Raw genomic sequence first — 57671 nt, forward strand, 5'->3', positions numbered from 1 at the left:
CAGAAAGAATATATTGGCAACGCAGCAGTTCACGGACAGGCTGCAACCGTTTTTGCTAAACTAATTATAGACGATCACGATTATGGCGTAAATGCATTTGTGGTTCCGTTGCGAGATCCAAACGGAAATGTAGTAAACGGAGTAACCATTGGCGATTGCGGTCATAAAATGGGATTAAATGGCGTTGATAACGGAACAATCAGTTTTGATAATGTCGTGATTCCGAAAGAAAATATGCTGGATCGTTTTGCTTCTGTGAATGAAAAAGGCGAATTTGAAAGTCCGATTCCGAGTGATAATAGACGATTTTTTACGATGTTAGGAACTTTGGTGGGAGGTAGAATCGGAATTCCGCGTTCGGCTTTAGCAGCAGCGAAATCAGGATTAACGATTGCCATTCGCTACAGCGATCAAAGAAGACAATTTGGCCCAGAAGGCGGTTCTGAAGTTCCGATTTTAAATTACAGAATGCATCAGCGCAGATTATTGCCACATTTGGCTAAAACTTATGCTGTTCATTTTGCTTTACAATATTTGACTAATAGATTTTTAAACAGAACCGAAGCTGAAATGCAAGAAATTGAAGCTTTGGCGGCCGGAATGAAATCGTATTCTACTTGGAGTACGAGAGATATTTTGCAGGAATGCAGAGAAGCGTGTGGCGGAAAAGGCTATTTGTCTGAAAACCGAATCGATGCGCTTAAAAACGATACAGAAATCTACACGACTTTTGAAGGCGATAATACGGTTTTGATGCAATTGGTGGCTAAAAATCGTCTGGCAGAATTCAGAAAATCATTTGGAGAAATGGGGTCATTGGGCATTATCAATTATGTTTATGAAAATGCCAAAACAGCGATTGCAGAGAAAAACCCAATTGCAACTCGAAAAACAGACGACGAACATCTTTTAGATGGAGAATTTCATCTTCAAGCATTTGTTCACAGAGAAAAAACAATTTTGGCTTCAGCGGCGAGACGTATCAAAAAATTGATCGATGGCGGATTAGAACCTTATGATGCCTTTAATGTCGTACAGCATCAGATGATAGATGTGGCTCAGGCTTATTTGGAGCGAATTGTTTTAGAGCAATTCCAGATCGGGATTAAAGCGGTTGAAGATGAATCATCAAAAGCGATTTTGACCAAATTGAGTCAATTGTATGCGCTTTCTCAGATCGAAAAAAATAAAGCTTGGTACTTGGAAGACGGTTACATGGAAGCAGTAAAAACTAAAGCAGTCCGCAAAATGGTCAATCAGCTTTGCTGGGACATTCGTCCAGATGCTGTAGCGCTCGTAAATGCGTTTAATATTCCAGAAAGCTGTTTGTCGGCGCCGATTGCAGCGCATTTATAGTTGGAAAAAAAGACTTTTAAGAAATGATTTCGGTTTGGATTTATTTCATTCCGAAATCATTTTATTTATAGCAGATCCAGTTTTGTGATTTGATAATTTATAAACGGTATTTAAATCACACCCATTTTTAGTACATTTTAACCACTATTAAATAATTCATATTTTATATTTTCGCTTTGCTATATTTGTAATTCTTTTATCTAAAATCGCTTTGAAAAAATATTATTTATTTCTGTTTCTTATTATAAACTTTTCGCTTTCTGCAACTGAGCGTACAGATGTTATTTTAAAAGAATTAAATGAGGCGATCAAAAATAAACAGCATTACGTTAAGATTAAAGAAGAACGAATTCTGAATTTTAAGAAAATCAAATCAGATAATCTTACGAAAGAGCAGGAGTACAATTTCAACAAAACGCTATATTTTGAATATCAGAAATTAAACTCAGATTCGGCTATTCAGTATGTAAAGAAGAATCTCAAGATTGCTGAAGAACTTCAGAATAAAGAATTCTTCAATTTAGCGCAATTACAACTCGTAACGCTTTATTCTTCTTCAGGAAAATATCGCGAATCTGAAGCGATTCTAAAAAGTATAAACAAGAAAAACTTAGAGCCGTCTTTACTTCCAAATTACTATGTTTCTTATCGCGAGTTTTTTGAGCATTACGCCGCAAACAGTTACAGTGTAGAATATAGAAATCAGATTGGCAAGTATCGAGATTCGTTATTGGGGGTTTTAAATCCGAGTACTTTAGAATATCAGATTAACAGAATCCAGCAGGATATTTTCAACAGAAAATTTGATAAGACTAAAAAACAGCTGCTAACTTTACTAGAGAAAACAAAAGAAGAAAGTCCGCAATACGCAATGATTACCTATTTATTAGGAAAAATTGCTGAAGCTACACATAAGATAGAATTAAGAAAAAAATACTACGCGCTTTCGGCTACATCAGATATTAAAAATGCCAATAAAGATAATGCTTCGCTGCAAGAACTAGCTTTGGTTTTTTATGAAATTGGCGATGTCGATATGGCGTATAAACTCACGCAATCTGCCATTGAAGACGCTCTTTATTGCAATGTTCAGTTTAGAACTTTGCTCATGTCAGAAGTATATTCGATTATCAATACCGTTTATTTGGAGCGTGAAGCACAGAGAAAAAGTGAATTAAAGGTTTATCTGCTTTGCATTAGTCTGCTTTCGCTGTTTTTACTCGTTGCGATTATTTACGTGTACAAACAGATGAAAAAGGTTTCGAGAATAAGAACCGAACTTTATGAAACGAGTCAGAAACTGGCAGAATTAAACAAAGATATTACAGAAACCAACAGCCAACTTCAGGAAAGTAATCTGCAATTGTCTGAATCTAATTTGGTTAAAGAAGAATATATTGCGCATTTTTTCAATCTTTGCTCGACTTACATCAACAAGCTAGAAAATTATCGCATTATCTTAAACAAAAAAGCTACAGCTAAACAATTTGACGAAATTTATAAAATTTTAAAGTCAACTACTTTGGTTGATAATGAGTTAGAAGAATTGTACAAGAACTTCGATATTATCTTTTTAAATCTATATCCAACCTTTGTCAAAGATTTCAACGCCTTATTAATTCCAGAAGAACAAATCGTTTTAAAACAAAATGAATTGCTGAATACAGAACTTAGAATTTTTGCCTTAATCAGACTCGGAATTACAGACAGTGTTAAAATAGCGGCATTTTTACGTTATTCTTTAAGTACAATTTACAACTACCGTACAAGAGCTCGAAATAAGGCTGCAGTTTCGCGAAATGATTTCGAAGAAATGGTCATGAAAATCGGTTCTATGGCTTTGAAAGCATAAATATTTATTTTAAATCTACTACTTTTTTTGGTGCTTTAAATTTGTTAAATAATTTAAAATCAATGTTTTGTGTTTTTAATTCACTACTTTTTTCTATCTAAAAATGTAACGTGAACGATAACGTTTTAGTTTTACAATATGATAAAAAAAGATTTTCGTTAAGAAGATTTCCCTATTATAACTAATGCTTTAATAATTACTGTTATGTTAAAAAACGTTAAAACAATTGTTGTTTTACTTTTACTAAGTTCTTTGGGAGCCAATGCCCAGAACAAAGTTCCTGTTTATCTAGATGATAAAAAACCGATCGAAGAGCGTGTAGAAGATGCGCTTAAGCGAATGACTACCGAAGAGAAAATTGCCATGATTCATGCGCAGTCTAAATTTAGTTCTCCAGGTGTAAAGCGTCTTGGAATTCCAGAAAACTGGATGACCGACGGACCGCACGGAATTCGTACAGAGGTAAAATGGGACGAATGGGATCAGGCAGGATGGACAAACGATTCTTGTATTGCTTTTCCAGCACTTACAGCACTTTCATCAACTTGGAACAAAGAATTAGCTTCTTTATATGGTAAATCTATTGGAGAAGAAGCACGTTTTCGTAACAAAAACGTATTATTAGGGCCTGGTGTAAACATTTACAGAAGCCCATTAAATGGCCGTAACTTCGAGTATATGGGAGAAGATCCGTTTTTGGCTTCAAAAATGGTAGTTCCTTATATTAAAGGAGTTCAAGCAAATGGAGTTGCTGCTTGTGTAAAACACTTCGCATTAAACAATCAAGAAACAAATCGTAACTCAGTTAATGTAATCGTTGACGATCGCGCGTTGTACGAAATCTATCTTCCTGCTTTTAAAGCTGCAGTCCAAGAAGGTGATGTTTGGTCGATTATGGGGTCTTACAACAAGTATAAAGGACAGCAATGCTGCCACAACGAATATTTGTTAAACGATATTCTTCGCGGAGAATGGGGTTTCAAAGGAGTTGTAGTTTCAGACTGGGGTGGAGTTAATGATACGAAACAAGCGATTCACAATGGTTTGGATATGGAATTCGGTTCTTGGACAAACGGTCTTTCTTGGGGAACAAGCAATGCTTATGACAACTATTATTTAGCAAAACCATATTCTGAAATGATCAGAAAAGGTGAGGTTGGAACAAAAGAATTAGATCAAAAAGTGCGTGGTATTTTACGTTTATCTTTCTTGACTACAATGGATAGAAATCGTCCTTTTGGTTCTTTCGGAACAGAAGAACACGCTTTAGCTGGCCGTAAAATCGCTGAAGAAGGAATCGTTTTATTACAAAACAACAATAATATTTTACCAATCAATCTTTCTAAAACAAAAAAGATTGCTGTAATTGGAGAAAATGCTATCAAAATGATGACTGTAGGTGGAGGAAGTTCTTCGCTTAAAGCAAGATACGAAATCACACCGCTTGAAGGTTTAAAGAAAAGAATCGGAAACCAAGCTGAAATCGTTTATGCAAGAGGTTATGTAGGAGATCCTACAAGTAACTATAACGGAGTTGTAGCTAAAGTAAGTTTAGAAGAAAAACGTTCTCCTGCAGAATTAACTGCTGAAGCTTTAAAAGTAGCGAAGGATGCTGATATCGTTCTTTTTATTGGAGGTTTGAACAAAAGCCCTAATCAAGATGACGAAGGACACGATCGTAAAGAATTGAATTTGTCTTACGGTCAAGATAAATTAATTAGCGAATTGGCGAAAGTAAACAAAAACATTGTTTTTATAAATATTTCTGGAAATGCTGTGGCAATGCCGTGGGTTAAAGAAGTTCCAGGAATTGTACAAGGATGGTTTTTAGGAACTGAAGCTGGAAATGCTTTAGCAAATGTTTTGGTTGGAGACGTAAATCCTTCTGGAAAATTATCTTTCACTTTCCCAGTAAAATTAGCTGATAATGGAGCTCACGCTTTAGGAGAGTTTCCGGGTGGAGATGACGTAAAATACAATGAAGGAATTTTTGTGGGTTACCGTTGGGCAGACAAAAACAAAATCAAACCGCTATTCTCTTTTGGTCACGGTTTAAGCTACACAACTTTTGCTTACGGAAAAGTAACAGCAGATAAAAAACAAATTAACGCAGGAGATAAAATTACATTCTCGGTTAATGTAAAAAATACAGGAAGCAGAGAAGGATCTGAAGTGGTGCAATTGTACATTACAGATGTGAAATCTTCATTGCCTCGTCCGATAAAAGAATTAAAAGGTTTTGAGAAAGTGGCTCTTAAAGCTGGAGAAGAAAAAACAGTAACGTTTACAGTTGACAAAGCGGCTTTAAGTTTCTTCGACGATAAAAAACATGACTGGGTTGCAGAACCTGGTGATTTTGAAGCGATTATTGGCGCTTCATCAACAGATATAAAATCTAAAGTGAATTTCTCACTTAAATAGTTTTTATTTCTAAACTTTGGTTGGTTTGTAGAGCTGCAAGTGTAAAAATTTGCAGCTTTATTTTTAATTTAGTTTTTACCATTAAGATATTAAGAAAATTAAGGTTTGCGTGTAAAAAGATTTTTGGATATTTAAGTTTCGAGCTTAATGAAACTTAACAGGCTAAAAAAGATTTATTTAGTTCCAACTTAATTTTCTTAATCGCTTAATGGTTCAAAAATTATTGTAAAATTTAAATTATATGAAAAAAAATGTACTTGGTATAATGTTGCTTTTTTTAGCACAAAACCTTTCTGCACAAACTTTGAGTAAAATGCAATGGTTTAACGAACCTGAAAAATGGGAAATTAAAAACAATGCATTAATCATGAATGTTACAGCAAACAGCGATTATTGGAGAATTTCGCATTACGGATTCACAGTAGACGATGCTCCGTTTTACTACGCCAATTATGGAGGAGAGTTTGAGGCAAAAGTAAAATTGACAGGAAACTACATCGCTCGTTTTGACCAAATGGGTTTGATGATTCGTATTGATGAGAAGAACTATATTAAAACTGGAGTAGAATTTGTTGACGGAAAATTTAACGTTAGCACCGTTGTAACACACAATAAAAGTGATTGGAGTGTTACAACTTTAGAAAAAGTGCCTCCTTTTATTTGGATTAAGGCCGTAAGAAGATTAGATGCCGTCGAAATTTTCTATTCTTTTGACGACAAAAACTACATCATGACCAGAAACGCGCCTTTGCAAGATAACGCACCAGTTATGATTGGTTTAATGGCTGCTTCTCCTGATGGAAAAGGCTTTGAAGCCAAATTTGAAAACTTCACTGTAAAACATTTGCCAGACCAGAGAAGAGCAGAATGGCTGAAGAATCACCAATAGAATTTTAGATTTCTGATTTTAGATTTTAGATTGAAACTAGTAATAAAAATTCCAATTTTTTAAATTCCAAATTCCAAAAAAAAGAGCGTAGCGATTTTTTTGGAAAAATCTAAAATCTAAAATCTAAAATCTAAAATCTAAAATCTAAAATCTAAAATCTAAAATCTAAAATCTAAAATCTAAAATCTAAAATCTAAAATCTAAAATCTAAAATCTAAAATCTAAAATCTACAACTAACTTAACTTAACCAAACATAAATGAGTTCAATTTCATCTGATATTAAACCAAAAAAACATTACGAAATTCTGGACGGACTGCGTGGTGTTGCAGCGATTTTAGTAGTCGCATTTCATATTTTTGAAGCTTTTGCAGGCGGAAATCGTTTTGTGCAAATTATAAACCACGGATATCTTGCTGTCGATTTCTTTTTTCTTTTATCTGGATTTGTTGTGGCGTATGCCTACGACGATCGCTGGGGAAAAATGGGGCAGTGGGAGTTTTACAAACGCCGATTAATCCGTCTTCAGCCCATGGTGATTATGGGAATGATCATTGGCGCTATATTTTATTATTTTCAAGCTTCAGATATCTTGTTCCCAATGATTGGAGGAATGGAAGTCTGGAAAGTAATTTTAACCATGGTAATCGGATTTACGTTATTGCCAATTCCGCCTTCTTTAGAAATTAGGGGCTGGGGCGAAATGCATCCTTTAAATGGTCCAGCATGGTCACTTTTCTTCGAATATATTGCAAACATTTTGTACGCCTTAATCTTCCGTAAATTTTCGAATAAAGTACTATCGGTTTTTGTACTAATATTTGCCGGACTATTAATTAATTATACCGTTTTCGGACCAAAAGGAGACGTAATCGGCGGATGGTCATTAAATTTAGAGCAACTGAATGTCGGTTTTACGCGTCTATTGTATCCGTTTTTTGCTGGAGTTTTATTGTGCCGTTTAGGAAAATTAATTCATGTGAAAAATGCTTTTTGGATCTGCAGTATTCTAATAACAATTGTTTTAGCCGTACCAAGATTTGGAGATGAAAATAGTCTTTGGATGAATGGTTTATACGAATCAATTGCTATTATTTTCATTTTTCCTCTTATCGTTGCAATTGGAGCAGGAGGAGAGATTAAAAATGAGTTTTCGCTTAAAATCTGTAAACTTTTAGGAGATATTTCGTATCCAATTTATATCACACATTATCCGTTAATATATTGGTTTACCGCTTGGGTTGTAGACAATAAAGTGACTATGGCAAATGGATACTTGGAAGGAATCGGAGTTTTGATTGTAAGCATCGTACTCGCTTTTGTATGCTTAAAATTATACGACGAACCAGTTAGAAGCTGGCTTGTGAAAAAGTTTCAAACAAGACAAGTTGTTGGGGAAGTGACAAAGTAACAAAGAGACAAAGAAACAGAGAATAAGGCTTTGTAACTTTCGACCTTTGAAAATTATAGATATTCAAAAGGGATAAACAGTTAAGTTTATCCCTTTCTTTTTTATGTGACAAAGATACAGAGTTGCAAAGTAAAAAAACTTTGCCACTTTGTATCTCTGCAACTTTGTCCCTTACTCTAAAACCAATTGCCCTAAAGCTTCTTTACTGAAACCTTTCAATTCATCTGTTTTTCCAGCTTTAATTTTAGCAACCCAATTCGGATCTGATAAAAGCGGTCTTCCAACAGCAACCAAATCAAAATCGCCTCTGTCGAAACGTCTGTTTAATTCTTCCAACGAAGTTGGCTCAGAACTTTCTCCAGCAAAAGCACCAAAGAAATCGCTTGAAAGTCCAACAGAACCAACCGTAATAGTTGGCGCTCCAGTTACTTTTTTAGCCCATCCTGCAAAGTTTAAATCTGAATCTTCAAATTCTGGTTCCCAAAAACGACGTTGTGAAGCGTGAATAATGTCAACTCCAGCATCAACAAGAGGAGTAAGCCAAGCTTCTAATTCCTGTGGATTTTTAGCCAGTTTATAATTATAGTCAGAAGGTTTAAATTGAGAAAAACGCATGATAACTGCAAAATCATTTCCCACTTGTTTTCTCACTTCTTTGATAACTTCAATAGCAAAACGATTACGCTCAGGCAATGTTTTTCCGCCATAAATATCTTCACGAAGATTCGTTTCAGCTCTAAAGAATTGATCAATTAAATAACCGTGCGCACCGTGAATTTCGACCGTGTCAAAACCTAATCTTTTAGCATCGGCCGCAGCTTTACCAAAAGCTAGAATAGTATCTTCAATATCTTTTTCGGTCATAGAAACTCCGTTTCTAAAATCTGGACGGTTTAATCCAGACGGACCTTCAAATGGAACTGGCGGAACCCATCCAGAATGATGGTTGTCCATAATTCCCATATGCCAGATCTGCGGTCCCATTTTTCCGCCCGCAGCGTGAACTTCGTCAATAACTTTTTTCCATCCGTTTAAAGCTAATTCACCATGAAAATGCGGAACATTAGCATCGTTAGAAGAAGATTTTCTGTCGATAACAGTTCCTTCAGATAAAATTAAACCAACTTCACCTTCAGCTCTTTTTTGGTAGTAAGCCGCTACGTCGTCAGTCGGAACTCCGTTTGGAGAAAAAGAGCGCGTCATTGGCGCCATTACGATTCGGTTTTTCAGATTTAACGATTTTAAGTTAAATCCAGAAAATAGGTTGTTTGTACTCATAGTAATTTTACAAATTAGATTGAATTAATTTACTAAGTGCTTCAAAGGCACCTTCGTTACGTTTATAATAAGTCCATTGTCCAACACGTTTGGCTTCAATAAAACCAGCGCGTTGTAAAATAGACAGGTATTCGGATACTGTCGATTGTGTTAAACCAGCCTTAGCCTGAATCTGCCCAACGCAGACACCATGCTCAAAACCAGCATGTTCAAGCTGTCCCGGAAAGTTAATTTCGGGTTCTTTTAACCATTCCAGCATTTGTAATCTGGATTTGTTCGAAAGTGCTTTAAAAATTTCTATCGTTTCCATGCTGCAAATATATCGACTTTTCCCGATATGACAATTTCCCGATATGCTTTTGTGATAATTTTATGATTGTGAAAGATTAATTTAGCATTAAAAACAAAGAAATTTTATATTTGCTATGAGAATTAATCTCGCAAAGTCGCAGAGAGAATTAAACCATATAAGTCATATAAGCTATTTAAGTTTTACCTAAAATGAACTTATATGACTTATATGGTTAAGAAAAAAACTTAGCGTCTTTGCGACTTTGCGAGAAATTCGTCCCACAATCTAAATAAACTTAATAATGAAAAAAACTTTACTTATTGCGGCATTTTTATGCTGTGTAATTACTAGTTCGAATGCACAAGTAGTAGGAACAGACATTGGCGACATCGCTCCAGAAATCGATCTTCCAGACACAAAAGGAGAAAAAATAGCGCTTTCTTCTTTAAGAGGTTCTTTGGTTTTAGTTGACTTTTGGGCTTCTTGGTGCGGACCTTGCATAAAAGAACAGCCGTTATTAGTAAAACTGCACAATGCTTATCCAGATAAATTATCGATCTACGGCGTTTCTATGGATACCAAAAAGCCATTGTGGACAGGAGCCATCGCAAAAGGAAAATTACCGTGGACAAACGTAAGCGATTTAAAATACTGGACTTCGCCAGTCGTTGGAGATTATATGTTGCAATCTGTTCCATTAAATTTCCTAGTAGACAAAAACGGAATCATAATAGCGAAAAACATTCACGGACAAGCCTTAGAGGATAAGATAAACAGCTTGTTGCAGTAATTTAATTAAACCATATAAGCAATATAAGTACATTTTAAGCCAAACTTAAATTATCTTATATTGCTTATATGGTTAAACTATCTTCCCAATTGGAATTTGGAATTTTAAGTTTTGGGATTTTACATTAAGACTCCTTAATAACTTTCTTTACACCTCCAAAACTAGTTTTCAGCATTTCTCTAATCTGAAACTGCGTTTTGGTTCCTGATGCATTTTTCCAATCTTTGAGATCAAAAATATGAATCTGATCTGCGTAAGGATTCGTAAGAAATGAAATTCTCGAAATCGTATATTTATAGTATTTCAGTTCGTGAGACACATGTCGATTTGGAACAACGATTAATATGTTTTCCCAATTCAAAAAGTCTTTCGGAACATCTTTTCTTTCTAATAATCCTAAAGATTCAAAAAAAGCAGTAATCTTCTGATCATTAAGCTTGCTAATCTTATGATCGAGGTTTTTAAAAGTCGTTTGGAGTCTATTTTCGTTAATAATAGTACTCATACTGTAATTGCTTTTTTATGATTTAAATATAAAATTACATCAAAAGAAAATCATTTTTAAATCTAAAGCCATTAGATTCATTCTAAATTTTAAAACCCCTTCTAGAAGCATTTGTTATGAATGAGTTATCACATTTTGATAAAATACTATTAATGTTTGTTCTCTAAAAGCCTTATTTTTATCGCTATCTGATTTTACTAACAATCCTACTATGAAAACCGCCCTTACTCAAAAAACATTTCTTTGCTTTTTATTCTTTTGTTCATTCCATTTATTGGCTCAAAATAAATCGGCAAGAGAACTTATTTTAATTGATAAAGACTGGCGGTTTTCATTCGGGCATTTATATGATACCAAAAAAGATTTCGGTCATGCAGAAGGCTATTTTTCGTATTTAACCAAAACTGGATTCGGCGACGGACCAGCTGCAAAAGACTTTGACGACCGAGCTTGGAGAAAGTTAGATCTGCCGCACGATTGGGCGGTCGAACAGCCTTTTAGCGAAAGCGCGAGTTTCAGTCATGGATTTAAAGCAGCAGGAAAGAACTATCCAGAAAAAAGTATCGGCTGGTACAGAAAAAAAATAACGATTCCGAATGAGGATTTAGGGCGTATTATTTCTTTAAAGTTCGATGGCGTTTTCAGAAATTCAAAAGTCTTTTTTAACGGATTTTATTTAGGAACGCATGAAAGTGGCTACAACGGATTTGAATACGATGTAACAGCTTACGTTAATTATGGAGGCGAAAACACGATTGTAGTTCGCGTAGATGCTTCGATGGAAGAAGGTTGGTTTTATGAAGGTGCGGGGATTTACAGACATGTTTATTTGCAGAAGACGAATCCTATTCATGTAGCTCAAAACGGAACTTATATAACTTCAGAAATCAATAATGATAATGCTTTAATTACTGCAGAAGTAAAACTGGAAAATAAAGGTCGTTTTAAAGGAAATGTTGAAATAAAACAAACCATTTTAGATGCTTCTGGAAAAGAAGTAACAGTAAATTCTGAAAATGTTTCGGCTCCTGAATTTTATAGAACAAATTCGTACTCATCAAAATTAAATGTCAAAAATCCGCTTTTGTGGGATATTGATTCGCCGAATTTATATCAGTTAGTTACAGAAATAAAAAGTGAAGGAAAGGTTATTGACGAGTATAAAACTTCATTCGGAATTAGAACTATAAAATTTGATCCAGAAAATGGCTTTTTCCTTAACGGAAAACCAGTAAAATTAAAAGGAACTAATAACCATCAGGATCATGCGGGAATTGGAACGGCTTTGCCAGACGAACTTCAATATTATAGAATTAAAAAACTGAAAGAAATGGGATCGAATGCCTATCGCTGTTCGCATCATCCTCCAACTCCAGAATTGTTAGAAGCTTGCGACAAATTGGGAATGCTGGTTATTGATGAAACCCGTTTAATGGGGATTAACGAATATCATTTAAATGATTTGCAGCAAATGATGGAACGCGATCGCAATCATCCGAGTATTTTCTGCTGGTCGGTAGGTAACGAAGAATGGCAGATTGAAGGTGGCATTACTGGTGAAAGAATTACCAACGTCATGCAGGATTTTGCTAAAAGCATTGATCCGACAAGGCCTGTTACAGTAGGAATCAGCAGCGGATTTAAAAGCGGAATTTCTTCTATAGTTGAAATTATGGGCTATAATTATTTAGGAAACGGAGATATTGATGCGCATAGAAATCAGTTCAAGAATCAGCCAGGAATGGGAACCGAAGAAGGTTCGACTTTTGCAACTCGTGGCATTTATTTTACAGATGATGCCAAACATTATCAAAGTGCTTACGATAAAAAACCGCGTCCGACATTTTATAGTATTGAAGAAGGCTGGAAATTTTATGCGGAAAGACCTTATTTAGCAGGAATGTTTATCTGGACAGGTTTTGATTATCGCGGAGAGCCAACTCCTTACGGCTGGCCATCTGTAACGTCGTATTTCGGAATGATGGATGTTTGCGGTTTCCCGAAAGACAATGTTTTTTATCTGAAATCGTGGTGGGGAAAAGAACCTGTTCTGCATCTTTTGCCCCATTGGAATTGGAGCGGAAAAGAAGGGCAGGAAATCGATGTTTGGGCATATTCTAATTGCGATGAAGTAGAACTTTTTCTAAACAAAAAGAGTTTAGGAAAAAAGAAAATGCAATTAAATAGCCATTTAGAATGGAAAGTAAAATATGAAGCAGGAACTTTGGAAGCTATTGGTTATAAAAACGGTAAAAAAGTCTTGACAGACATTCAGAAAACAACTGGAAAAGCAGAAAATATTAAGCTTTCTTTAGATAAAGAAAATGTATTGAAAGGAAATGTTTCGGTTTTAACGGTCGAAGTTACAGATAAGAATAATTTACATGTTCCTACAGCAAATGATGAAATTACGTTTTCTATAAAAGGAGGAAAAATTTTAGGAGTAGGAAACGGCGACCCAACTTCTTTAGAAAGTGATCAGTTTATTGATGACATAGGCTTGGTTGCTATAACTAATTTTAAAGAACAAAAAGAAACAAATGCTTCTTTGCCTCAGCAATTGCCGAATTATTCTGAAAACGAATGGACAGAAGCTTTTAAAGATCGCGATTATAAAAAACAAGCTCCGTCGTATGTTTACAAAGGAGAATTTGATTTAAAGAATAATTCGATTTCAAATGTTGTAAGTTTCTTTTATAAAAAGATAGGAGTAGAGACAGTCGTTTTTGTTAACGGAAATAAAGTAGAACCAAGTAAAGAAGATGCTCAAAAATATATTTTGAATGCATCTATTCTAAAAAAAGGAAAAAATACAATCCACATCGCAGCAACTCCATTACAAAAAATAAAAGACTGGGACGTAATGAACACAGATCCAGGAATTGTTCAGGTAATTACGCCCGCAGAATCTTGGAAAAGAAAGCTTTTTAATGGTTACGCTCAAATCATTATTCAGAAAGAAGAAAATGCCAAAGAAGTTGTTTTAAGCGCTTCCGCGAAAGGTTTAAAAAGCAGTTCTATTGTAGTGAAGTAGTTTGCCGCAATATTAAACCATATAAGTCATATAAGTTCATTTTAGACCAACTTAAATTATCTTATATGACTTATATGGTTTAAATAAAAAATATTGTTTGATTTTCATAACTTTGCAAAATGAATAATCAGACCGATATGCAGAATTGCGATTTTACTTCAGATTTAAAAATGAAGGGTTTTAAAGTTTATCCTATAAATGGAGACTTCAGTAAAGTTCCTGTTTACAGCCGAAGAGACTTTTATAAAATCTGCATCAATACCAGCAAAAGCATTATACAATACGCTGACCGCGGAATAGAAACCGACGGAACGATTCTGTTTTTTGGCAATCCGATTATTCCGTATTCTTGGGAGACGGTTTCGGAAAAATTTGAAGGTTATGCCTGCGTTTTTACGGAAGAATTTTTTAAAACCAAAGACCGATCAGAAACACTTCACGAATCGCCTTTGTTTAAAATAGGCGGAACTCCAATATTTACTTTAAATACTGAACAAAAGGTGTTTATCGATTCTTTATTTCAAAAAATGATTGAAGAATACGAAACCGATTATGCATTCAAAGACGACTTAATGCGCAGTTACGTCAATCTGATTATTCACGAATCAATGAAAATGCAGCCTTCAGAGAATTTCTTTAAACATAAAAATGCTTCTTCGAGAATTACTTCTTTGTTTTTAGAATTATTAGAAAGGCAATTCCCAATAGAAACTAAAGATCAGCCTTTAGTATTAAAGACGCCGCAAGATTACGCGCAAAGTCTTTCTGTGCATGTTAATCATTTAAATCGTTCTGTAAAAGAAGTTACCGGAAGACCAACGACGGCTCATATTACCGAAAGAGTCATCAACGAAGCCAAAGCTTTATTGCAGCACACCGATTGGAGTATTTCAGACATTGGCTACTCGCTTGGATTTGAATATCCGAGTTATTTTAATAATTACTTTAAAAGGCTTACAGGAACGGTTCCGAAATCGCTTCGAATGTAAATTGTTTCAATTTCTTAATTTTTTGTTTGAATATTGTTATTTCGGCATTGTAGTATTGTGCTACATTTGCCCTGAAATAACAACGAATCTTTGTATCAGTTTTCGAATGACTAAATAAACACTTCATAAGGCGATGTCAGCTTTACCGTTTAGTTTTAAATTTTGATTACAACCTAACATATACATTTTTAACGAATTAATTAAAATAAATTCTCATTCGAAAGGAGATTCAATACGTTGGTTATTTTACTGAAATAAGTATCAATAAAATTCAAACAAATTATTAACCCGAAAAACAACGAAATTATGTCGACACAATTCACAGCCGTAACAGAAGAAGGTAAAGTTCCAAACACTTATATGACAGGTGAGGTGTCATATAAAAAACAAACTAGTGAAATTCACCCCGAAAACACTACTATCAAAGACGTTTCTTTCGAGCCTTGCTCAAGAACCAACTGGCACAGTAATGCAAGTCTTCAGCTCATTATTGTAACGCAGGGAGAAGGCTATTATCAAGAAAGAGGCGGAAAAATTAATCTATTGCAAAAAGGCCAGGTTTTAACGATTCTGCCAGGTATTGAGCATTGGTATGGAGCCACTCCAGAAAGTTCGTATTCGTACATCACAATCGTAACAGAAATTGATAAGGGCTCTGGAACTTGGTTAGAAAAAGTGACCGACGAAGAGTATTATTCTTTTAGCTACTAAGCTACTGAGGTTCTAAGTTGCTAAGGTTTTTTGTCGCGAAGATTTTTTGCCACTAAGTCCCTAAGACGCAAAGTTTTTTTAACTTTATGAGTGTAATTATTTGATAATTAAATTTTTATGATCTAATTAAGCTTTCGAAAAGAAAAATCTGTGTCAATCAGCTTTAATCTGTAATCCCGATAGCTATCGAGAGCGTGAAATTCTGCGTCTCGCAAAAACCAGAAACCTGAAACAAAATAACAAACTATAAAAAAATGGAAACAAAAAACGTAAAAGCCTTCGGTACAGAAGCTGCCGAAGCACCATTAAAAACTTTAGATATTAAAAGAAGAGAAGTTTTAGCGCATGACGTTGAAATCGAAATTTTATATTGCGGAATTTGTCACTCAGATCTGCATTCGGCTCGAAATGAATGGCATGGTACTATTTATCCGATTGTTCCAGGGCACGAAATTGTAGGTCGCGTTACAAAAGTAGGGGATCACGTAAAAGGATTTAAAGTGGGCGATTTAGCGGGAGTTGGTTGCCTTGTTGACTCTTGCAGAGAATGCGAGCATTGCAAAAACGATTTAGAGCAATTCTGCGACGAAGGAAATATTCAAACATTCAATTCGCCAGACAAACATTTAGGCGGACAAACGTATGGTGGTTACTCGCAAAGCATTACGGTTGATGAAAGCTTCGTTCTGCACATTTCAGATAAATTAGATCTTTCTGCTGTTGCTCCTTTATTGTGTGCCGGAATTACAACTTATTCTCCGTTAAAACATTGGAAAGTTGGTCCTGGTCAGAAAGTCGGAATCGTTGGAATTGGCGGACTTGGACACATGGGAATCAAAATTGCGAAAGCTATGGGTGCTCATGTGGTTGTTTTTACCACTTCATTATCTAAAACGGAAGATGCCAAACGTCTAGGTGCAGATGAGGTTGTTTTATCTACAGATGAAGCTCAAATGGCGCAGCATGCGAGAAGCCTAAACTTTATTTTAGATTGCGTTTCGGCTGAACACAATATCGATTCATACCTAAACTTACTTAAAGTAGACGGAACGCTTACTTTAGTTGGCGCTCCAATGGATCCGCTTCCTGTAACTTCTTTCAGTTTGATTTTAGGAAGAAGAAGTTTCTCAGGTTCACTAATTGGCGGAATCGCAGAAACTCAAGAAATGCTGGATTTCTGTGCAGAACACAACATTACATCAGATGTAGAAGTAATTGGTGTTAATGATGTAAACGACGCCTACGAAAGATTATTAAAAGGAGATGTTAAGTATCGATTTGTGATTGATATGGCTTCGTTGAAATAAGCGACAAAGTAACAAAGGTTTCTAAACTATTAAAACTTTGCCTCTTTGTCACTCTGCAACTTTGCAACTTTTAAAAAAAACAAAACCCCTCAAGCAATTCAACTCTTGAGGGGTTTATAGCAAAGATTTGAGGCTCTTAAATACTCAATAGAATCTTAGAGCCTAAGAATCTTGCTTTAAAAATAAATAATAACCAATTAAATTTATTTTACTTTTTGTCTAGGTTTTGTTTCAGCATTTTAGCGTGTTCCAAATGTGCTGTTAAACCTGCAATATTATTAGAAGCCCAAGTTCTTACTTCTTGATCGTTAGCATCTTTAGCGGCTTTTTCTAATTTTTTGATCGCTTTTTCGTGACCATCGATCATCATATCAGCAAATTTTTTGTCAAAATCTACACCCGATTTTTCGTTTAATTTATTGTATTCCTCTTGTCCTTCTTCCGTTAGAGTAGTTGGTAGAGTAAAGTTTTTTGCTTTTGCTAAAGCACTAACTTCAGAAGCCGATTTAGTGTGCTCATCAACAAGCATTTTACCAAATTTTTTCACTTCAGCGTTGGTACTTTTAGTCTGGGCCAGTTTACCAATTTCGATTTCAGCTAAATTAATTTCAGCTTGATCTACTAAAAATTCAGAATCATCTTCTTTGCTGTCAATAGAATCGAATTTTGCTTCGTTTGCATCTTCTGCAACTTCTTTAGGATCTTCTTGTTTGGTTTCATTTTTACAAGATTGAAGAGATAAGATAATAAGTCCTGCTCCTAAAATGGCTTGTCCGGCTAATAATAACTTTTTCATGATTTTAATAGTTTAAATGTTATGATGTAAAATTATTGAGAACCTGTAAGAAAAAATTACACGATTTTTATGGATTGTTATAGGATTTGGATGCTATTAATAATTAGAAATGTATGTTTGTATTATTAATTGAGTAAAATGAAATATTTAATTCATGAAACAAAAAATCACACTCCTAGTTTTTTTAACGACAGCTTTTTTATCAGCCCAAATTACTTATAAAGGTTTCATAGATAAATATCAGATCGAATTTGTAAGCGATATTTATTCTGACGGACAAGGATCTGCAATTTATGCTTATTCTAATTATGATACTCCAATCGTTTTAAATGCCAAGCTTGCAGGCAAAACTTTGGTATTCACAGAAAAAGACAAAAACGATAAAGAAACTGCAAAATTGACTTTTGTAAATTATGATGCCAAAAGCAATCAGCTAAACGGAATCTGGAAAGATTTGAATTCAGGAAAAGAACTTAAAATCAGTTTAGAAAAAGAGTTTGATGTAAATGATAATTCAGAATCGAAAGAAAGAGAGATTTTACAGCCAGTTTCTTTTAAAGATAAATATTTTAAGCTTGTTATTTCGGAAAACTCAAATGTAAGCGGAATTAAGATTATAGAGAAAAAGACCGATAAATTAATCCAGAAAATTGACATTCAATGCCAGCTTTGGGGGTTATACAATATCAATGTAGGAGATTATAATTTTGATGGATTTGAAGAATTCTCTGTTTTCGAATCCAGTTACGCGGGACCAAATACTTCTAGAATATATTTTCTATACAATCCGAAAACAGGAAAATACTTTGAGAGCAGTTTTACTGGCACTTCATTAGAATTTGATAGTAAAACCAAAAGAATCTACGAGCACAATCAATGTTGCGCCGGCAGAAGCATCGAAAGAGCTGAATATAAAGTGGTCAATAACAAAATGGTTTTGATAAAAAAGACTTGTATGGAATATGATGATAAAACAAAGGACTATAAGAATATTAAATGTGATTAATTAAATAAAGAGATAGCGAAATCCCAACTCCAAAAGAGTTGGGATTTTTTTTGTTTCAAACATTCCATAACTTAAATATATTTTACAAAATCACTTTCACAATTCCCATCCCACAAATTTGAAATTTCAAACCAAAATTCTATAACAGAATCGCCTTACTTTTTAGTGAACTTTGACTTATGAGATTTTTCAAAACATTCTAAAAATAAAAGTCATGCCAGATCCAAGAATTAAAAACGAAGAACAGTATGAAGCATTAGTAAAAAAAGGCTACAGCAAAGAGAAATCGGCGCGTATTGCCAATACACCCAATGCAGGAGAAAAAGGCGGAAAAGCAAAGCCTTATGACGAATGGACAAAAGAAGAACTTTTGAAACAAGCCAGTAAGGTTGGCATAAAAGGAAGATCTTATATGAATAAAAAAGACCTAATAAAGTCTTTGCGAAATAATTAAAACAAAAAGCAAAACTATTTCTGTGATAAAAATTCAAATACCATGAATGCGGCGAGAAAAGAAAATTTGATGAATCAGCTAATTAAAGCGCCACAGCTAGTTATAGAAAAACTAGACTTAGAATATATTAACGATCATCAATTGACAATCGTACGCTGCCGCGAAGGAGAAAATTTCGTTTATAAAAAAAACGGAAGAAATGTGAAAAGCAAACATGAGATTAAACGCATAAATAGTTTAGTTCTTCCGCCAGCTTGGGAAAACGTTCGTATTACTGATATTACAAATGGACACTTGCAAGCTGTGGGAACAGATCTTAAAAATAGAAAGCAGTATCGTTATCATCCGAGATGGAATTTGATCCGAAACCAAACCAAGTTTTATAAAATCGCCGAATTTGGAGCCAAACTTCCATTCATCAGGAAACAAGTAGATATTGATTTGGAACAGAAAGAATGGTCAAAGGAAAAAGTTACTGCTTTGGTTATTCGATTGATGGAAGAAACGCATATTCGAATCGGAAACGAGAAATATGCCAAAGACAACAAATCGTACGGACTTTCGACTTTAAGAAAACGCCATATTAATATCAATAGAAATTCGCTTCGGTTTGAATTTATTGGTAAAAAAGGAAAACAGCATACTATTACCACTCGAAACAAGAAATTGATCAAATTGGTAAGCCGTTGTGAAGAGATTCCAGGTTATGAAGTTTTTAAATATTACGATAAAAACGGCGAAAGAAAGGTTTTGGACAGTCATGCGGTAAATGAATATCTACATGCTATTTCGGGCGAATATTTCAGCGCGAAAGATTTCAGAACTTGGGCCGCTTCGATTATTTTCTTTGAAAGTTTAATGGAAATTGGAGTTACGTCTAATGAAAAAGAAATCAAAAACAACATCATAACAGCTTTTGATTTAACCGCTGAAGCACTCGGAAACACCAGAAAAGTCTGCAAAGATTATTACGTTCATCCGCTATTGATTTCGACTTATGAAGATGGTTCCATCCAGAAATATTTTGATTCGGTTAAAAAAAGCCGAAGCAACAGAAAATATTTTACAAAAACAGAAACCGCATTCTCAGAACTGATTAAAAATTATGAGGTCAATTTTGAGCAAGAATGCGCCTAAATATAAGAGTTGAGCTTCTCTCCAAAAGCTTTTAAAGTTTGAATACAAACAAAATCATTATTAACTAAAAAACTATTATTATGTTACGTTGGACAGTCACTTTTATTATTCTAGCCATAGTGGCGGGAATATTTGGTTTCGGTGGAATTGCCGCTGGAGCAGCTAGTATCGCTAAAATTTTATTCTTTATATTTTTAGTTCTTTTCGTTATTTCTTTAATCAGCGGAAGATCAAGAGTATAAGAGCAGTAGCAGATATACAAGAAATTTAAAACGGCACATTATTTAAAATGTGTCGTTTTTGTGGTTTTAATAAATAAAAAAAAACAGCAAGTCATGGGAACACAAAGCGGTGCTTATCAAGATGTTTACATTAAAAGAGAAGACGCAATGGTAAGCTTGAAAAACGATGTGACAGATTTTTGTGAAAAATACATAAAGCCTGTGCATCCTGAAAATTGGGATTGGTCGGTTCGTGATTTCGAAAATCCAAAAAACGACCCGACAACGGCAGAGGCCCGAGCAATTGCCAATGTTGTGTTTAAAGATTTAAGTGATCCAAAGCACACAGATGTCGATCTTTCTACAATGAATAACGTCCATGCGATTAAGGCCTATTTGGATCCGAAAAGCAAGCATGAAGCTTTTAATATGGAAGAATTTGCTTTTGCCTTAAAAGTAGAATTGGAGCACGGCAGAATAAAAGAGGTGAATGTGACCAATAATCATCCGTTTTTGACGGCTATGATTGCGCTTGCCCACATGACAGAAAGTTTGACTTATTATAAAAGGCTGAAGGTAATGGAAGCCGAGGGAGAAATTTATGAAATTGTTCGAAAAATAGAGGCTTCATCTGAAGGAAAAGAAGAATGGTATAAAGAATTAGGCAAAGCCGAACAAGAACTCAACGAAGCCAGAGCGGGATTATCAGAACGCCTGGCGCGTATGGACGATATTCCAGTACTGAAAATTATTGGAGATTAAGTAGTTAAATTTTAAACTCAAAAAACCGTCCCGATTTATCGGGACGGTTTTTTCTTTTCTTTAAAATGAGATTAGAATCGGCGGGGATCATTTTCTGGATATTCTTCGTCATCGTTATCTTCCTGAACATCATCTTCAATATAATCATTATCGTCTTCATCTATATCCTCTTCGATATAATCATCATCGTCATCGTCATCTTCATCTTCATCCTCGTCATCAATGTCTTCTAGGACATCTTCGGTTTCATTAAAGTCGTATTCGTCTTCTTTAAGATCTGATGGATTATCAAACTCGTCGTTTTCTTCGGTATAATTTTCATCTTCTAGTTCGACCTCATAAATATCATCATTGTTGTCTTCGAGATCTCTGTCGGTATGAAAATCGTCATTTAGATCATCTAGATCATCATCACTCACAAAATCTTCCTGATCAGGGTTGGGTCTATTCGGATTATAGCCATTTCGTACCATATAGCCTCGTTCCGCGATTTCACTAGCATTGTTATCAGGTTGTTTGATATCTTCATCAAGATCCTTACTCATATTTCGGTCGTTTGAGAAATGATTTTTTAAATCTCCGTTGTAGCTATTTTTTTTATCTATAGTATTCATGACATCTAGTTTTTAATGATTAATACTTAACAAAGCTAGTAGGAACTTAAAAGAATTGCTTATAAGATTTTAAAGTCTAATTGTATAATTAACAGATGCTTAGAATAGAATTTTAAGTTGAAATCTTATAACCCCTTCCAAAGCAGAGGCTGTAATTTTATCATCATATTAATCATTAAAAAATTATTACCATGAAAACTACAGATAGTAAAAAAACAACTACTGCAAAATCAACTACTGCAAAAAGTACAGCAACTAAAACAGCTGCTTCAAAAGAAACCACACCAAGAGGAGTTACAAAACCAAAATCAAATGCCGCTTCAGGTTTAACTGAATTATTTGAAGACGGATTAAAAGATATTTACTGGGCAGAAAAAGCCTTGACAAAAGCCTTGCCTGTGATGGTTAAAAATGCTTCTTCTGTTGAATTGAAAGATGCAATTGACAATCATTTGACAGAAACAGAAGAACAAATTGTTCGTTTAGAAGAAGTATTTAAAATTATCGGTCAAAAAGCAACAGCAAAAAAATGCGATGCTATGGAGGGTTTAATCGAAGAAGCAAAAGGAATGCTGGAAGAAACCGAATTAGGAGTTGTGCGTGATGCCGGAATTATTGCTGCAAGTCAGAAAATTGAGCACTACGAAATTGCAACTTATGGTACTTTGAGACAATTTGCTGAAACGTTAGGTCTTGCAGAAGCCGCTACTTTATTAGAACAAACGCTCGATGAAGAGAAAGGCGCAGATAAAACACTTACAGAAGTTGCTGTTAGTGCAGTAAATCTTGAGGCTGCCGAAATTGAATAAAGCCCTAAGAAAGAAATAAAAGTGCAGTTCTCATACTGCACTTTTTAGTTTATAAATTTTAGTATATGCCCGAAGGTCCGTCTATAGTAATCTTAAAAGAAGAAGTGCAGCAGTTTACCGGACAGAAAATAATTTCTGTATCTGGAAATACTTCTATTGATATTTCTCGTCTAGAAAATCAAACCATTATTGCTTTTAAAACCTGGGGAAAACATTTCTTAATCTGTTTTGATTCTTTTACAGTAAAAATCCACATGCTCATGTTTGGAACTTACCGAATAAACGAGCGAAAAACTTCCAAACCAAGGCTAAGTCTGGTTTTTAAAAGCGGAGAACTTAATTTTTACACTTGCTCCATCAAAATTCTAGAAGGTGATGTCAATTCGCATTACGATTGGAGTGTTGATGTAATGAATGAAAATTGGGATCCGAAGAAAGCTCAGACAAGTATGGAAAAGCAACCCGAAAAAATGATCTGCGATGTAATTTTAGATCAGGATATTTTTTCTGGAGTAGGCAACATTATTAAAAATGAAGTTTTGTACCGCTGTTATGTTCATCCAGAATCGATTGTAGAAAAAATTCCGCCTCACATAAAAAGCCAGCTTATTGCTGAATGTTCGATTTATAGTTTTGAATTTTTGTACTGGAAGAAAAAGTTTGAACTTAAAAAGCATTGGGAAGCTTATACCAAAACGACCTGTTTAAGATGCAATCTTCCGTTTGAGAAGAAACAGACTGGAGCCCGTAAACGCAGAAGTTTTTTCTGCACTAACTGCCAACAATTATACAAATGAAAAATCAAGTCATAATAGGATGTTCCAGCTTTTATAACAGTTTTTGGAAGAATGTTTTTTATCCTCATAATCTTCCTTCCAAAAAATGGTTTGAGTTTTATTGCCATCACTTCGATACGTACGAGTTTAATGGAAGTTTTTATAAATTTCCAACCGTTCGCATTTTCCAAAATTGGTATAATAAAACGCCAGAGTCTTTTTTGTTTTCGGTCAAAGTGCCGAAAGAAATCACGCATATCAAAAAACTGATAGACTGCGAAAGCCGTTTAAATGAATTTTACGCGGTTTGCAAGGAGGGAATGAAGGACAAACTCGCCGCGATTTTATTTCAGTTTCCGCCAAGTTATGCTTTTAGCAGAGAAAAATTGGATGCTATTATTGGAATTTTAAATTACGATTTTAAAAATGTGATAGAGTTTCGACACGAAAGCTGGTGGAATGATGAGGTTTGGAATTCATTTAAAGAAAACAATATTACGTTTTGTAGCGTGAGTTATCCGAATCTTCCTGAAACTATTTTCAAAGATTTTCCGCTATTTTATATGCGTTTTCATGGAATTCCGAGATTATTTCATTCGAGTTATTCTACAGAGGAATTGCAGCATGTGCATCGTCAAATTCGTTTGAAGAAAGGATTTGTCTATTTTAATAATACTGCGAGTGAAGCAGGCATTCTGAATGCTTTAGAATTGAAAAGAATGGCTGATTAGTTTATTTTTTGCTGTGAGTTTTTTTTTAACGCAAAGTGCGCTAAGGTTTTTTTTATTTTGAAAACTTAATTTTTGCGTTGAAAAAGTTCGCAAAGCTGTTGTCCTTAAGCTTTGTGAATATTTTTTTCACGCTCCCGATAGCTATCGGGATTGCAGATTTTTGGGATTTTTATTGCTGCTGAAAAATTTACGCAGATTTTCTTTCTAATCTGTGGCAGAAATAAACGCAAAGCAAAGAAAATTTTTCCCGCAGATTTAGCAGATTAAGGAGATTTTATTACAGTTAAAAATTATGCAGATTAAAAATCTGCAAAAATCTCTTCAACACAATAAAAATCTGCATCATCTGCTAAATCTGCGTGAAACAAAACCTGCGCAATTGGATATTTAGAAATCTGCAAAAATCTCTTCAGCGCAATAAAAATCTGCATTATCTGCTAAATCTGCGTGAAACAAAAATTATGCGCAATATTGAGTATTTAAATCTGCGAAGAAACAAAATTATGCGCAAAAGCAAAAAAATAACCACAAAGAGAGCAGGGAAATTCTTTGCGAACTTTCGTAAACCTCTGCGCTCTTTGCGGTTAAAAAAAATCAATAATTTACAATTTCAGACTTCCTTCAATTCCGTCATCCATTGTTTTTCCTGTTATTAAGGCAGCGGTCATTTTAGCAATCGCTACCATTTTTCCGTTTTTGTTATTCCAGTAGTAACCATCTTCAGGAACCACTTTTATTACACTCAGATTCGGATCATCAACACCTCCTGGCATCCAGATTTTTACTGCTGGATTATATAATTCTTCAATAGTTTTTCTATCATACGAAATACTTGCTGTTCCGTGAAGGGTTAAAAACTTATCATGTGGTTCTGAAAAGAAGATTTCTACCATCGGATTCTGAGTAATTTCAGCATTCTGACCGCTGTTTCGGTCAGATAAAAACCAAAGCTGTCCTAAATCATCAATTTTCTGAACCGACATTGGTCGAGATTGTATTTTGTATTCTTTATAGGTACAAAACATACACGTTTTAATATGCTCAGCTAGATCTTTTATTTTATCTACTGCAAATTCATCTGTAAGGTCTTTATGATCGCCCATAATGCTATATTTTTAAGTTTTTTATATTTAATTGTTTGACAAATAATGTTTTATTTGCCTTAAAATAGATACCAGTAAAGTTGGCTCTTTTTGTCCTTTTTTAGCTTATATAATTCAACTTAGAAATTATGAGATTTCAATTTGTACCGTTTTGTAAGAAATTGGGCTAGTACCTTTTTGTTACATAAAAAATTGCACTATCTTTGAAAGATAAATTTCTAAGCCAAAAAGACGATGATTGATTTTACTATTTTTTATACTGACGACGACGAAGATGATTTGTGTATTTTTGCTGATGCCGTAGAAAGTATACCTCAAAATATTAATCTTCAAACATTTTCTGCAGGCGAAAATTTCTTAAATGCCATTTTTAATCCGCCTGCAACACCTTATGTCGTTTTTTTGGATTTGAATATGCCAGGAAAAAATGGATTTGATGTTTTAGAAGAACTTCGAAATTCAGACTATAGAAAAGATATTCCCGTTGTAATTTATTCTACTTCAAGCGAACCTGGTATTATCGAAAAATGCCGTAAGCTAGGTGCCAATTGCTTTATTACGAAACCCATTTTAATGAATGACATTATAAAATCAATTGAGCACGCTATGCAAATTGACTGGCAAAAATTTATTCCGAACCAATCTAATTTTGTTTTTAGATACTGATTTCAGATAGATCGGGAATGTAAATATTAAAAACCGAACCTTTGCCTTTTTCACTAGAAACCGTTATAAAGCCTTTATGGTTTTCTACGATTTTCTTGACAATGGCAAGACCAATTCCCGTTCCGCGATATTCGCTTTCCGTATTCAAGCGCTGAAAAACTTCAAAGATTTTTTCTTTGTACTCCAATTCAAAACCAATTCCATTATCTGTAACTTGAAGATGATGGTAGATTTTATCTTTAAATTCAGCATTCGGCAATAATTTCCCTTCCACTTCAGTAACCGAAATTTTTACTATTGGAGCAACGCCTGGACGAGAAAATTTCAACGCATTTTCGACCAAATTATGAAGCAGCTGTCTAAACTGAAACTGTATAAGAATGGCTTCTCCTAAATCGTGATATTCTACAACAGCATTTTTTTCTTCAATTCGATCCGAAAAATCGCTTATTACTTCTTCTGCAACTTCATCTATTTTAACTCTCGAAAAAACGCGGTCGGCAGAATTGGCTCTAGAATAAGTCAATAAATCTTGTATGAGATTCTGCATTTTCTTTGCCGAAAACTCAATTCTATTTAAATACGCTTTGGCATTTGCCGAAATATTCTGTTCATCCAAATCGGCCAAACGGCTGGCAAAAGTTTGGATTTTTCTCAAAGGCTCTTGAAGGTCATGGCTTGAAATATAAGCAAACGACTGCAATTCAATATTCATATTGACCAAATCGCGGTTTTTCAATTCCAGCTGCGTGGTACGTTCGATAATTTGTTCTTCCAACTGATTGGTAAAGTTTTTTTGCTCTTCTATATCCGTGCTTGTTCCCACCCACATCTGAATCTTTCCCGACTCGTCCATTTGGGCAATTGCACGGCTAAGCTGCCATCTGTATTCGCCATCATAACGCTTAAATCGGTGAATAAAAAGAAAATCATGCCCTGTTTTAACCGATTCCATCCAGAGTTTGACATTTTCTTCTCGATCGTCAGGATGCACAATCTGCAGCCAGCCATTTTTCTCAATTTCTTCTTTAGACAATCCAGAATAATTGTAAATCGTTTGATTAAAATAATTTAAATTTCCCAGCGTATCGCTCGTCCAGATCAACTGCGGCATAGAGTCGGCGAGGAGCCTGAATTTTTTTTCGCTTTTCATCAAAACATGCTGATTTTGTTTTTCGGTAGTAAAATCCATCAAAGTGCCGACCATTTTAGAGGGCTCTTTATTTTCATCAAAAAAGATTTTACCATGAACTTTAATCCAGCCAATAGAATTGTTTACTTTTAAAATTCGAGCTTCATATTTATAAATTCCATTTTTAAGCGCTTTAGCAAAAGCTTCAGCAACAATATGTTCATCTTCTGGAAATATGCGGCTTCGAATATCTTGATGTACAATTTTGCTGTTTTTCTCAAAGCCAAAAATGTCGAGAATAGTATCGCTGTAGATTAGTTTTTTAGTTTTAAGATTTAAGTCCCACATCGCAATTTCGCCAATTTCAGCTGCCAATCGAACTCTCTCTTCTGCAGTTTCCACTTTTTTTCTAGCTTTTACTTTAGAAGTGACGTCATATACAGTACACATAATTCCCGAAGCCTGTCCGTCTTTTTCGTAGAGTGGAGTGTATTGGTAATCGAGATAGAATTTCTTTAATTTATCATTAATATCAACATAAGCAACGGCTTCATTTTCGCGAATTGTCTTTCCGTTTACCAAAACTTCCTGCAGTAATTCAGGGTATTTTTGCTGTTGCAATTCAGGAAAAACTTCTAATAAAGGAATGCCAATACAATCTTTTTCTTCCTTTTGCCAGATATTGTACATCATTGCTTTATTGGCCATTTCGATAATAAAATCTTTTCCTCTAAAGATCGCCATTGCAATTGGCGAGTCAATTACAATATCGCGAAAAGCTTTTTCGCTTTCTTTAAGAAGATGCCTTCCTTTTACTTCTTCAGTAACTTCATAAGAGACAACAATAACGCCGTTAATAATTTCATTTTCATCTTTTAACGGATAAAAAACGAGATTAAAATAGCCCAATTCTTGCTTGTTATAACGATTTAAATTAACTGGTAATTCGTCAGTATAATACGGAATTCCAGTTTCATAGACTTTCTTTAGTAAAGGAAAAACCGTTTCCTCTGCTTCTGGAACTGAATCAAAAATGGGTTTGTTTAAAATTTCGTTTTCCTCCTTGTCAATAATATGAAGATACGTTTCATTGGCCATTTCCACAATCAGATCTGGTCCTTTTAGAATTCCAATTCCGACTGGAAGCTGTTTTACAATGTCTTTAAAGCGTTTTTCACTTTCTTCAAGCCTTGTACGCGTCAAAACCTGATGGGTTGTCTCATTGCAAATTACGAGAACTCCAGCTACTTTTCCATTCTCATCATGTACAGGACTATTGCTAAATGTCCAGTACACATCTTCCAATTTTCCATTTCTATAAATAGGCAATAATTGATCTTCATGCCAAGTCGAATCGCCTTTTTGCAATACCTGATCTATGAGAGGTTTAATAAAATCCCAGATTTCAGGCCAATAGTCAGCACCTTTTTCTCCCAGAATAGAAGGATGTTTGCCATTATTTCCTAAACTAGGACGATAGGCATCATTGTAGAAACAAATATGATCTGGCCCCCAAAACAAAAACATAGGAAATTTAGAGTTTAGAAGAATTCCTAAAGTAGTACGGAGGCTTTGAGGCCAAGATTCAACTGGTCCCATAGCTGTTTTATTCCAATCTTTGACACGGATAAGTTCACCCATTTCTCCTCCATTGGCCAAAAAATCATAATTGTTGTAACTCATTCAAATGGTATTTTTATGTTCCTGTTTAACAGGTCGTTTTTCATTACTTTAAATCGGTAATGTTTGTTTTTTTAGATTAAGCTTTATTAAAATTAGTAAAAAATAAATATCCGCAGAAATGCGATTTTGAATGAGGCAAGATTAAAATCGTTAGAGTTAATTTTATCATTTTTCTATGCGGAAATTTGAATAAAAGATAAAAATAAAAAGCAATGAAAAGGGAAGATTCTAAACACGAAACCGATAATATAAAAAGATATCAGGAGGAAGGATATACAGTAAATTATTTATTTGAAAATGACCGCCTGATAGATTCTCAAAGTAAAGTATCTTATAAACCACAAGACATATTTATTGTGGCACATCATCGCTATGAAGGAATGAGTGATCCAGATGATATGTCGATTTTATATATTATCGAAACTAAAGACGGCGGAAAAGGAACTCATTTATTAGGATACGGCCCAACGGCAGATTTAGAAGAAGCAGAATTTTTTAAAGACATTCCGAAAGCCAATTACTCTAAAAATTCAGACGTAAACGAGTTAACATAAAAAAGCTTCTAAGCTTCTGAGCTTCTGAGTTGCTAAGATACTAAGTACTATTCTTACTGTCGTAGAAGCTCAAAATCTTAACACCTTAAAAGAATAAAAATAGATTGGTATTTTTATTTTGCTGATGAGCAGTTGTTTCAAATTTATTTGGAGCAGCTGCTTTTTTTTGAAAGTCGCAAAGGGACAAAGTTGCAAAGGGACAAAGTAAAACTTGACTTGAAAAACTTTGTCGCTTTCTCTCTCTGCAACTTTTGAACCTTTGCAAAGTTTGCAAAGTAAAAACTTTGTCACTTTGCCTCTCTGCAACTTTGAACCTTAGAATAATGAAATATCTCCTCAAAATTGTATAAGGAATTGACTGACAATATGAACGAAATTTGGATTAAGAAATTGAGATAACAATCAAAGGTGAGTTTTGTACAAATTCCCGCTTTATTAACCAAACCGAAATAATGAAAAAACTTTACTTAAATACAGGAAGCTTTGATGCTGTTTTTACTAATCTGAAAGAGAGTTTCGGCGGTGACTTATTGATTACTGCCAACGAATACAAATTGATATTTAAATCGAAATGGGCAAACGGAAGCATTTCTGGAGTTCGTTTTGAAAAAGAAATGACGTATTTAAATTTTGACTTGACTTTTAATCAAGAAGTTAGTTTAAGCATCGAATCCAATCCATTTTCGCCTGTGTTTTTTGCGTATTGCGAGAAAGGAAATGTATTGCATAGTTTTGGTGCCGATGGAGCTACTCATTGTCTTAAAAAACAGCAATCGGGTATTATGAGCAATTCTTCTACGATCAATAGCGTATTGTATTTTCAGAGTCATCAGCAAATTCAATTCTCTATAATCGGAATGCCAACAACAGTCGAAAATAAAGAAATTGATTTTGTTTCTCAGGTTAAAAAAATATTTACAAGCAATTCTGGAAATTATATTTACATAGGAGATGAAAATCATAAAATAGGGGAGAAATTTCAGGAACTTAAAAGAATCCCAAATCAAGGTGCAATTCGTTATTTGTTAATGAGAAGTATTCTTCGTGAGGTTTTGGAATTAGAGATAGCGCAACATAGTTATAATTATTTTACAATGTTTGAGCCTATTTTAAACTTTGCAGTAAAACAATTAGACGAAATCAAAAAACTATCGCCTATCAAATTAACCGCAATTGCAGCGCCAGTGCATTTTTTAAAGCGAAACTTGCAATCTCGAAAATACAATTTGGAATTAGACCCGTACAACCAAAAATTAGCTAGCTAGTAAGCATACCATATTCTTCACTTTCAAAAAAACAGCTTCGATCGAGCTGTTTTTTTTCTTTTTAGAACTTATTCTTTTTCATAGTAAATGATAAAATAAACCATGATTAAATTTAAGACCAAAGAAATGCTGTTTGTAATAATTATTGGAAGATCTTTTTTTAGAATTCCGTAAACAATCCAAACTGAGATTCCGAACGTTAAAATACTGAACATTCGAAGCGAAATTTCTTTTACTTTCTTGGTTTTCCAAACCTTTATAATTTGCGGAATTGTAGATATTGTAATACAAGCTCCCGCAAAAAGTCCTATGATGTCGATGTAGTTCATTTTTTTTGTTTTTAAGTGACAGAGTTGCAAAGAGACAAAGGGCAAAGTTTTTTTTTTGTAAACTGTTAGGCGTTTGGTTGGTCATTTTTGCGGACATGCTTTGCGTTCTTAATTTTGCTAGCAAACACTAAAAATCCTCAGCGTACTTTGCGTAAAACCTTTGCGCTCTTTGCGTTAAAATATGCGCACAGTAAAAAACTTTAGCTTAGCATTCTCAGCGCCTTAGTAGCTTAAAAAACTCAGCCAACTAGCTCCCCACCGTTTATATGAATAAATTGCCCAGTAATATAACTGCTGTCTTCGCACGCCAGAAAAACATACGCCGGCGCGACTTCAGAAGGCTGACCGGCTCTTTCCATCGGATTGTCTTTTCCAAAATCAGATAATTTATCAAAGCTTGCTACGATTAAAGGTGTCCAAATTGGTCCAGGAGCAACGCCATTAACGCGGATTTTTTTCTTCGCTAGCATTGTAGAAAGCGAACGTGTAAAACTTACGATCGCTCCTTTGGTACTCGCGTAATCGGCTAAATGTTCGCTTCCGCGAAAAGCAGTTACAGAAGTGGTATTGATTATCGCATCGCCTTCTTTTAAAAATGCCAATGCCGCTTTGGTAATATAAAAATAAGGGTAAATATTAGTCTCAAATGTCTTTTTAAGCTGTGCGCTCGTAATCTTTTCCAATTCTTTTTGCGGAAATTGAGTGGCAGCATTATTCACCAGGATATTTAGGCTTTTAAAAGTAGTATGGCATTTTTTTACTGCAGTTTGACAAAATTTTTCATCTTTTAAATCTCCGCTTATCAAAAGACATTGCTGCCCTTCTTTTTCAATCATCGCTTTGGTTTCAAGGGCATCTTTATCTTCTTTTAAATACACAATGGCAATATTAGCGCCCTCTCTTGCAAAATGTACAGCAACACTTCTTCCGATACCGCTGTCCCCTCCAGTTATAAAAGCTGTTTTTCCTAATAATTTACCGCTTCCAGTATAATTCTCTCGAATAATTTCTGGTTCCGGATTCATCTTATGTTCGTTTCCCGGAAGATTTTGTTTTTGTTCGGGAAATGTCTGTTTCTTTTTCATGATTCTTTCTTTTTATGCTTTTATGCTATTTAAAATTAGCTCTTAACTAAAATTTCGATTGTCTTAAAAGATATTTTATTTGCCTCAATTAAAAACAAAATGGCAATTGTGTATGAAAATACATGAGTTTTATCCAATACTAATAATAATAGGAAATTTCTAATAAGTTAGCAATCACCCAGAACATTCAATTGAAATACAAAAGATGGGAATTTTGTAACTATTTTCGATTTAAATAAAAAACCTGCCCGTTATTTTTTTTATACATTTGAGAATTTCCGCGCCAATTTTTTGCAGCTCATTTTGCAATTTGTGTAAAAAATAGGAAAATTTTTACGATTATTTAAAAAACAAATTATTTTGAATTACAACCGATTTAGCTATCCGACATGGTATTAATTGTAGACGATATAAGGGCCAATATTATTGCCCTGAAGAAAACATTAGAGCTGCATAATATCGATGTTGATAGTGCCGAATCTGGAGAAGAAGCTCTCAAAAAAATCCTAAAAACAGATTACTGTCTCATCATCATGGACGTTCAAATGCCAGGACTCGATGGATTTGAGGTAGTAAAAATTCTTTCTGGAAACAAACGCACAAAAGATATTCCCGTTATCTTTCTTTCGGCACTTAATACCGAGAAAAAATATATCTTTAAAGGTTATGAAACAGGTGCTGTTGAATACATTACGAAGCCTGTAGATAGCGATTTGCTGATACTCAAAGTAAAAACCTTCATTAAAATTTACGAGCAGCAAAACGAACTGAAAGCGATGAAAGACCTGCTTTCTAAAGAAATAAAAATTAGAAAAGAAGCGCAGGACAACCTTGAAATTAAAATTGCGGAACGAACAAAAGAACTGGTTCAGAAAAATGAGGAACTGGAACTTAGAAATCACGAATTACAGCAGTTTTCTTGGGTAGTATCGCACGATTTAAATGAGCCGATTAGAAAAATTCAAATCTTTATCAAAATTATAAAAGACCTTTACTTAAAAGCAGACGACAAAGCTATCGATTATGTGGATCGAACGATAAAATCTGCAGAAAGAATGCAAACTTTAATTACCGATCTTCTGGCTTATTCTAGACTTTCGGCTCAGGTAAAACCTGAAAAAACCGATTTAAATGTGGTATTGCAGGAAGTCTTGGGAGATTTTGATTATTTGATCGAACGCAAAAATGCCACAATAAAAACCAACGAACTTCCAACCGTAGACAGTATTCCGAGTCAGATGCGTCAGGTTTTTCAGAATCTAATTGGAAATGCCCTGAAATTTTCTAGCGATGATAAAGCTGTAATCGAAATTACTTCTGAAATCATTTTAGATAAAGCAATCGACAGTCCGAGTTCTCCTGAAGGTAAATTTTGCAGAATTGTGGTGAAAGACAACGGAATTGGTTTTGACGAAATTTATCTGGATCGAATTTTTATCATTTTCCAAAGTTTAAATGACCGCCAATCTTATGAAGGAACAGGAATTGGACTGGCAATCGCCAAAAAAATTATAGAAAAACACAACGGACTTATCACAGCCAAAAGTAAACCAGGCGAGGGCGCAAGTTTTATAATTGTGCTACCTTTGAAATACGAATTAAAATAATTTAGAAATATATGAATGGTAATTTTAAAAGAAATTTATTAATCAGCTCGCTAGTTTCACTGTTTGTACTTACAATTAGTTCGGTTGCTTCTTTTATTAGTATTAAAAGTCTATTAAGCAGTAATTTTTGGGTCAATCATACTCAAGATGTAATCTACAACCTAAACGAAGGTTCTTCTATTATTACCGAAGCTCAAACCAGTATGAGAGGGTATCTGCTTACGGGCGACGAACAGTTTGTAGATCGATTTTCGGATGCTGAAAATAGATCAAATAATTACTTTGACAAATTGGACGAACTGACGACTGATAATCCTTCGCAAAGAAAATTACTAGACGAATTGCGTGAGAAGCGTTCCGGTTTCTTTAAATATCTAAACAATCAGATTGTAAAAAAACGCTTAAGCAAAGAAACCCTCATTTTCGACTTGAATGAAGGCCGAAATATGATGAACGACATGAGAGCGATCATCAAAAAAGTTGAAAACACAGAACAGAAACTTTTAGAAGAACGCAATTCAAATTCAGAACGTTACGGTAATTACAGTTTGGCTTTAATTGTAGTGGCCTTTTTTATTGCTTTTCTTATTTCTATTGTTTTCTTAATCAGAATTTTAAAAGATTATAACGAAAGAACTTTACTGCAAAAAGAATTAGAAAGAAAAGACAAAGATATAGCAGAAAGACTTCAAGTAATTGGCGGAATTGCAGCCCAAATTACCAAAGGAAATTACGATGTACAGATCGATGATAGAAAAGCCGATACTTTGGGCGCTCTTGGAGCTTCTATACATGAAATGAAAGATTCGCTAAAAACGTCTTTCGACTTGCTGACGCAAAAAGAATGGCTTCAGTCGGGTGTTGCCACTCTGAATGATAAAATGCTGGGCGAAAAAACGATTCAGAAATTATCTAAAGATATCATAGAATTTTTGTGCCAATATACCAATGCCAGCGCTGGAGTTTTGTATGTTGTTGATGGAGAAGAAATGGCCATTTCTGGCGGTTACAGCTATATTCCGAGCAAAAGCAGAGAAAGAATTAAAAAAGGCGAAGGTTTAATTGGGCAGGCAATCGTTTCTGGGAAAATGCTCGAATTGAAATCATTTTCAGCAGATAATATACAGATCAATTATGCATTGGGAGAAATTAAACCAACGCATATAGTGGCGCTTCCGCTAATGGACTTTAAGATTGAAGGAGCGGTTGAATTGGCCAGTATTTATGGTTTTTCTGTACTGCAATTGGAATTTTTAAACTTAGTGGCCAACAATATCGGAATTGCTTTAAAAGCGACTCAAAACCGTAAACGCGTTTTAGAACTTCTGGAAGAAACCAAATCACAGTCAGAAGAATTACAGATTCAGCACAGCGAATTGGAAGCCATAAATGCTGAATTGGAAGCGCAGACTGAAAAACTGCAGGCATCAGAAGAAGAACTTCGCGTTCAGCAGGAAGAATTGGAGCAGACCAACGAGGAATTGTCTGAAAGAAGTGTTTTATTAGAAGAAAAAAACACAGAAATTCAGAAAAAATCAGAAGCTTTAGAATTAACAACACGCTACAAGTCAGAATTTTTGGCGAATATGTCGCACGAGCTGAGAACGCCACTGAACTCGATTTTATTATTGAGCCGTTTGCTATCTGAAAATAACAACCAAACGATGAACAATGAAGAAATTGAATTTGCAAAAGTAATTCAGAGTTCAGGAAACAGTTTGTTAGGATTAATTGACGAAATTCTGGATTTATCTAAAATTGAAGCGGGTAAAATGGATCTGGAATTCTTGGATGTTTCGACAAAAGAAATTACAGACAGCCTTCATAATTTATTTTATCTGATTGCAAAAGAGAAAAACATCAATTTTGAAATCATTGCTAAAGAAGCGCCAATCGTTATCAAAACAGATAAAATGCGTTTGGAGCAGATTCTGAAAAACCTGATTTCGAATGCTATTAAATTTACTGAAAAAGGAACAGTAAGCCTAGAAATAAAAGTAAATTCAGATAATGACAAAGAGATTTGCTTCATTGTAAAAGATACTGGAATCGGAATTCCGTTAGAAAAACAGCCTTTAATTTTTGAAGCTTTCCAACAAGCAGACGGTTCAACGAAACGTAAATACGGAGGAACTGGTTTAGGATTATCAATTAGCCGTGAATTGGCAAAACTGCTTCGAGGAGAAATTACATTGCACAGTAAAGTAAATGAAGGAAGTACGTTTACGTTATGTCTTCCAGTTTTGGGAATGGCTTTAAATAAAATTTCGGTTAATACTAGACAGGAAGAAGAAGTTTTTGAAGAAGTAACAGAAGAAACAGATAACAAGCCAAAATACATTAGCGAGGTTATACCAGCTGAAATTGAAGACGATAGAGATTCGATTGTAGAAGGCGATAAAGTGATCTTGATTGTAGAAGACGATATTAGTTTTGCTAAATCTTTGCTGGCTTTTACACAGAAAAAAGGCTATAAAGGCGTTGTCGCGGTAAGAGGAGATTATGCTTTAAATTTTGCTTTAATTTACAAGCCAATCGGAATTTTACTGGATATTGAGTTGCCAATTAAGAGCGGTTGGCAGGTTTTGGAAGAATTGAAAAATCATTCTCAAACCAAGCATATTTCGGTACATATCATGTCATCGCACAAATTGAAACAAGAAAGTCTGCTGAAAGGAGCTGTAGATTTCTTAGACAAGCCAGTGGCATTTGACAAGATTCCAGAAGTTTTTACACGTATCGAGCATATCATCAACAAAGAATCTCAAAAGGTTTTAATTATTGAAGACAACCCGAAACATGCAAAAGCATTGGCTTATTTCTTAGAAAACTATAATATTAATTCTGAAATTAAAAGCGAAGTTTCAGAAGGATTATCGGCTTTGGGCAAAGAAGAAGTAGACTGCGTGATTTTGGATATGGGAATTCCAGACAAACAGGCTTACGAAATTCTAGACGGCGTAAAGAAAAGCCCAGGATTAGAAAATCTGCCCGTAATTGTCTTTACAGGAAAAAGCCTTTCTGTAAAAGAAGAATTAAAAATTAGAAAATACGCCGATTCTATTATCGTTAAAACGGCACATTCGTACCAAAGAATGCTTGATGAGGTTTCACTTTTCCTTCATTTGGTAGAAGAAAAGAAAGAAGGAAACGCTAAAAAAGAAAATCACAAAAAGCTGAATTCGCTGAATAATATTCTGTTTGAGAAAAAAGTATTAATTGTAGATGATGATGTACGAAATATATATTCTCTTTCGAAAGCTTTAGAAGCATTTAAAATGAATGTAATTACGGCTTTTGACGGAAAAGAAGCCATTAAAATTTTAGATGAAAATCCAGACACAGACGTGGTATTGCTCGATATGATGATGCCAAATATGGACGGTTATGAAACAGCCGAAAAGATAAGAAGTAATCCTAAATTTCTTAACTTAGCAGTGATAGCTGTAACGGCCAAAGCTATGACTGGCGACAGGGAAAAATGTATTAGGGCAGGAGCCTCAGATTACATTACAAAACCTGTAGATGTAGACCAGTTATTATCGTTGTTGAGAGTGTGGCTGTATGATAAAATCTAATTTTAAAAAGCTGTAAATGGGAAAAAAACGCGTATTGATAGTAGATGATGATTCTAGGAATATTTTTGCTTTGGTAAATACCTTAAAAGCAAAATCGTATGACTGTGTATCTTGTCTAAGCGCCGAAGAAGCTCTAAAAATATTAAAAGAAGACTCATCTATAGATGCAGTTTTAATAGATATGATGATGCCGGAAATGGATGGTTACGAGGCAATTCCGCTTATAAAGGAAATTCCATCACAAAAATCGACATTGGTAATTGCCGTAACGGCACAGGCCATGTCAGGAGATAGAGAAAAATGTATAGAAGCAGGAGCAGATGCCTACATCTCAAAACCAGTAGATGTTGATAAATTACTTCGGATTTTAGAAGAAATTTAAATGAATTATGATTGAAGATATTGAATTAGAAACTCTTATAAATGATGTTTACGAATATTACGGTTTTGATTTTGGAAGCTATTCCAGAGCCTCGCTTAAAAGACGCGTAAACCGCGTTTTTTATTTAGATGGATTTAAACATTTTCATGAGTTTCTATCTAAAGTCCGTACTGATCCAGAATATTGCAAAAGAATGATTGATGAAATAACGGTTAACGTAACTGAGATGTTTCGCGATCCGTCATTTTATCTCACGCTCCGCAAAGAAATCCTTCCATTGTTAGGAACTAAACCATTTATCCGTATCTGGCATGCAGGATGTTCTACAGGAGAAGAAGTATATTCTATGGCGATTATGCTCAAAGAAGAGGGTTTGCTGCATAAATCGATATTGTATGCAACAGACATCAACGCGTCGGTGCTAGAAACGGCCAAAAGTGGTATTTTTCCGTTGCGAATGATAAAAGATTATGCCGATAATTATCGCGATGCAGGCGGTCAGCAGGATTTCTCCGATTATTATATTGCCAACTACGGCTTTGCAAAGTTTAACGAAAATCTTTCTGAGAAAATGGTTTTCTCGCAGCACAATCTGGTTTCAGACACTTCGTTTAATGAATTTGACCTCATTTTGTGCCGCAATGTTTTAATTTATTTTGATAATAATCTGCAGAAACGAGTCGTTAATCTATTTGATGACAGCTTGTCTGTTCTCGGTTTTTTGGCGCTCGGAACAAAAGAAACTATAAAATATTCTATATCTCAAACCAAATATAAACAGTTTGCTAAAGAGAAAATATGGAGGAAAGTAAAAGAATAAAAAATTGTAAAGCAGTTATAATTGGCGGGTCAGCAGGAAGTCTACAGGCATTATTGCAAATTTTGCCTTTTGTAGAAAAACCACTTTCCTTTGCGATTGTAATTGTGGTTCACAGAAAACACTCAGACGAACAAACTTTAGAAGCTTTAATCGCTTTAAAATCTAAGATACAAGTAAAAGAAGTAGAAGACAAAGTAAAACTAATACCAGGCTTTATCTACATTGCGCCTTCCAATTACCATATGTTATTCGAAAAAAACGAAACTCTGTCATTAGACACTTCAGAAAAAATAAATTACAGCAGACCAAGTATAGATGTATCTTTTGAGTCGGCTGCAGAAATATACGGTAATCAGTTGGTCGGAATTTTACTTTCGGGTTCCAATTCTGACGGAACAGTAGGATTAAGAGCCATTAAAGCAGCTGGTGGAATTACAGTTGTACAAAATCCGCTTTCTGCAGAAATGTCTTTTATGCCCAATAATGCCATTTTACATACCGCTCCCGATTTTATTTTAAATACAGAAGAAATTCTTGAATTTATAAAAGAGATTAATACAGTAACTCCTTGAGTATACTTATTTAAAAATGCAATTAGTGTAAAGCAAAAGAATCCGAAGGATTCAAATGTTTATAGAAATTTATGTTTGGTCTGAGTATGACTCCCTCGGAGTCACATATCTTCGGTGGGAATTATGTGCTACAAAGATTTGAATCCTTCGGATTCTTTTATATATGGACTTCGAATGAGCGGTTTTAATTTTTAAGATTTAAAAAATCCGTTTTTATCCGCGTTTTTGCATTGCAAATCCGTTTTATCCGTGTCCAAAATACAGTAACTCCTTGATGCTTATTTAAAAATGCAATTTGTGTAAAGCAAAAGAATCCGAAGGATTCAAATGTTTATAGAATTTATGTTTGGTCTGAGTATGACTCCTTCGGAGTCACATATCTTCGGTAGGAATTATGTGCTATAAAGATTTGAATCCTTCGGATTCTTTTATATCTGGACTTCTAATGAGCGGTTTAAATTTTTAAGATTTAAAAAATCCGTTTTTGTCCGCGTTTTTGCAAAGCAAATCCGTTTTATACGTGTTCCAATAAGCTAAAGTTTATTTCTCATCTTCAGGCAAAATCACTTTATTAAATTCTGCCTTTTCTTCGGCTCTTTTCTGTGCAGCTTTTCCTTTGCCAATAGGAATTCCCGCAGTAACATACAGCGATCGGTTGTATTGGTTATTTGGACCATCTCCTTTCATTACCGTTACAAGCCCATAATAATATTGAACAGTAAGATTTAAGCCGTTTCCAACGTTTAAATGATAACCAGTTCCTACTGCAATTCCGGCATCAATTACATGAATCTGATCTCGGATTTTCTTTTTGTAAATAACATCGTTATCGTTTATTTCGTTCTTAAACTCATCAAAAGCTTTGGCAAGCAAACCAAACTGAGGCCCCGCTTTAAGATAAATATTGTTTTTAAATTGGTATTTAATCAATATCGGAACATTAAAATACCGAATTTCACGATTTACCCTTCCGCCCGCAAAAGTATTGTCCAGATTTTCATCATTCAAAGAATAAACAGGAATACCTTTTGCACCCATAGGCGATTTTACAATTACTCCTGTATTAATCATCCAAGCAGGATTTTTTCTTGATCGAATATCAAAATAAAACCCAAGATTAAACCCTGGATTGGCCGCAGAAGAACCCATGTTCGAAATGGTAGAAAAGTTAACGCCGCCCTCAAGACCAAATTCCAAAAACTCCGAATTGAGTTTGTCTCCAAATATTAAGGAAATCAATACTTGAGACTGCAGCTGATTTATCGAAAACAGCATGAAAAGTACAAATAGAACTTTTTTCATATCATTAGATTATAGTCCAAAACGATATTGAATGCCTCCTAAAGCTTGCGTACGGCTTCCTAAGAAACCAGCTTCAACCCTAAACATAATGTGTTTATTATATTGGAATTGAGATCCGATGATGAAATTCCACATATCTTTCGGCCTTTTCTGAAGAGAATATTGTACAGAAGAATTACCTGCAGTACTTAAAGCGCCATCTAAAGTTGCCAGGAAATTTCCAGCGCTTTCTAAAGCTCTGTTGGCAGTATTATGTTTGACAACATTTGCTGGATTTTTTTGTTCTGTCGGCGTAAGTCCATCCCACCAAGTATCAACTTTCTGCTGATTTTCAGAAACTTTTTCTAAACCATCATCCACTTTTGTCTGGGCATTTGTCAAGTCAAAAATTTCAGAAAGCGGAATATTTCCGTTTGTGTCACCATTAATGTGCACTCTGAATGCTCCAACCCAAACAGCAATATTTTTTTCGGGATCATGTAATTTAAATGTCTTTCCTAAACGCGGACCAAAAACATAAGAAAAAGCGGGTTTATCGAGTGAACTAATATCTGTCCATGCCATATTCATATCCAAAGCCAGCCAGCCACCGCCAATACCGACTGTTGGAGTCATTCCGAAACCAAATGTGGTAGCATTAAAATTGGCTTTTGTGCTAAAATGTGCAATCTGCGACCAGTTATTGTCTGCATCAGGAATATAGATTCCAGCATTAATTTTTGTAGCGGTATTCGCTTTTCCAAAAATTCCGTAGATGTTTAAAAATGGAAGCAGCCAAATATCAGGGCGAATCGTTAATGCACCGGCTTCTACAGAGGATTTATCGAAACGAACAATTTCGTCCAGATTATAAAGTGGTCCATTGTTAAAACCAACTTGCAAATCGTTGATCACAATTTCAGAATCCTGCCAAAAATAATTTATTGAGAGTCCCGCAGAATAGGGGAGTTTATATCCTTTTTGAGCCACTTTTTCTCCCCAGATCGGTAAAGCGTAGGGATAATTGGCAATTTTTAAACTGTCTTTTAATTCTTCATTTTTTTTGCCCACAATTTTATCGGTGTAAACCTGTGCGGAAATTTGCAAGCTGCATAAAAATAATAAGGCTGATATTAGTGAATTACATTTCATTATTATACTGTTATAAAATTAATTAATAAAACTGCGTAAATAAAATCTGTACTAATGTATTCTGAGGAAATTCGGGCTTATTTTGATTTTACAGGTGTATAGGAAATTTTAAAATTGAAAAAGAATTTGGAATAAATTTATCATGTTTATAGTGTTAAAGTTAATTCTTTTTTTTTAACATTTATATTTTTTTTGAAGAAAGTGGGTTTGTAATAAAAAGCAAATCAGTTGGTTTGGGTAAATAGAGAACTTTTTTTCTTTTTTTATTCATTTCAATAATAATTGTGATGCCAAAAGAATAAAGTAGTATTTTTACAGCTGTGAAATGGATAGCAATTATATTATCAATTTACCTGATGGCACTTTCAAATATGCCTTGTGCAGATTTGGAAGTGAATAGCGCTATGCATAAAACAGCTCAGTTTGCTTCAGAAGACAATCATTCACACGATAAAGACAATGATCTATGTTCTCCGTTTTGCGCCTGCAATTGCTGTGGCGTGCAAGTCTTAAGTTATCAGACTGCAATAAGTTTTGAGTTTCCAAAAACCTATACTCAAATTTCTATTCCTTTACCAAGTTACAATTCTGTTTTTATTTCCAATTTCTACGGAAGTATCTGGCAGCCTCCTCAAATAGCATAATGATTGTGCCCGTTCCTGATTAGGAATACGGGCGAGAGAGTTGTGGACTTTCCACACGTTTACAGACAATTTAATTGTCTCATTTCTCACGTCATTATAGATCCAAATGTTAGATAAAATCATTCAGTTTAGTATAAAGAACAAATTCGTTATACTACTATTTACCCTCGTTCTTATTGCATGGGGAAGTTATTCGCTTAAAAAATTACCGCTCGATGCACTGCCAGATGTAACCAACAATCAGGTGCAGATAATTACCACTGCGCCAACACTGGCGAGTCAAGAGGTCGAACAATTGATTACGTATCCTTTAGAAAGAGCTGTAAAGACAGTTCCTGATGTTATCGAACTCCGCAGTATTTCCCGATTTGGACTTTCGGTTGTTACTGTCGTTTTTGAAGAAGATGTTGATATTTACTGGGCACGCGAGCAGATTTTCCAGCGCTTAAAGCAAGCCGAAGAAAACATTCCAGATTATGTAAATTCTCCTGAATTGGCGCCAATTTCTACAGGATTGGGAGAAATATACCAATATGATGTGTATGCCAAAAAAGGCTACGAAAACAAATACAGCGCAGTAGAACTGCGAACCATTCAAGATTGGATTATCATTCCGCAATTGCAGGGCATAAAAGGTGTTGCCGAAGTAAGCACTTGGGGCGGAAAACTCAAACAGTTTGAAATCGCCGTCAATCCAAATATGCTCAATAGTCTTGGCGTTACGATTACCGAAATTTTTGATGCTTTAGAAAAAAACAATCAAAATACGGGAGGCGCTTATATTGAAAAAGATCAATATACCTACTTTATTCGCGGTGTCGGAATGGCAAAAGGCGTTAAAGACCTTGAAAATGTAGTAGTAAAAAACCGAAATGGTTCGCCTGTTTTGGTTCGAAATGTGGCGCAAGTTCGCGAAGGCGTGGCATTGCGCTACGGTGCATCAACAAAAGACGGAAAAGGTGAAATTGTTTCGGGAATGGTTTTGATGCTGAAAGGCGAAAACTCCAGTGCTGTTGTAGATCGCGTGCATGAAAAAATGGAACAAATTAACAAAAGTCTTCCAGAAGGAGTGGTTGCCGAAGCTTTTATCGACAGAGGAAAATTGGTCGATAATTCTATTAAAACCGTTGCTAAGAATTTATTAGAAGGAGCATTAATTGTGATTTTTGTTCTAATTTTATTTTTAGGAAACCTTCGTGCAGGACTAATCGTCGCTTCTGTAATTCCGTTAGCCATGCTGTTTGCCGTGATTTTAATGAATGCTTTTGGCGTAAGCGGAAACCTGATGAGTTTGGGTGCCATAGATTTCGGAATCATAGTCGACGGAGCCGTCATTATTGTTGAAGCCACAATGCATCATTTGCAGCAATTCAAAAACAAAAAAGAATTGACTCAGGAAGAAATGGACGCTGAGGTTTATAATTCGGCTTCTAAAATCAGGAACAGTGCCGCTTTTGGCGAAATTATTATCCTGATCGTATATCTTCCTATTTTAGCACTAATAGGAACTGAAGGCAAAATGTTCAAACCAATGGCAATGACAGTCGGTTTTGCGATTATTGGCGCTTTTATTCTTTCGCTCACTTATATTCCAATGATGAGCGCTTTGTTTCTTTCGAAAAAAACAGAACACAAAGAAAACTTCAGCGATCGCATGATTGCTTGGCTGGAAAGCCGTTATACTCCTTTATTGAAAAAAGCTTTAGAGTTTAAAAAAGTGGTTCTTTCTATTGCCGTTGGATTATTTGCACTGGCATTTATTGTTTTCCAAAATATGGGAGGCGAATTTATTCCGACAATCGAAGAAGGAGATTTGGCTATAAATGTGACTATTATGACAGGAAGTTCGCTGACTCAAATGGTAGAAACAACCACAAAACTGGAAAAGATTTTGAAAAATAAATTTCCAGAAATCAAAACAATTGTTTCTAAAATTGGAAGCGGTGAGATTCCAACCGATCCGATGCCGATTGAAAGCGGTGATTTGATTATTGTTCTAAAAGACAAAAAAGAATGGAAGGGCAAATATCGCAATTGGGAAGCGCTGGCTAATGCTATGAAAGAAGAAATGGAAGTAATTCCTGGCTCTAATATTGAGATTTCTCAGCCTATTCAGATGCGTTTTAACGAATTAATGACGGGAAGCCGATCTGATATCGCGATTAAGATTTTTGGTGATGATCTCGAAATTCTAGATGCAAAAGCGGCAGAATTGATATCGAAAATAAAAGGAATTGAGGGAATTGGCGATTTAAAAGCCGATAAAGTAACGGGGTTACCGCAGATTACAATCAAATACGATTACGATAAAATTGCCCTTTACGGATTGAATATTTCAGATATCAATCAGATCATCCGTTCTTCTTTTGCGGGAGAAGTGGCAGGAAAGATTTATGATGAAAGCAAAAGGTTTGATGTCGTAGTCAGAATGGACGAAAACAATCGAGGTGATATAACCGATGTCAGCAATTTATTCATTCCGCTTCCCAGTGGTCAGCAAGTGCCACTGTCTCAGGTTGCTTCTGTTGAATACGAACAAGGTCCTGTGCAGGTCATTCGCGAAGACGGAAAACGAAGAATTACCGTTGGTTTAAATGTCCGCGGAAGAGATATTCAAAGTGTTGTAGAGGAGATTCAGACTAAACTTGATACAAGTTTTAAACTTCCTGCGGGTTATTATGTAACGTATGGTGGACAATTTGAAAATCTGATAGAAGCTTCAAAAAGACTTTCTGTAGCCTTGCCAATCGCTTTAGGATTGATTTTGGTCTTGCTGTATTTTACTTTCAAGAGTGTAAAACAGGCTTTACTGATTTTTACTGCAATTCCGCTATCGGCTATCGGAGGTGTTTTTGCGCTTTCGCTGAGAGGAATGCCCTTTAGTATTTCTGCCGGAATTGGTTTTATCGCCTTATTCGGAATCGCAGTCCTCAACGGAATTGTATTGATTTCGTATTTCAATCAATTAAAATCAGAAGGTATTTCAAATCCCTTCCAGAGAATTTTAATCGGAACCAAAACACGTTTGCGTCCTGTTTTAATGACCGCTGCCGTAGCTTCTTTAGGATTTCTACCAATGGCTTTATCAACAAGCGGCGGAGCAGAAGTTCAAAAGCCATTAGCGACGGTAGTAATCGGCGGATTAATTTCAGCAACTTTATTGACGTTAATCGTATTACCGATTTTGTATTTACTATTGGAGAGGTTTAATCGTGGTAGAATTAGTTAATGAGAAAATTTGATAATTAGATAATTATTACTGTGTGTAGAAAATAATTTCACGCTCCCGATAGCTATCGGGATTAAAGATTTAAGCAGATTGGGCAGATTATTTTAAAAGCAAATCTGCGAGAAACAAAAAAAAGTCTCCCGCAGATTAAGCAGATCTAGGAAATTAATTAAAAATAGACTCAAAAAAAATCTGCTCAATCTGCAAAATCTGCGAGAGAAAAATAAATCAGCGGAATCTGCTTAAATCTTTTAAAATCTGCGTGAAACAAAAATTATAAAAATGAAAAATTCAATATATATAATACAGAAAAAATACCTTGCGAACTTTGCGTCCCGATGGCTATCGGGATTGCGAACTTTGCGGTTAAGCACGTTTCTATTAGCAGGAACAGCAACATTTGCACAACAGCCAATCAGCCTTGAAAAAGCAATTGAACTAGCCAAATCCAACAACATCGACTTAAAAATTGCCGATAAAGAAATCGAAAAACAAACCGTACTCAAAAAAGCCGCTTTTCAGCCCGATCCTTTACAAGTTCAGTATCAGGGCGGACAATTCAATAGCGTTGATTTTGATCATAACGTTTCCGTGCAGCAGTTTTTTCCGTTAGGGAATATTACAAAAGCTAACAGACAATTGCAGGAAGAACTGGCAAAACTAGCCGAAAAACGAAAAGCATTGTCGGCTTATGAAATTGAAAAAGCCGTGACTTTGGCGTATTATCAATATTTATACGGCGTTTCGATTCAGAAACTTAATTCAGAACTCAATGCCATTTACACCAAATTTTTAAAGAATGCCGAATTACGTTTTAAAACCGGAGAAAGCGGCAACATAGAAGTGATAAGCGCTAAAGCGAAAGTAAAAGAAATAGAAACACAGAAAGCGCAATTAGAATACGATTTGGCAATTTATCAGAAACAATTGCAATTTTTCATTCAGACCAATGAAAATATTGTTCCTGACTCAAATACTGCTTTACAGTACACTTTTATAGAAAATCAGCAAAGTACAAAAGCCGAAACAGTAATGACCGATTTGTATCAGCAGCAGATTTCAGTTTATCAAAAAGAAGCAGGAACCTTTAAAGCTCTACGAACGCCAAAAGTCGGTTTAGGGTATTTTGCGCAGACCATCAATACCGAGTCTCTGTTTCAGGGTTTTACGGCAGGATTGCAGATTCCGTTGTTTGGAGGAGTAAATACCACCAAAGCAAAAGCGGCAGAAATCGGTATTTCGCAGTCGCAAATGGCTTTAGATAAAAACAAACTGATGCTGAATCTTCAAAGAGAAGAATTACAGAATAACTTCAAAAAGCAACAGCAAAACTTAGCTTATTTCCAAAATGAAGGTTTGCATTATGCCGATCAGATTATAGATACGGCGCAGAAAAGTTATGCCAATGGCGATATGAGTTATTGGTCGTATATCAGTTTCTTAAATCAAGCGATTGACATTAAAAAGCAATTTGCGGAAGCCACTCACAGCTACAATCAAAGTGCGATCGAACTTCAATTTCCAACCATCAAAAATTTCTAAAAATGAAAAATATATCTAGTTATTTAACCGCAAAGAGCGCTAAGGTTACGCAAAGACAAAGTTTAATTTCCCTGCGTGCTTTGCGTTTTGTCTTTGCGTGCTTTGCGGTTATTTCGGCAGTAAGTTGCAACGAAAAGAAAGCCGAAGAAACACACGAAGAAGAAAAATCAACAACTGAAGTTGCTTTAACGGTTTCTCAGTACAAAACTGTCGGAATTGAAACAGGAGTTGTAGAAGATCGAAATCTGAATAAAGTCATCAAAGCAAATGGTTATACAACGGTTCCTCCGCAAAATTCGGCTGAGGTTTCGACTTTAATTGGCGGAACTGTAAAAGATATTTATGTTTTGGAAGGCACTTTTGTAAATAAAGGAAAAGTTTTGGCAACAATTCAAAATCTGGAAGTGATTGAAATGCAGGAAGATTACCAGTCAGCTGTTGCTAATGTTGAATATTTACAGTTAGAATACAATCGCCAAAAAACATTAAGTGATGAAAATGTAAATCCGAGAAAAGTTTTTCAGGAAGTAAAAGCCAAATTAGCAGCTGAAAGAGCCCGAGCGCAGGCAGCAAAAAACAAACTCGATGCTTTGCATGTTTCTACAAAAGGAACCACATCGGTTGTGCCAATTGTTTCGCCGATAAACGGTTATGTGGGTAAAATTAATATTGCGAAAGGCGCTTTTGCGAATACAGGAGTTTCGCTTTTTGAAGTGGTAGACAACAGCCAGATGCATTTGGATTTGAATGTATACGAAAAAGATTTAGGTTCGATTTCGATCGGTCAGGTAATTGACTTTGTCTTAACGAATCAGTCCAATAAATCAATTAAAGGAAAGATTTTCGGAATCAATAAATCTTTTTCTAACGAAAGCAAAACCGTTGCCGTTCATGCTAAAATCGATCCTGCTGATGCAGAAGGCCTAATTCCGGGAATGTATGTTTCGGCCAATATTAATATTACAAATGCAACAGTTCCCGCTTTGCCAAAAGATGCCGTAGTGAGAAACGCGGATAAATATTTTGTTTTTATTCAGGAAGAAGATCACGCAGAAGAAAAACACGAACATAAGGAAGGCGAAAAAGAAGAAGCTCATGAAGAGGAAATTCATTTTAAAGCCGTAGAAGTGATTCCAGGAACTACCGATTTGGGTTTTACAGAAATTAAGTTTGTAAATGATGTTTCTACCGACGCTAAAATTGTTACGAAAGGTGCTTTTTATTTGCTTTCAGCGATGAAAGGCGGAGGAGAGCATGCGCACTAGTTTTTAAAAGGTGCTAAGATGCTGAGCTACTAAGGTGCGAGTTTTATGCTGGAGTCAAATTTGCTTGCAAAGGCGAGAAGACGCGAAGTTTTTTTTTGCCACGAAGGCGCGAAGGCGCGAAGTTTTTGCATTTGTTTTATTGCGCAAAGTCGGAAAGTCGCGAAGTTTTTTAGCCACGAAGTCGCTAAGAAGCAAAGTTTTTTGCATTTTTTGTCTTCCTGAACGAAGTCGAAGGACACGTAAGAAACTCTACAAAGATTGGCGATTTTATTTGCGGAGCTACTTGCGGAGATCCTTCCTTCGTCAGGATGACAAAAACGAACAAAAACTCTGCGACTTAGCGACTTTGCGAGAAATTTACAGTCCAACTTAAAAAAATTTGTGCCTTTGTGCCTTCGTGGCAAAAAAACTCAGCGTGAAACAGAAAACTCTGCGTCTTAGCGACTTTGCGAGCAATTTGCAACCCAGCTTTAAAAAAAACTTTGTGACTTAGCGCCTTCGTGGCAAAAAAACAACACAAAATGCTTAAATTTAGGACATTATTTTAAACAAAGTTTCGGAGAACCTAAAACCTGTCCCGATTAGCTATCGGGATTAAACTTGAAACAAAAAAATGATACATCAAGATAAAGAAGTAAAAAGCACTAAAAATAAATCCAAACCTTCCTGTTGCTGTTTTCACGATGAACCTGCGCATTCAGACAATGACGGCCACAATCACGGAGGTCATAATCACGAACACCATGTAGAAGGAAGTTTGTTTAAACTGTTTCTGCCATCAATCATCTCTTTTGTTTTACTAATTATCGGAATCGGATTTGACAATTATTTCCCACAAGAATGGTTTTCAGGATCTGTTAGAATCGTTTGGTATGCTGTTGCGTATCTTCCGGTTGGACTTCCGGTTTTGAGAGAAGCTTATGAAAGTATTGTAAAAGGCGATGTTTTCTCTGAATTTTTCTTAATGTGTATTGCTACAATTGGTGCTTTTGCCATTGGAGAATATCCCGAAGGAGTTGCGGTTATGCTGTTTTATACTATTGGAGAAACCTTTCAAGGAATGGCAGTTAACCGAGCCAAATCAAGCATAAAAAGCTTATTGGATCAGCGCCCAGATGAGGTTCATGTTTTAGAAAATAATGTTGCAATAAAAGTCAAAGCCAAAGAGGTGAGGATTGGAGCAATTATTCAGCTTAAAGCTGGAGAAAAACTGGGCTTGGATGGCGAATTATTATCAGATTCTGCTTCGTTTAACACAGCGGCTTTAACGGGAGAAAGCAAACCTGATACTAAAAAGAAAGGCGAAACAGTTCTTGCGGGAATGATAAACGGAAACACGATTGCCGAAGTAAAAGTAACAACAGCTTACAATGACAGTAAATTGTCTAAAATTCTGGAATTGGTACAGAATGCCACAACCAAAAAAGCACCTGCTGAATTGTTTATTAGAAAGTTTGCTAAAATTTATACGCCAATTGTAGTGTATTTAGCAATTGCAATCTGTTTGATTCCGATGCTTTTTGTCGACAATTATGTTTTTAGCGATTGGTTATATCGAGCTTTGGTTTTCTTAGTTATTTCCTGTCCTTGCGCATTGGTTATCAGTATTCCGCTTGGTTATTTTGGGGGAATTGGCGCTGCAAGCAAAAACGGAATCCTGTTTAAAGGCAGTAATTTTCTGGATAGTATTTCGACAATCCAAAATGTGGTGGTTGACAAAACGGGAACCATGACCGAAGGTGTTTTTAAAGTGCAGGAAGTCATAATAAAACCTGAATTTGACAAAGACGAAATTCTAAAACTTGTGAATGCTTTAGAAAACCGAAGCACGCATCCTGTTGCCACAGCCATTCACAATCATGTTGGAATAATTGATTCTTCTATTGAATTGAAAAATATTGAGGAAATATCTGGACATGGTTTAAAAGCTGTTAATAACGGAAAAGAATTGTATGTCGGGAATTTTAAGCTTTTGGATAAATTTGGTATTTCTTATGATATTGATCCGTCATCAATAGTTTATACTACAATTGCGATTGCTTTTGATGGAAAATTTGCTGGTTATCTGACTATTGCTGATGAAATTAAAGAAGATGCTAAAGAAACGGTTTCTAAACTCAAATCGTTAGGCGTAAAATTAACCATGCTAAGCGGAGATAAATCTAATGTGGTTCAGTTTGTGGCTGATAAACTCGGAATTGCAAAAGCTTTTGGCGATTTGCTTCCAGAAGATAAAGTCAATAAAGTCAACGAAATTAGAGCCAAAAACGAAACAATTGCCTTTGTGGGCGACGGTGTAAACGATGCGCCTGTAATCGCGCTAAGTACTGTCGGAATCGCAATGGGAGCCTTAGGAAGCGACGCAGCAATAGAAACCGCCGATGTTGTGATTCAGGACGATAAGCCAAGTAAAATTGCAATGGCAATTAATATCGGGAAACAAACTAAAAAAATTGTCTGGCAGAATATTATTTTAGCTTTTGCCGTAAAAGCTTTCGTTTTAATCCTTGGCGCAGGCGGGCTTGCGACGATGTGGGAAGCTGTTTTTGCGGATGTTGGAGTGGCGCTTTTAGCAATTTTGAATGCGGTTAGAATTCAGAGAATGAAGTTTTAATAAAGAATGAAATCTGCTTCATCTGCTCAATCTGCGAGAAAAAAAATAGCTCCCGCAGATTGAGCAGATCTGGCAAATTAAAATTTTAACTCAATTATAGCTTTGTTATTTTCCAAAGATATTTTCACAGGATTGTTTTCTGCAGGAGTTTGTGTAGGATACCAATTTCGGTTTGGCCTAACTAAAATCAGTAAACCATTATCATCTCCAATGGCAGAGAAAAACTCGCTGTTATCATTTTTAGTAAAGAAGTGCAGTCCGTGTTCTTCAATTAATTGTTTTCCGAGTTCAAACGGATTTTCGTTTACAATTCCAATTTCACTGATATTTAAAATGGATGCCGAATTAAATTCACCAACTTGTTCGTTATTAAGATCATGTCTGGCAATGAATTCTAATAAATTTCCGTTGTTGTCGTAAAAATAAACGGCGTGTGCATTCCAGTTTTCAAAATGCGTAATAACTTTTTCCTCTTCAATTAAAATCAAATCCACTTTGTTTCGGCACCACTCAATAGCTTCTTCAAGCTGGTTTTCAGGAATATTAAATGCAAAGTGATAAATAGAATTAAACTGCGGATCTTCAACAAATTTTAGAATAGATTCTCCAGCCTGAATGGTTACAGAATTTTTATCGTTTTCTAAAATAAAAAGCCCTAAAACTTCCTGATAAAATGATTTTGTTCTTTGAATATCTTTTGTGCTGATTTGAATCTGATCTATTTTCATAATGGTATTTTTTATAAAAGAAATAACTTCTCTAGAGTGATAAACAAATTTAAAAATGCCAGTTTATATTTTGAAAGCTTCGCTATTTTATGCTTCAATGAAAGTATAGTAAATTACTATTTTAAAATCTATTTAGCAATAAAAAATCCGTTTCAGATAAATGAAACGGATTCTTAAATGTTTTAAAAAGAAGGGTTTAAGCCATATCGATTAATCCTCTTTTTACGACATAATAATCGTTATTTTTTTCTAGCTGAAATTGCGCAACAAATCCAGAAGGTTCGCCCATATAAGTTACGCTGACATCAAAATATCTTTTATCGTTTTCGTTTTCGTCTCCCCACATAAAATCATCCAGAATGTCAAGATTGCCAAGCCATTCTAAGTTATTCAACCATTCTTTTCCTTCAAAAGATTCATCTTCAGCAATTTCGTGAATAAGGTAATGATCACGCCAGATTACATGAATAGATTCTTCCCAATCGTCATATAAATGATCAACGCTGTTTTTAGCATTGTCTAATTCTCCTTTTTTTAAATAAGCAAAAAAATCTTCAACTGCTTTTTGGGCTTCAAGTTCGGTTGGTTTTTCTTTCCAGGTTTTAAAGGTTGCCATAAATTTTTAGTTTAAAATATTGATTTAGGGATGTTTAATAGCTATTTTGTTCTATGCAAATAAACTAATTTTTTATTGATTTAGATTATATCGAGATTCTTTTGCAATCATTTTTTATTCCATGAAAAAACTAACTGTTGTCTAAGTGCTAATAATTTTGAAATATTTTATTTATACGTATTTTCTTTCTTTTTGTATTTTTGCATTGAAAATGATCAGGATTTAAAATTAAAAAAGTTTCACTTTAGTGAAACTTAATTATATTTGTATGAAGAAACGAAGAGAAATTATATTTTTTAAAAACTATTTTGAAGAATTCTTTTTAAAACAACGTGAGAAAGTTAAGGCAAAGATAATCTGGACTCTACAGCTTATAGAAGAGCTAGATAAAATTCCGGAAACTTATCTTAAACATATTGAAAGTACTGATGGATTATATGAAATAAGGGTTCAGTATGGAAGTGATATATTTCGAATATTTTGCTTTTTTGAAGAGGGTAAATTAATAGTGTTGGCAAATGGTTTTCAAAAGAAAACTCAAAAGACACCAAAGAAAGAAATTCTGAAGGCACTTAAAATTAGAGAAGAATATGAAAATGAAAAATAATGCAGAAAGTAATATCACAAGTTTAGATCAATTTAAAGATAAGCATTACGGAAAAATTGGTTCTAAAAAACGTGATACTCTAGAGAAAGGTTATGAAAGCTTTAAAATTGGAGCGCTCTTACTTGAGGCGAGATTACAAAAGGGTATGACACAGGAGCAGCTTGCGGAGAAAACCGGAACCACAAAATCATATATTTCAAAAATAGAAAATAATGTAAAAGAAGTACGATTTTCAACACTTCAGAAAATTGTTGAAATTGGTTTGGGAGGTCAATTAGAATTATCAATCAAAATTTAATTAATAGCTAAACAAAAAAAGTCCGTTTCAATTAAGAAACGGACTTTAGCGATTTGCAGATTTTTGGGGCAATTTGCAAATCATCAACTAACTTATTTTGGCATTTCTGGAACCATAATTCTTCGTGTTGGCGTGCTTAAAGTTTCAATAAAGGCTAGTAAATCGCCCATTTCTTCTTTACTCAAATCTAGTTTTCTCAACATTGGATCTGATTTAGGAATCAAAGAATCTCTTGCTGTACCTAAATATTTCTTTTGAACAGGAGACGGATTTCCTAAATTGTACAATTCGACAACATCCAATAAAGTAGGGAAGTGGCCATGATGCATCCATGGTTTGGTATTTACGACTTCACGAAGTGTTGGCGTTCTGAATTTGCCAATATCTTTTACATCTTTGGTCACATTATAGCGTCCGAAATCCTCATTTTTGGTTCCGAATAAAGTCTGGCCATCATTATGAAACTGATTGTTACTAAAATACGGCGTATTATGGCAATTAATGCATTGCGCTTTGGTTCTAAACAAATGCATTCCTTTTACCTGCTGATCGGTATAAGCTTCAGATTTTCCGCTTACAAACTGATCAAATTTACTTTTCGGACTGTTAATAGATCTTTCGAAAGTGGCAATCGCATATTGAATTCTTTCTAAAGTCACTTTTTTATCTCCAAAAGCCGCTGTAAACAATGAATTATACCCTTTAATTTTAGCAATCTTATCAACGGCAATCGTTAGTTTTTCATTCATTTCCAACGGATCTTGAACAGGAAATTGCGCTTGATCTTCTAGACTCGAAGCGCGGCCGTCCCAAAATAGAGAAGTGGCATACGCCGAATTTAAAATCGTCATCGAATTTCGTTTTCCAGTCTGGCGGTCGTGTCCAAAGGAACGTGTTAAATTATCCGTCCAGCCCAATTCTGGATTGTGACAAGAAGCACAGGCAATTTGTCCGCTTCGTGACAAACGCGGATCAAAAAACAAAATTTTTCCCAGACTTTCTTTTTCCTTAGAATACGGATTATAAGCAGGATAAGGAACAGCAGGAAGCGCACCAATATCTTGAAATTTAGATTTATCGACATTTTCATGCAGTTCTGCAGCAGGCCATTTTGAAGTGTCTCCGCTAGAATACACTTTTCTCAGTTCTTGGATATCGGTATAATAAGGACCTTCAGAAGCCTTGTAAGCCGATAATCCGAGCAGGAATAAGACGGGTAAGATTAGTTTTTTCAATTCTATTTTGTTTTTTGTTTTTGTTTGTTTAAGGTTTCAAGTTTCATGTTTCAAGTTGCTCAACTTAACCTGAAACGTGAAACGTGAAACCTTTTTTAGCCTCCAAAAGCTTTGTCAAAGTTTTAAACTTTGACAAAGCTCTTTTAAGTTCCACTACTGATCACTAACAGCTGACCACTGATCACTTATCGTTAAAGCGTAACTTCTTTAGGACACGGAATGCTTAAAGCAGCAGGTTTTGGATACGTTCTGTTATTGTACATTCTGTATTGTGTCGAAACTGTTCCTCCAAACAGTTTGTCGTTTGTTAATTTTAATTCGAATGAAATTTCAAAAAGGCCATTGCTGATTTCTTTATAAGTTCCTTCACCTGAGATTGCAATTTGATAGGTGTTGTCTTTATCTTTTCCGATGGTTAAATCTTGCGGAATTACTAAAACAGTTCCTTCGGTTTTGCTGTTTCCGTTTGCTGGGAAAAATTCTAAAGCTGAAGTAATGTTAAATCCAGGAGAAATCGCAGCCGAGTTGCTTTCGTTAGAAAACCATCTTTTTAAACCAAAAGAATTGACAGTATTTGTTCCGCTGGCAACGTTAAAACCAATTTTGAACGCATCGTGATATACATCATCATTCGGATTTGCAGTTCCTTTATCGCTGTAAAGAATAGCATTTTCATTGTCTTTTGAGACAATGATCGGGAATGTTAAAGCATTAAATGTCTGCCATGCACAACCACTAGCATTACTAAACCAATGTTCGCCATAAGTCAGATAAAAGGCATTCGTCGGATCTGTAAATTTTGATGCTGGGTAGGCTTGAACATCTCTAGGAGATTTTATGGGTTTTACAAGCGTTAGACTAATATTACCAGTCGCAATATAATTGGGCGTATTAACTAATGTAATTTTTGATTCGTAACGCGCGTCGTCGTTTTGAATGTCTTCAAGCAACGTAAAATGATAGTTTATCGAACTTCTGTTATCTCCATAATCATCGTGGGTTAATGAGTATTCAAAACCATTTTGGAATTTGAAAATAGGATTGCTGTCTATTTCAGATGGAATAAATCCGTTTGGGAAATTTACTTTAAAATCAACTTTTTCACCTACTTCGCCTTTTAAAACAAATTGATTTACTGGAAAAGTATAATTGGTGCTGATTTCTCCTAAAGTAATTGTAAAAGTATCATTTGGATACGCTGTGTTTAAGTTCCCAATATGAATTGTTGGGTCTGATGCACTTTCGAGTTTTAATGAAATACTTTGTTTGTCAGTCCATCTTTTGTCAAAAGAAACAAAAATAGTATCGGTCAATTTATTTCCTTCAAATACTAATTCTGTTGCTGGTTCTAGACTAAAACTGTTTGGATCGCCAGAAGTTTCGGCACTAAATTTTACTTTAACAGCAGATTTTAAAGCTGTTGAAGTCAAAGCTACTGGTACTTTAAAGGTTTTGATAGACTTGTTTTCAAATGTACTTACAGGCAACCCAGAGGTATTCTTTGCTGGATATTCTAATGGGACATTGTTGTCTACCAAAAAGTTGAATCTAACAAAAGGATCAGTACTTGTGGTATCTAATCTATAATCGTCTTTGGAACAAGAAGCGATTAATGCAGCAATAATGCTTAATACGGCTATAATTTTAATACGATTCATTTTGTTTTAGATTATGGTTAAGGTTAAGATTACTTTTTGGAATAGGCAGAATAAATTTTGGTGAAGGATAGGTAAGACTACAGCTTGTAGATAAACAGCCATCGTTTCGAGAAATATCTTTATGATTTCTAGCGATATCAAAAAACAAATGGCCTTCAAAACACAACTCTTTTCTTCTTTCTAAAAATACCGCATCCGCTAGATTTTCTGAATCTTTTACCGCAGAAGCATTGGCTCTAGCTCTAATGGTATTAATATCTTTTTTAGCTTGGGCTGTATTGTTTAGTTTTAAAGCAGCTTCTGCACGAATTAAATATTGTTCGCTTAATCGGAATACTACATATCCTGGATTTCCTTGGAATTTTTTAGTAAAATAATAATTCAATTGTACAGGCTGTAAATTCACTTGTGTGGTCAGCGGTTGCACCAGAAATAGTTGTTTACGAATATCTGAAGCTTCGTATAAATCTATCAAATCTTGTGAAGCCACATATTTTTGAAAAGTTTTAGGATCGGTATAACCAAAAAATGCTGCTAAAGATGTGCCTGTGCCAGTCTCTTCATCTCTTGATATTGTAAACTCCATTAAAATTTCAGAAACAGGAAGATCAGGCTGTTCCCATTGAGCAATGTAATTAGCAGATTCAATCAAGTTTACACCAGAACTTGAAATGACATCATCTGCTGTATCGTACGCTTTCTGCCAGTCATTTTTAGATAAATAAACTCTTGATAGTAAGGCTTTTGTATTGTTTTTATTGAAATAACCATATGCAGGTCCATTTAAAAGCACATTATCAGAATAAAGGCTCACAGCTTCTGTAAGGTCTTTTACGATATAGCTATAAGTATTGGCAACAGTTTCTCGAGAAGCGTACTGAAGTCCATTTGTTATTGACTTGGTATTATAAACAATTCCTAAATGAGAAGCATCTGCTGTAAAGCTGTAATTTTGGCTGTAAAATTCGCTTAACAAAAAGTGCATATAGGCTCTAGTTGTTAAGGCTTCGGCTTTTATCTGTTTTTTTTCTGCTTCTGTAGCATCTTTTAAAGCGTCAACAAATTCGATAATTAAATTTGCCTCATTGATAATCTTATAGCCATTGCTGTAAAAGCTAGCCAAATCAGAATCTAGCGCCTGATCATTAAAAGCATAAAAACCTTTGATGTCATCAGGAATTGTAATAATTCCGTTTCTGTCATTATTATCAGAATAAGTTGGAGAGAATTTAAGGTTACCGCCTTGAACGTCTGAATACACTACAAAAGTATTACTCATATGAATAGCTCTCAGATCATAGTAAATCCCATTTAATGCAGTTAAAACGCCATCTTTCTTTTCTAATTGCTCATTTATAGAGGTTTGTGTTCCTGGTTCTTGTTCTAAAAAATCACTACAGCTTTGCAAAGAGCACAGTAGTGCTAAAACAAATGGAAATTTTAATGCTTTTATATTTTTAAAATATTTCATCTCTTTAAAATTTTGTATTAACGCCAAGTGAAATAGTTCTGGCTTGTGGATAAGTAAAGCTAAATTCTCTGATACCATTCATTCCAGAAGGGCTTTTTTCTTTGTACCAATACAGTAAATTAGAAACGTCTCCAAATACCGTTAAGCTATCCAGAAAAGTGTTTTTTACAGGTACATTGTAACTTAAGTTGACATTACTGATTTTAATATAAGTAGCATCAAATACATATTTGCTCATGTTAGGAATTAAAGTATTATTACCTGGAGAAGGCTGTGTAGCTATATCTCCTGGATTTCTCCAGTAATCATACGCATTAACAGACATATTTCTATTAGAAGTAATTCTGTATTTTCCAATAATATCATCTGTAACCAATTTATCTCCGCCCCATTGAAAAGCTCCTGTTATAGATAA

At 34.9% G+C, this 57671-nt stretch carries 50 protein-coding genes (2 of these 50 cut by a window edge); 33 read left to right on the forward strand and 17 right to left on the reverse strand.

Annotated features, from left to right (window positions below; genetic code table 11):
- The 5 genes from ACWA1F_RS06055 to ACWA1F_RS06075 form a co-directional block, all read left to right on the forward strand.
- Positions 1 to 1356, forward strand: the 3' portion of a protein-coding gene (locus tag ACWA1F_RS06055; RefSeq protein WP_456892445.1) for an acyl-CoA dehydrogenase family protein. Its footprint begins 909 nt before the window's first position; only the last 1356 of its 2265 coding nucleotides appear in the window; its start codon lies beyond the left edge, outside the window; the stop codon is at positions 1354 to 1356.
- Between the two features lie 211 nt (positions 1357 to 1567).
- Complete coding sequence (locus ACWA1F_RS06060) at positions 1568 to 3208, forward strand: DUF6377 domain-containing protein (protein WP_456892447.1); 1641 nt, start codon at positions 1568 to 1570, stop codon at positions 3206 to 3208.
- A 204-nt stretch (positions 3209 to 3412) separates the two neighbouring features.
- Positions 3413 to 5629, forward strand: a complete 2217-nt coding sequence (locus ACWA1F_RS06065) for a glycoside hydrolase family 3 C-terminal domain-containing protein (protein ID WP_456892449.1) — start codon at positions 3413 to 3415, stop codon at positions 5627 to 5629.
- A 241-nt stretch (positions 5630 to 5870) separates the two neighbouring features.
- Positions 5871 to 6518 (forward strand): DUF1349 domain-containing protein, encoded by a 648-nt coding sequence (locus ACWA1F_RS06070; protein ID WP_456892451.1) that lies wholly within the window; start codon positions 5871 to 5873, stop codon positions 6516 to 6518.
- 258 nt (positions 6519 to 6776) lie between these two features.
- Complete coding sequence (locus ACWA1F_RS06075) at positions 6777 to 7928, forward strand: acyltransferase family protein (RefSeq protein WP_456892453.1); 1152 nt, start codon at positions 6777 to 6779, stop codon at positions 7926 to 7928.
- Positions 7929 to 8099: 171 nt separating this feature from the next.
- On the opposite strand, the gene ACWA1F_RS06080 is transcribed toward ACWA1F_RS06075, so the two are convergent.
- Positions 8100 to 9206, reverse strand: a complete 1107-nt coding sequence (locus ACWA1F_RS06080; protein WP_456892455.1) for an NADH:flavin oxidoreductase — start codon at positions 9204 to 9206, stop codon at positions 8100 to 8102.
- Positions 9207 to 9213: 7 nt separating this feature from the next.
- Positions 9214 to 9516 (reverse strand): ArsR/SmtB family transcription factor, encoded by a 303-nt coding sequence (locus ACWA1F_RS06085; RefSeq protein ID WP_091496855.1) that lies wholly within the window; start codon positions 9514 to 9516, stop codon positions 9214 to 9216.
- A 283-nt stretch (positions 9517 to 9799) separates the two neighbouring features.
- Between ACWA1F_RS06085 and ACWA1F_RS06090 the strand changes: the two genes are divergently transcribed.
- Complete coding sequence (locus ACWA1F_RS06090) at positions 9800 to 10288, forward strand: TlpA family protein disulfide reductase (protein ID WP_456892458.1); 489 nt, start codon at positions 9800 to 9802, stop codon at positions 10286 to 10288.
- Between the two features lie 124 nt (positions 10289 to 10412).
- On the opposite strand, the gene ACWA1F_RS06095 is transcribed toward ACWA1F_RS06090, so the two are convergent.
- Positions 10413 to 10793, reverse strand: a complete 381-nt coding sequence (locus ACWA1F_RS06095; RefSeq protein WP_306157871.1) for a hypothetical protein — start codon at positions 10791 to 10793, stop codon at positions 10413 to 10415.
- Positions 10794 to 11004: 211 nt separating this feature from the next.
- Between ACWA1F_RS06095 and galA the strand changes: the two genes are divergently transcribed.
- The 4 genes from galA to ACWA1F_RS06115 all read left to right on the forward strand — a co-directional run bounded on the left by galA (position 11005) and on the right by ACWA1F_RS06115 (position 16834).
- Positions 11005 to 13827, forward strand: coding sequence for a beta-galactosidase GalA (gene galA / locus ACWA1F_RS06100; RefSeq protein WP_456892460.1), 2823 nt, complete (start codon positions 11005 to 11007; stop codon positions 13825 to 13827).
- A 119-nt stretch (positions 13828 to 13946) separates the two neighbouring features.
- A complete protein-coding gene (locus ACWA1F_RS06105; RefSeq protein ID WP_456892462.1) occupies positions 13947 to 14816 on the forward strand; it encodes a helix-turn-helix domain-containing protein in 870 nt (289 codons plus the stop codon).
- 306 nt (positions 14817 to 15122) lie between these two features.
- On the forward strand, positions 15123 to 15527 hold the full coding sequence (locus ACWA1F_RS06110) for a cupin domain-containing protein (protein WP_456892464.1): 405 nt from the start codon (positions 15123 to 15125) through the stop codon (positions 15525 to 15527).
- A gap of 254 nt (positions 15528 to 15781) precedes the next feature.
- Positions 15782 to 16834 carry an NAD(P)-dependent alcohol dehydrogenase gene (locus tag ACWA1F_RS06115; protein ID WP_456892466.1) on the forward strand — a complete coding sequence of 351 codons (1053 nt, stop codon included), beginning with the start codon at positions 15782 to 15784 and terminating at the stop codon, positions 16832 to 16834.
- A gap of 208 nt (positions 16835 to 17042) precedes the next feature.
- Here the strand turns inward: ACWA1F_RS06115 and ACWA1F_RS06120 are convergent, their stop codons facing one another.
- A complete protein-coding gene (locus tag ACWA1F_RS06120) occupies positions 17043 to 17630 on the reverse strand; it encodes a DUF4142 domain-containing protein (protein ID WP_306157880.1) in 588 nt (195 codons plus the stop codon).
- Positions 17631 to 17784: 154 nt separating this feature from the next.
- Here ACWA1F_RS06120 and ACWA1F_RS06125 point away from each other — a divergent pair, with 154 nt between their 5' ends.
- From ACWA1F_RS06125 to ACWA1F_RS06145, 5 genes are all read left to right on the forward strand, one after another.
- Entirely contained in the window at positions 17785 to 18636 is an 852-nt protein-coding gene (locus tag ACWA1F_RS06125; protein ID WP_456892469.1) for an XAC2610-related protein, read from the forward strand.
- A 214-nt stretch (positions 18637 to 18850) separates the two neighbouring features.
- Positions 18851 to 19090, forward strand: a complete 240-nt coding sequence (locus tag ACWA1F_RS06130; RefSeq protein WP_306157885.1) for a DUF7218 family protein — start codon at positions 18851 to 18853, stop codon at positions 19088 to 19090.
- A gap of 42 nt (positions 19091 to 19132) precedes the next feature.
- Complete coding sequence (locus ACWA1F_RS06135) at positions 19133 to 20227, forward strand: DNA topoisomerase IB (protein ID WP_456892471.1); 1095 nt, start codon at positions 19133 to 19135, stop codon at positions 20225 to 20227.
- A gap of 80 nt (positions 20228 to 20307) precedes the next feature.
- Positions 20308 to 20469, forward strand: coding sequence for a DUF1328 domain-containing protein (locus ACWA1F_RS06140; RefSeq protein ID WP_012026284.1), 162 nt, complete (start codon positions 20308 to 20310; stop codon positions 20467 to 20469).
- 93 nt (positions 20470 to 20562) lie between these two features.
- Positions 20563 to 21210 carry a DUF5661 family protein gene (locus ACWA1F_RS06145; RefSeq protein WP_306157892.1) on the forward strand — a complete coding sequence of 216 codons (648 nt, stop codon included), beginning with the start codon at positions 20563 to 20565 and terminating at the stop codon, positions 21208 to 21210.
- A gap of 71 nt (positions 21211 to 21281) precedes the next feature.
- Here the strand turns inward: ACWA1F_RS06145 and ACWA1F_RS06150 are convergent, their stop codons facing one another.
- Positions 21282 to 21824 carry a hypothetical protein gene (locus ACWA1F_RS06150; RefSeq protein WP_456892474.1) on the reverse strand — a complete coding sequence of 181 codons (543 nt, stop codon included), beginning with the start codon at positions 21822 to 21824 and terminating at the stop codon, positions 21282 to 21284.
- A gap of 191 nt (positions 21825 to 22015) precedes the next feature.
- On the opposite strand from ACWA1F_RS06150, the gene ACWA1F_RS06155 reads away from it, so the two are divergent.
- The 3 genes from ACWA1F_RS06155 (at position 22016) to ACWA1F_RS06165 (ending at position 24140) form a co-directional block, all read left to right on the forward strand.
- Complete coding sequence (locus ACWA1F_RS06155) at positions 22016 to 22633, forward strand: YciE/YciF ferroxidase family protein (RefSeq protein WP_456892476.1); 618 nt, start codon at positions 22016 to 22018, stop codon at positions 22631 to 22633.
- A gap of 65 nt (positions 22634 to 22698) precedes the next feature.
- Complete coding sequence (locus tag ACWA1F_RS06160) at positions 22699 to 23430, forward strand: DNA-formamidopyrimidine glycosylase family protein (RefSeq protein WP_456892478.1); 732 nt, start codon at positions 22699 to 22701, stop codon at positions 23428 to 23430.
- Positions 23427 to 24140, forward strand: coding sequence for a DUF72 domain-containing protein (locus ACWA1F_RS06165; protein WP_456892480.1), 714 nt, complete (start codon positions 23427 to 23429; stop codon positions 24138 to 24140). Before ACWA1F_RS06160 ends, ACWA1F_RS06165 begins: the two co-directional genes overlap by 4 nt.
- Before the next feature lie 602 nt (positions 24141 to 24742).
- Here ACWA1F_RS06165 and ACWA1F_RS06170 read toward each other — a convergent pair.
- The gene (locus tag ACWA1F_RS06170) at positions 24743 to 25243 is read right to left on the reverse strand and encodes a pyridoxamine 5'-phosphate oxidase family protein (RefSeq protein WP_456892482.1); all 501 of its coding nucleotides are present in this window, start codon (positions 25241 to 25243) and stop codon (positions 24743 to 24745) included.
- Positions 25244 to 25477: 234 nt separating this feature from the next.
- Here ACWA1F_RS06170 and ACWA1F_RS06175 point away from each other — a divergent pair, with 234 nt between their 5' ends.
- On the forward strand, positions 25478 to 25909 hold the full coding sequence (locus tag ACWA1F_RS06175; protein ID WP_456892484.1) for a response regulator: 432 nt from the start codon (positions 25478 to 25480) through the stop codon (positions 25907 to 25909).
- Here ACWA1F_RS06175 and ACWA1F_RS06180 read toward each other — a convergent pair.
- On the reverse strand, positions 25899 to 28724 hold the full coding sequence (locus tag ACWA1F_RS06180; RefSeq protein WP_456892486.1) for a PAS domain-containing sensor histidine kinase: 2826 nt from the start codon (positions 28722 to 28724) through the stop codon (positions 25899 to 25901). The genes ACWA1F_RS06175 and ACWA1F_RS06180 overlap by 11 nt on opposite strands.
- A gap of 212 nt (positions 28725 to 28936) precedes the next feature.
- Here ACWA1F_RS06180 and ACWA1F_RS06185 point away from each other — a divergent pair, with 212 nt between their 5' ends.
- Both ACWA1F_RS06185 and ACWA1F_RS06190 read left to right on the forward strand, forming a co-directional pair.
- Positions 28937 to 29278, forward strand: a complete 342-nt coding sequence (locus ACWA1F_RS06185) for a hypothetical protein (protein WP_456892487.1) — start codon at positions 28937 to 28939, stop codon at positions 29276 to 29278.
- Between the two features lie 452 nt (positions 29279 to 29730).
- Positions 29731 to 30543: a hypothetical protein gene (locus tag ACWA1F_RS06190; protein ID WP_456892489.1), complete on the forward strand. Its 813-nt coding sequence runs from the start codon at positions 29731 to 29733 to the stop codon at positions 30541 to 30543.
- Between the two features lie 68 nt (positions 30544 to 30611).
- Here ACWA1F_RS06190 and ACWA1F_RS06195 read toward each other — a convergent pair whose 3' ends face one another.
- A complete protein-coding gene (locus ACWA1F_RS06195; RefSeq protein ID WP_306157914.1) occupies positions 30612 to 30872 on the reverse strand; it encodes a SemiSWEET family sugar transporter in 261 nt (86 codons plus the stop codon).
- A 239-nt stretch (positions 30873 to 31111) separates the two neighbouring features.
- Positions 31112 to 31957 (reverse strand): SDR family oxidoreductase, encoded by an 846-nt coding sequence (locus ACWA1F_RS06200; RefSeq protein ID WP_306157916.1) that lies wholly within the window; start codon positions 31955 to 31957, stop codon positions 31112 to 31114.
- Between the two features lie 389 nt (positions 31958 to 32346).
- Here ACWA1F_RS06200 and ACWA1F_RS06205 point away from each other — a divergent pair, with 389 nt between their 5' ends.
- The 5 genes from ACWA1F_RS06205 to ACWA1F_RS06225 are packed head-to-tail and all read left to right on the forward strand — an operon-like array spanning position 32347 to position 38916.
- Positions 32347 to 33564, forward strand: coding sequence for a hybrid sensor histidine kinase/response regulator (locus tag ACWA1F_RS06205; RefSeq protein WP_306157918.1), 1218 nt, complete (start codon positions 32347 to 32349; stop codon positions 33562 to 33564).
- An 11-nt stretch (positions 33565 to 33575) separates the two neighbouring features.
- Complete coding sequence (locus tag ACWA1F_RS06210; RefSeq protein ID WP_306157920.1) at positions 33576 to 37142, forward strand: response regulator; 3567 nt, start codon at positions 33576 to 33578, stop codon at positions 37140 to 37142.
- Positions 37143 to 37176: 34 nt separating this feature from the next.
- On the forward strand, positions 37177 to 37524 hold the full coding sequence (locus tag ACWA1F_RS06215) for a response regulator (RefSeq protein WP_456892493.1): 348 nt from the start codon (positions 37177 to 37179) through the stop codon (positions 37522 to 37524).
- Between the two features lie 7 nt (positions 37525 to 37531).
- Positions 37532 to 38344 (forward strand): CheR family methyltransferase, encoded by an 813-nt coding sequence (locus ACWA1F_RS06220; protein ID WP_456892495.1) that lies wholly within the window; start codon positions 37532 to 37534, stop codon positions 38342 to 38344.
- The gene (locus ACWA1F_RS06225; RefSeq protein WP_456892497.1) at positions 38323 to 38916 is read left to right on the forward strand and encodes a chemotaxis protein CheB; all 594 of its coding nucleotides are present in this window, start codon (positions 38323 to 38325) and stop codon (positions 38914 to 38916) included. Before ACWA1F_RS06220 ends, ACWA1F_RS06225 begins: the two co-directional genes overlap by 22 nt.
- Before the next feature lie 540 nt (positions 38917 to 39456).
- Here ACWA1F_RS06225 and ACWA1F_RS06230 read toward each other — a convergent pair.
- Both ACWA1F_RS06230 and ACWA1F_RS06235 read right to left on the reverse strand, forming a co-directional pair.
- On the reverse strand, positions 39457 to 40218 hold the full coding sequence (locus tag ACWA1F_RS06230; protein ID WP_456892499.1) for a porin family protein: 762 nt from the start codon (positions 40216 to 40218) through the stop codon (positions 39457 to 39459).
- Between the two features lie 9 nt (positions 40219 to 40227).
- Complete coding sequence (locus tag ACWA1F_RS06235) at positions 40228 to 41349, reverse strand: hypothetical protein (protein ID WP_456892501.1); 1122 nt, start codon at positions 41347 to 41349, stop codon at positions 40228 to 40230.
- A gap of 320 nt (positions 41350 to 41669) precedes the next feature.
- On the opposite strand from ACWA1F_RS06235, the gene ACWA1F_RS06240 reads away from it, so the two are divergent.
- The 5 genes from ACWA1F_RS06240 (at position 41670) to ACWA1F_RS06260 (ending at position 50643) form a co-directional block, all read left to right on the forward strand.
- Complete coding sequence (locus ACWA1F_RS06240; protein WP_456892503.1) at positions 41670 to 41993, forward strand: DUF6660 family protein; 324 nt, start codon at positions 41670 to 41672, stop codon at positions 41991 to 41993.
- A gap of 106 nt (positions 41994 to 42099) precedes the next feature.
- Positions 42100 to 45222, forward strand: a complete 3123-nt coding sequence (locus ACWA1F_RS06245) for an efflux RND transporter permease subunit (protein WP_456892505.1) — start codon at positions 42100 to 42102, stop codon at positions 45220 to 45222.
- A 282-nt stretch (positions 45223 to 45504) separates the two neighbouring features.
- Positions 45505 to 46764 (forward strand): TolC family protein, encoded by a 1260-nt coding sequence (locus tag ACWA1F_RS06250; protein ID WP_456892507.1) that lies wholly within the window; start codon positions 45505 to 45507, stop codon positions 46762 to 46764.
- 2 nt (positions 46765 to 46766) lie between these two features.
- On the forward strand, positions 46767 to 48029 hold the full coding sequence (locus ACWA1F_RS06255; RefSeq protein WP_456892509.1) for an efflux RND transporter periplasmic adaptor subunit: 1263 nt from the start codon (positions 46767 to 46769) through the stop codon (positions 48027 to 48029).
- 613 nt (positions 48030 to 48642) lie between these two features.
- Positions 48643 to 50643, forward strand: coding sequence for a heavy metal translocating P-type ATPase (locus ACWA1F_RS06260; protein ID WP_456892511.1), 2001 nt, complete (start codon positions 48643 to 48645; stop codon positions 50641 to 50643).
- 77 nt (positions 50644 to 50720) lie between these two features.
- Here ACWA1F_RS06260 and ACWA1F_RS06265 read toward each other — a convergent pair whose 3' ends face one another.
- Together ACWA1F_RS06265 and ACWA1F_RS06270 are read right to left on the reverse strand one after the other, a co-directional pair.
- The gene (locus ACWA1F_RS06265) at positions 50721 to 51371 is read right to left on the reverse strand and encodes a VOC family protein (RefSeq protein WP_456892513.1); all 651 of its coding nucleotides are present in this window, start codon (positions 51369 to 51371) and stop codon (positions 50721 to 50723) included.
- A 196-nt stretch (positions 51372 to 51567) separates the two neighbouring features.
- Positions 51568 to 51987: a hypothetical protein gene (locus tag ACWA1F_RS06270; protein ID WP_456892515.1), complete on the reverse strand. Its 420-nt coding sequence runs from the start codon at positions 51985 to 51987 to the stop codon at positions 51568 to 51570.
- A 268-nt stretch (positions 51988 to 52255) separates the two neighbouring features.
- Here ACWA1F_RS06270 and ACWA1F_RS06275 point away from each other — a divergent pair, with 268 nt between their 5' ends.
- Positions 52256 to 52594, forward strand: a complete 339-nt coding sequence (locus ACWA1F_RS06275; RefSeq protein ID WP_456892516.1) for a type II toxin-antitoxin system RelE/ParE family toxin — start codon at positions 52256 to 52258, stop codon at positions 52592 to 52594.
- On the forward strand, positions 52578 to 52892 hold the full coding sequence (locus ACWA1F_RS06280) for a helix-turn-helix domain-containing protein (RefSeq protein ID WP_306160069.1): 315 nt from the start codon (positions 52578 to 52580) through the stop codon (positions 52890 to 52892). Before ACWA1F_RS06275 ends, ACWA1F_RS06280 begins: the two co-directional genes overlap by 17 nt.
- Positions 52893 to 52984: 92 nt before the next feature.
- Here ACWA1F_RS06280 and ACWA1F_RS06285 read toward each other — a convergent pair whose 3' ends face one another.
- From ACWA1F_RS06285 to ACWA1F_RS06300, 4 genes are all read right to left on the reverse strand, one after another.
- Positions 52985 to 54127, reverse strand: a complete 1143-nt coding sequence (locus tag ACWA1F_RS06285) for a cytochrome-c peroxidase (RefSeq protein WP_456892519.1) — start codon at positions 54125 to 54127, stop codon at positions 52985 to 52987.
- A gap of 191 nt (positions 54128 to 54318) precedes the next feature.
- The gene (locus ACWA1F_RS06290; protein WP_456892521.1) at positions 54319 to 55785 is read right to left on the reverse strand and encodes a hypothetical protein; all 1467 of its coding nucleotides are present in this window, start codon (positions 55783 to 55785) and stop codon (positions 54319 to 54321) included.
- Positions 55772 to 57256 carry a RagB/SusD family nutrient uptake outer membrane protein gene (locus tag ACWA1F_RS06295; RefSeq protein WP_456892523.1) on the reverse strand — a complete coding sequence of 495 codons (1485 nt, stop codon included), beginning with the start codon at positions 57254 to 57256 and terminating at the stop codon, positions 55772 to 55774. Before ACWA1F_RS06295 ends, ACWA1F_RS06290 begins: the two co-directional genes overlap by 14 nt.
- A gap of 4 nt (positions 57257 to 57260) precedes the next feature.
- Positions 57261 to 57671, reverse strand: partial view of a SusC/RagA family TonB-linked outer membrane protein gene (locus ACWA1F_RS06300; RefSeq protein ID WP_456892525.1) — the end only. Its footprint extends 2940 nt past the window's final position; only the last 411 of its 3351 coding nucleotides appear in the window; the start codon falls outside the window, past its right edge — the gene reads right to left on this strand; it ends in the stop codon at positions 57261 to 57263.

The organism is Flavobacterium erigeronis (assembly GCF_054075165.1).

Bases quoted from the DNA above. Each gene is read 5' to 3' on its own strand.
- ACWA1F_RS06180 (WP_456892486.1), bottom strand. From the start codon at position 28,724: ATGAGTTACAACAATTATGATTTTTTGGCCAATGGAGGAGAAATGGGT.
- ACWA1F_RS06165 (WP_456892480.1), top strand. From the start codon at position 23,427: ATGAAAAATCAAGTCATAATAGGATGTTCCAGCTTTTATAACAGTTTT.
- ACWA1F_RS06190 (WP_456892489.1), top strand. From the start codon at position 29,731: ATGAAAAAACTTTACTTAAATACAGGAAGCTTTGATGCTGTTTTTACT.
- ACWA1F_RS06090 (WP_456892458.1), top strand. From the start codon at position 9,800: ATGAAAAAAACTTTACTTATTGCGGCATTTTTATGCTGTGTAATTACT.
- ACWA1F_RS06155 (WP_456892476.1), top strand. From the start codon at position 22,016: ATGAAAACTACAGATAGTAAAAAAACAACTACTGCAAAATCAACTACT.
- ACWA1F_RS06080 (WP_456892455.1), bottom strand. From the start codon at position 9,206: ATGAGTACAAACAACCTATTTTCTGGATTTAACTTAAAATCGTTAAAT.
- ACWA1F_RS06270 (WP_456892515.1), bottom strand. From the start codon at position 51,987: ATGGCAACCTTTAAAACCTGGAAAGAAAAACCAACCGAACTTGAAGCC.
- ACWA1F_RS06105 (WP_456892462.1), top strand. From the start codon at position 13,947: ATGAATAATCAGACCGATATGCAGAATTGCGATTTTACTTCAGATTTA.
- ACWA1F_RS06290 (WP_456892521.1), bottom strand. From the start codon at position 55,785: ATGAATCGTATTAAAATTATAGCCGTATTAAGCATTATTGCTGCATTA.
- ACWA1F_RS06075 (WP_456892453.1), top strand. From the start codon at position 6,777: ATGAGTTCAATTTCATCTGATATTAAACCAAAAAAACATTACGAAATT.
- ACWA1F_RS06225 (WP_456892497.1), top strand. From the start codon at position 38,323: ATGGAGGAAAGTAAAAGAATAAAAAATTGTAAAGCAGTTATAATTGGC.
- ACWA1F_RS06175 (WP_456892484.1), top strand. From the start codon at position 25,478: ATGATTGATTTTACTATTTTTTATACTGACGACGACGAAGATGATTTG.
- ACWA1F_RS06235 (WP_456892501.1), bottom strand. From the start codon at position 41,349: ATGAAATGTAATTCACTAATATCAGCCTTATTATTTTTATGCAGCTTG.
- galA (WP_456892460.1), top strand. From the start codon at position 11,005: ATGAAAACCGCCCTTACTCAAAAAACATTTCTTTGCTTTTTATTCTTT.
- ACWA1F_RS06150 (WP_456892474.1), bottom strand. From the start codon at position 21,824: ATGAATACTATAGATAAAAAAAATAGCTACAACGGAGATTTAAAAAAT.
- ACWA1F_RS06255 (WP_456892509.1), top strand. From the start codon at position 46,767: ATGAAAAATATATCTAGTTATTTAACCGCAAAGAGCGCTAAGGTTACG.
- ACWA1F_RS06125 (WP_456892469.1), top strand. From the start codon at position 17,785: ATGAAACAAAAAATCACACTCCTAGTTTTTTTAACGACAGCTTTTTTA.
- ACWA1F_RS06110 (WP_456892464.1), top strand. From the start codon at position 15,123: ATGTCGACACAATTCACAGCCGTAACAGAAGAAGGTAAAGTTCCAAAC.
- ACWA1F_RS06280 (WP_306160069.1), top strand. From the start codon at position 52,578: ATGAAAATGAAAAATAATGCAGAAAGTAATATCACAAGTTTAGATCAA.
- ACWA1F_RS06065 (WP_456892449.1), top strand. From the start codon at position 3,413: ATGTTAAAAAACGTTAAAACAATTGTTGTTTTACTTTTACTAAGTTCT.
- ACWA1F_RS06160 (WP_456892478.1), top strand. From the start codon at position 22,699: ATGCCCGAAGGTCCGTCTATAGTAATCTTAAAAGAAGAAGTGCAGCAG.
- ACWA1F_RS06170 (WP_456892482.1), bottom strand. From the start codon at position 25,243: ATGGGCGATCATAAAGACCTTACAGATGAATTTGCAGTAGATAAAATA.
- ACWA1F_RS06250 (WP_456892507.1), top strand. From the start codon at position 45,505: ATGAAAAATTCAATATATATAATACAGAAAAAATACCTTGCGAACTTT.
- ACWA1F_RS06245 (WP_456892505.1), top strand. From the start codon at position 42,100: ATGTTAGATAAAATCATTCAGTTTAGTATAAAGAACAAATTCGTTATA.
- ACWA1F_RS06220 (WP_456892495.1), top strand. From the start codon at position 37,532: ATGATTGAAGATATTGAATTAGAAACTCTTATAAATGATGTTTACGAA.
- ACWA1F_RS06185 (WP_456892487.1), top strand. From the start codon at position 28,937: ATGAAAAGGGAAGATTCTAAACACGAAACCGATAATATAAAAAGATAT.
- ACWA1F_RS06070 (WP_456892451.1), top strand. From the start codon at position 5,871: ATGAAAAAAAATGTACTTGGTATAATGTTGCTTTTTTTAGCACAAAAC.
- ACWA1F_RS06130 (WP_306157885.1), top strand. From the start codon at position 18,851: ATGCCAGATCCAAGAATTAAAAACGAAGAACAGTATGAAGCATTAGTA.
- ACWA1F_RS06095 (WP_306157871.1), bottom strand. From the start codon at position 10,793: ATGAGTACTATTATTAACGAAAATAGACTCCAAACGACTTTTAAAAAC.
- ACWA1F_RS06195 (WP_306157914.1), bottom strand. From the start codon at position 30,872: ATGAACTACATCGACATCATAGGACTTTTTGCGGGAGCTTGTATTACA.
- ACWA1F_RS06200 (WP_306157916.1), bottom strand. From the start codon at position 31,957: ATGAAAAAGAAACAGACATTTCCCGAACAAAAACAAAATCTTCCGGGA.
- ACWA1F_RS06140 (WP_012026284.1), top strand. From the start codon at position 20,308: ATGTTACGTTGGACAGTCACTTTTATTATTCTAGCCATAGTGGCGGGA.
- ACWA1F_RS06205 (WP_306157918.1), top strand. From the start codon at position 32,347: ATGGTATTAATTGTAGACGATATAAGGGCCAATATTATTGCCCTGAAG.
- ACWA1F_RS06275 (WP_456892516.1), top strand. From the start codon at position 52,256: ATGAAGAAACGAAGAGAAATTATATTTTTTAAAAACTATTTTGAAGAA.
- ACWA1F_RS06115 (WP_456892466.1), top strand. From the start codon at position 15,782: ATGGAAACAAAAAACGTAAAAGCCTTCGGTACAGAAGCTGCCGAAGCA.
- ACWA1F_RS06265 (WP_456892513.1), bottom strand. From the start codon at position 51,371: ATGAAAATAGATCAGATTCAAATCAGCACAAAAGATATTCAAAGAACA.
- ACWA1F_RS06135 (WP_456892471.1), top strand. From the start codon at position 19,133: ATGAATGCGGCGAGAAAAGAAAATTTGATGAATCAGCTAATTAAAGCG.
- ACWA1F_RS06210 (WP_306157920.1), top strand. From the start codon at position 33,576: ATGAATGGTAATTTTAAAAGAAATTTATTAATCAGCTCGCTAGTTTCA.
- ACWA1F_RS06295 (WP_456892523.1), bottom strand. From the start codon at position 57,256: ATGAAATATTTTAAAAATATAAAAGCATTAAAATTTCCATTTGTTTTA.
- ACWA1F_RS06260 (WP_456892511.1), top strand. From the start codon at position 48,643: ATGATACATCAAGATAAAGAAGTAAAAAGCACTAAAAATAAATCCAAA.
- ACWA1F_RS06145 (WP_306157892.1), top strand. From the start codon at position 20,563: ATGGGAACACAAAGCGGTGCTTATCAAGATGTTTACATTAAAAGAGAA.
- ACWA1F_RS06085 (WP_091496855.1), bottom strand. From the start codon at position 9,516: ATGGAAACGATAGAAATTTTTAAAGCACTTTCGAACAAATCCAGATTA.
- ACWA1F_RS06230 (WP_456892499.1), bottom strand. From the start codon at position 40,218: ATGAAAAAAGTTCTATTTGTACTTTTCATGCTGTTTTCGATAAATCAG.
- ACWA1F_RS06120 (WP_306157880.1), bottom strand. From the start codon at position 17,630: ATGAAAAAGTTATTATTAGCCGGACAAGCCATTTTAGGAGCAGGACTT.